This window comes from Synechococcus sp. MW101C3 (assembly GCF_002252635.1).
Taxonomy (GTDB): domain Bacteria; phylum Cyanobacteriota; class Cyanobacteriia; order PCC-6307; family Cyanobiaceae; genus MW101C3.
Genome location: NZ_NQKX01000009.1, coordinates 56,361 through 114,031 on the forward strand (window position 1 = coordinate 56,361; position 57,671 = coordinate 114,031).

General features: G+C 66.0%; 50 protein-coding genes and 1 riboswitch (2 of these 51 cut by a window edge). Of the genes, 15 read left to right on the plus strand and 35 right to left on the minus strand.

From position 1 onward, the window contains the following. The 3 genes in view from fabF to CJZ80_RS12285 are tightly spaced (at most 57 nt apart) and all read left to right on the plus strand, a layout consistent with a single transcriptional unit that may run on beyond the window. Nucleotides 1-1,118, plus strand: the 3' portion of a protein-coding gene (fabF, locus tag CJZ80_RS12275) for a beta-ketoacyl-ACP synthase II (protein WP_094513981.1). It extends 130 nt beyond the left edge of the window; 1,118 of the gene's 1,248 nt are visible here — the last part of the coding sequence; its start codon lies off the left edge, out of view; the stop codon is at nucleotides 1,116-1,118. A 57-nt stretch (nucleotides 1,119-1,175) separates the two neighbouring features. Beyond that, on the plus strand, nucleotides 1,176-3,191 hold the full coding sequence (gene tkt / locus CJZ80_RS12280; RefSeq protein ID WP_094513656.1) for a transketolase: 2,016 nt from the start codon (nucleotides 1,176-1,178) through the stop codon (nucleotides 3,189-3,191). A 17-nt stretch (nucleotides 3,192-3,208) separates the two neighbouring features. Continuing rightward, a complete protein-coding gene (locus CJZ80_RS12285) occupies nucleotides 3,209-3,970 on the plus strand; it encodes a putative 2OG-Fe(II) oxygenase (RefSeq protein ID WP_094513985.1) in 762 nt (253 codons plus the stop codon). A 60-nt stretch (nucleotides 3,971-4,030) separates the two neighbouring features. On the opposite strand, the gene CJZ80_RS12290 is transcribed toward CJZ80_RS12285, so the two are convergent. From CJZ80_RS12290 to ruvB, 13 genes are all read right to left on the minus strand, one after another. Continuing rightward, nucleotides 4,031-4,810 (minus strand): ABC transporter permease, encoded by a 780-nt coding sequence (locus tag CJZ80_RS12290; protein ID WP_094513659.1) that lies wholly within the window; start codon nucleotides 4,808-4,810, stop codon nucleotides 4,031-4,033. Beyond that, a complete protein-coding gene (locus tag CJZ80_RS12295) occupies nucleotides 4,807-5,703 on the minus strand; it encodes an ABC transporter permease (protein WP_158217482.1) in 897 nt (298 codons plus the stop codon). Before CJZ80_RS12295 ends, CJZ80_RS12290 begins: the two co-directional genes overlap by 4 nt. Further along, the gene (locus CJZ80_RS12300; protein WP_144037026.1) at nucleotides 5,681-6,892 is read right to left on the minus strand and encodes a PotD/PotF family extracellular solute-binding protein; all 1,212 of its coding nucleotides are present in this window, start codon (nucleotides 6,890-6,892) and stop codon (nucleotides 5,681-5,683) included. Before CJZ80_RS12300 ends, CJZ80_RS12295 begins: the two co-directional genes overlap by 23 nt. Continuing rightward, nucleotides 6,889-7,938, minus strand: a complete 1,050-nt coding sequence (locus tag CJZ80_RS12305) for an ABC transporter ATP-binding protein (RefSeq protein ID WP_158217483.1) — start codon at nucleotides 7,936-7,938, stop codon at nucleotides 6,889-6,891. Before CJZ80_RS12305 ends, CJZ80_RS12300 begins: the two co-directional genes overlap by 4 nt. 162 nt (nucleotides 7,939-8,100) lie before the next feature. Continuing rightward, nucleotides 8,101-9,123: an acetylserotonin O-methyltransferase gene (locus CJZ80_RS12310; RefSeq protein WP_233133070.1), complete on the minus strand. Its 1,023-nt coding sequence runs from the start codon at nucleotides 9,121-9,123 to the stop codon at nucleotides 8,101-8,103. A gap of 329 nt (nucleotides 9,124-9,452) precedes the next feature. After that, nucleotides 9,453-9,641, minus strand: coding sequence for a hypothetical protein (locus CJZ80_RS12315; RefSeq protein WP_094513669.1), 189 nt, complete (start codon nucleotides 9,639-9,641; stop codon nucleotides 9,453-9,455). A gap of 1,325 nt (nucleotides 9,642-10,966) precedes the next feature. Beyond that, entirely contained in the window at nucleotides 10,967-11,413 is a 447-nt protein-coding gene (locus CJZ80_RS12320) for a cupin domain-containing protein (RefSeq protein ID WP_233133071.1), read from the minus strand. A gap of 50 nt (nucleotides 11,414-11,463) precedes the next feature. Further along, nucleotides 11,464-12,849, minus strand: coding sequence for a phosphomethylpyrimidine synthase ThiC (gene thiC / locus CJZ80_RS12325; protein ID WP_094513674.1), 1,386 nt, complete (start codon nucleotides 12,847-12,849; stop codon nucleotides 11,464-11,466). Nucleotides 12,850-12,942: 93 nt separating this feature from the next. After that, nucleotides 12,943-13,068: riboswitch (TPP riboswitch) on the minus strand. Nucleotides 13,069-13,118: 50 nt separating this feature from the next. Beyond that, a complete protein-coding gene (locus CJZ80_RS12330) occupies nucleotides 13,119-13,739 on the minus strand; it encodes a HEAT repeat domain-containing protein (RefSeq protein WP_094513678.1) in 621 nt (206 codons plus the stop codon). Between the two features lie 12 nt (nucleotides 13,740-13,751). Continuing rightward, nucleotides 13,752-13,985 carry a DUF3188 domain-containing protein gene (locus tag CJZ80_RS12335; RefSeq protein WP_094513681.1) on the minus strand — a complete coding sequence of 78 codons (234 nt, stop codon included), beginning with the start codon at nucleotides 13,983-13,985 and terminating at the stop codon, nucleotides 13,752-13,754. Continuing rightward, nucleotides 13,982-15,118, minus strand: a complete 1,137-nt coding sequence (locus tag CJZ80_RS12340) for an amidohydrolase (protein WP_233133088.1) — start codon at nucleotides 15,116-15,118, stop codon at nucleotides 13,982-13,984. Before CJZ80_RS12340 ends, CJZ80_RS12335 begins: the two co-directional genes overlap by 4 nt. Before the next feature lie 98 nt (nucleotides 15,119-15,216). Continuing rightward, nucleotides 15,217-15,963, minus strand: a complete 747-nt coding sequence (locus CJZ80_RS12345; RefSeq protein ID WP_094513688.1) for a tetratricopeptide repeat protein — start codon at nucleotides 15,961-15,963, stop codon at nucleotides 15,217-15,219. Beyond that, nucleotides 15,963-17,123 (minus strand): Holliday junction branch migration DNA helicase RuvB, encoded by a 1,161-nt coding sequence (gene ruvB / locus CJZ80_RS12350; RefSeq protein WP_233133072.1) that lies wholly within the window; start codon nucleotides 17,121-17,123, stop codon nucleotides 15,963-15,965. Before ruvB ends, CJZ80_RS12345 begins: the two co-directional genes overlap by 1 nt. A gap of 59 nt (nucleotides 17,124-17,182) precedes the next feature. Here ruvB and smpB point away from each other — a divergent pair, with 59 nt between their 5' ends. Both smpB and CJZ80_RS12360 read left to right on the plus strand, forming a co-directional pair. Next, entirely contained in the window at nucleotides 17,183-17,680 is a 498-nt protein-coding gene (smpB, locus tag CJZ80_RS12355) for an SsrA-binding protein SmpB (RefSeq protein ID WP_094513691.1), read from the plus strand. Between the two features lie 67 nt (nucleotides 17,681-17,747). Next, nucleotides 17,748-18,746 (plus strand): SIS domain-containing protein, encoded by a 999-nt coding sequence (locus tag CJZ80_RS12360; RefSeq protein ID WP_094513693.1) that lies wholly within the window; start codon nucleotides 17,748-17,750, stop codon nucleotides 18,744-18,746. 42 nt (nucleotides 18,747-18,788) lie between these two features. On the opposite strand, the gene kdsB is transcribed toward CJZ80_RS12360, so the two are convergent. Genes kdsB through CJZ80_RS12375 form a run of 3 tightly spaced genes read right to left on the minus strand, consistent with a single transcriptional unit; the run spans nucleotide 18,789 to nucleotide 20,852 of the window. Next, nucleotides 18,789-19,652, minus strand: coding sequence for a 3-deoxy-manno-octulosonate cytidylyltransferase (kdsB, locus tag CJZ80_RS12365; RefSeq protein WP_094513696.1), 864 nt, complete (start codon nucleotides 19,650-19,652; stop codon nucleotides 18,789-18,791). A gap of 28 nt (nucleotides 19,653-19,680) precedes the next feature. After that, complete coding sequence (locus CJZ80_RS12370) at nucleotides 19,681-20,151, minus strand: diadenosine tetraphosphate hydrolase (protein ID WP_369803065.1); 471 nt, start codon at nucleotides 20,149-20,151, stop codon at nucleotides 19,681-19,683. After that, a complete protein-coding gene (locus tag CJZ80_RS12375) occupies nucleotides 20,142-20,852 on the minus strand; it encodes a glycosyltransferase (RefSeq protein ID WP_198948310.1) in 711 nt (236 codons plus the stop codon). The genes CJZ80_RS12370 and CJZ80_RS12375 overlap by 10 nt, the downstream gene beginning before the upstream one ends. A gap of 26 nt (nucleotides 20,853-20,878) precedes the next feature. Here CJZ80_RS12375 and kdsA point away from each other — a divergent pair, with 26 nt between their 5' ends. Both kdsA and CJZ80_RS12385 read left to right on the plus strand, forming a co-directional pair. After that, nucleotides 20,879-21,727, plus strand: coding sequence for a 3-deoxy-8-phosphooctulonate synthase (kdsA, locus tag CJZ80_RS12380; protein ID WP_233133074.1), 849 nt, complete (start codon nucleotides 20,879-20,881; stop codon nucleotides 21,725-21,727). Beyond that, entirely contained in the window at nucleotides 21,724-22,350 is a 627-nt protein-coding gene (locus tag CJZ80_RS12385; protein WP_233133075.1) for an HAD family hydrolase, read from the plus strand. The genes kdsA and CJZ80_RS12385 overlap by 4 nt, the downstream gene beginning before the upstream one ends. Here the strand turns inward: CJZ80_RS12385 and CJZ80_RS12390 are convergent. From CJZ80_RS12390 to CJZ80_RS12405, 5 genes are all read right to left on the minus strand, one after another. Then, nucleotides 22,316-23,587 carry a CCA tRNA nucleotidyltransferase gene (locus CJZ80_RS12390; RefSeq protein WP_094513702.1) on the minus strand — a complete coding sequence of 424 codons (1,272 nt, stop codon included), beginning with the start codon at nucleotides 23,585-23,587 and terminating at the stop codon, nucleotides 22,316-22,318. The genes CJZ80_RS12385 and CJZ80_RS12390 overlap by 35 nt on opposite strands. 89 nt (nucleotides 23,588-23,676) lie before the next feature. Then, nucleotides 23,677-24,552, minus strand: coding sequence for a sulfotransferase (locus CJZ80_RS12395; RefSeq protein ID WP_094513705.1), 876 nt, complete (start codon nucleotides 24,550-24,552; stop codon nucleotides 23,677-23,679). A gap of 119 nt (nucleotides 24,553-24,671) precedes the next feature. Next, on the minus strand, nucleotides 24,672-26,201 hold the full coding sequence (locus CJZ80_RS15185) for a hypothetical protein (RefSeq protein WP_144037028.1): 1,530 nt from the start codon (nucleotides 26,199-26,201) through the stop codon (nucleotides 24,672-24,674). After that, nucleotides 26,198-28,615 (minus strand): UvrD-helicase domain-containing protein, encoded by a 2,418-nt coding sequence (locus tag CJZ80_RS12400; RefSeq protein ID WP_094513708.1) that lies wholly within the window; start codon nucleotides 28,613-28,615, stop codon nucleotides 26,198-26,200. The genes CJZ80_RS15185 and CJZ80_RS12400 overlap by 4 nt, the downstream gene beginning before the upstream one ends. Nucleotides 28,616-28,624: 9 nt before the next feature. After that, a complete protein-coding gene (locus tag CJZ80_RS12405) occupies nucleotides 28,625-30,124 on the minus strand; it encodes a hypothetical protein (protein WP_144037029.1) in 1,500 nt (499 codons plus the stop codon). Between the two features lie 61 nt (nucleotides 30,125-30,185). Between CJZ80_RS12405 and CJZ80_RS12410 the strand changes: the two genes are divergently transcribed. Beyond that, a complete protein-coding gene (locus CJZ80_RS12410; RefSeq protein ID WP_198948311.1) occupies nucleotides 30,186-31,154 on the plus strand; it encodes a glycosyltransferase family 2 protein in 969 nt (322 codons plus the stop codon). Nucleotides 31,155-31,317: 163 nt separating this feature from the next. Here CJZ80_RS12410 and CJZ80_RS12415 read toward each other — a convergent pair whose 3' ends face one another. From CJZ80_RS12415 to CJZ80_RS12460, 10 genes are all read right to left on the minus strand, one after another. Further along, nucleotides 31,318-32,487 carry a glycosyltransferase gene (locus CJZ80_RS12415; protein WP_094513715.1) on the minus strand — a complete coding sequence of 390 codons (1,170 nt, stop codon included), beginning with the start codon at nucleotides 32,485-32,487 and terminating at the stop codon, nucleotides 31,318-31,320. Continuing rightward, nucleotides 32,480-33,751: a glycosyltransferase gene (locus CJZ80_RS12420; protein ID WP_094513719.1), complete on the minus strand. Its 1,272-nt coding sequence runs from the start codon at nucleotides 33,749-33,751 to the stop codon at nucleotides 32,480-32,482. The genes CJZ80_RS12415 and CJZ80_RS12420 overlap by 8 nt, the downstream gene beginning before the upstream one ends. Further along, complete coding sequence (locus CJZ80_RS12425) at nucleotides 33,744-34,901, minus strand: glycosyltransferase (RefSeq protein WP_315855864.1); 1,158 nt, start codon at nucleotides 34,899-34,901, stop codon at nucleotides 33,744-33,746. The genes CJZ80_RS12420 and CJZ80_RS12425 overlap by 8 nt, the downstream gene beginning before the upstream one ends. A gap of 8 nt (nucleotides 34,902-34,909) precedes the next feature. Further along, nucleotides 34,910-35,800, minus strand: a complete 891-nt coding sequence (locus tag CJZ80_RS12430; protein ID WP_144037030.1) for a hypothetical protein — start codon at nucleotides 35,798-35,800, stop codon at nucleotides 34,910-34,912. Between the two features lie 142 nt (nucleotides 35,801-35,942). After that, a complete protein-coding gene (locus CJZ80_RS12435) occupies nucleotides 35,943-37,259 on the minus strand; it encodes an O-antigen ligase (RefSeq protein ID WP_094513730.1) in 1,317 nt (438 codons plus the stop codon). Further along, on the minus strand, nucleotides 37,256-38,428 hold the full coding sequence (locus CJZ80_RS12440) for a glycosyltransferase (protein WP_094513733.1): 1,173 nt from the start codon (nucleotides 38,426-38,428) through the stop codon (nucleotides 37,256-37,258). Before CJZ80_RS12440 ends, CJZ80_RS12435 begins: the two co-directional genes overlap by 4 nt. Beyond that, nucleotides 38,421-40,247: an ABC transporter ATP-binding protein gene (locus CJZ80_RS12445; RefSeq protein WP_233133076.1), complete on the minus strand. Its 1,827-nt coding sequence runs from the start codon at nucleotides 40,245-40,247 to the stop codon at nucleotides 38,421-38,423. The genes CJZ80_RS12440 and CJZ80_RS12445 overlap by 8 nt, the downstream gene beginning before the upstream one ends. Before the next feature lie 81 nt (nucleotides 40,248-40,328). Next, on the minus strand, nucleotides 40,329-41,378 hold the full coding sequence (locus tag CJZ80_RS12450; protein WP_094513735.1) for a glycosyltransferase: 1,050 nt from the start codon (nucleotides 41,376-41,378) through the stop codon (nucleotides 40,329-40,331). 53 nt (nucleotides 41,379-41,431) lie between these two features. Then, nucleotides 41,432-42,145, minus strand: a complete 714-nt coding sequence (locus CJZ80_RS12455; RefSeq protein ID WP_094513739.1) for a heme oxygenase (biliverdin-producing) — start codon at nucleotides 42,143-42,145, stop codon at nucleotides 41,432-41,434. A 77-nt stretch (nucleotides 42,146-42,222) separates the two neighbouring features. Next, on the minus strand, nucleotides 42,223-42,684 hold the full coding sequence (locus CJZ80_RS12460; protein ID WP_094513741.1) for a hypothetical protein: 462 nt from the start codon (nucleotides 42,682-42,684) through the stop codon (nucleotides 42,223-42,225). Between the two features lie 152 nt (nucleotides 42,685-42,836). Between CJZ80_RS12460 and CJZ80_RS12465 the strand changes: the two genes are divergently transcribed. The 4 genes from CJZ80_RS12465 to CJZ80_RS12480 all read left to right on the plus strand — a co-directional run bounded on the left by CJZ80_RS12465 (nucleotide 42,837) and on the right by CJZ80_RS12480 (nucleotide 48,535). Continuing rightward, complete coding sequence (locus CJZ80_RS12465; protein ID WP_094513744.1) at nucleotides 42,837-44,282, plus strand: NADP-dependent isocitrate dehydrogenase; 1,446 nt, start codon at nucleotides 42,837-42,839, stop codon at nucleotides 44,280-44,282. Nucleotides 44,283-44,366: 84 nt separating this feature from the next. After that, the gene (locus CJZ80_RS12470; RefSeq protein ID WP_255374179.1) at nucleotides 44,367-46,355 is read left to right on the plus strand and encodes an acyltransferase family protein; all 1,989 of its coding nucleotides are present in this window, start codon (nucleotides 44,367-44,369) and stop codon (nucleotides 46,353-46,355) included. A 5-nt stretch (nucleotides 46,356-46,360) separates the two neighbouring features. Beyond that, a complete protein-coding gene (locus CJZ80_RS12475) occupies nucleotides 46,361-47,713 on the plus strand; it encodes a (Fe-S)-binding protein (protein WP_094513749.1) in 1,353 nt (450 codons plus the stop codon). Nucleotides 47,714-47,773: 60 nt separating this feature from the next. Beyond that, on the plus strand, nucleotides 47,774-48,535 hold the full coding sequence (locus tag CJZ80_RS12480; RefSeq protein ID WP_094513751.1) for an amidohydrolase: 762 nt from the start codon (nucleotides 47,774-47,776) through the stop codon (nucleotides 48,533-48,535). Between the two features lie 229 nt (nucleotides 48,536-48,764). Here the strand turns inward: CJZ80_RS12480 and CJZ80_RS12485 are convergent, their stop codons facing one another. Further along, nucleotides 48,765-50,147, minus strand: coding sequence for a four-carbon acid sugar kinase family protein (locus tag CJZ80_RS12485; RefSeq protein ID WP_094513754.1), 1,383 nt, complete (start codon nucleotides 50,145-50,147; stop codon nucleotides 48,765-48,767). A gap of 14 nt (nucleotides 50,148-50,161) precedes the next feature. On the opposite strand from CJZ80_RS12485, the gene CJZ80_RS12490 reads away from it, so the two are divergent. Further along, nucleotides 50,162-51,367, plus strand: a complete 1,206-nt coding sequence (locus CJZ80_RS12490) for an FAD-binding oxidoreductase (protein WP_094513758.1) — start codon at nucleotides 50,162-50,164, stop codon at nucleotides 51,365-51,367. Here CJZ80_RS12490 and CJZ80_RS12495 read toward each other — a convergent pair. After that, on the minus strand, nucleotides 51,354-52,247 hold the full coding sequence (locus tag CJZ80_RS12495; protein ID WP_094513762.1) for a galactose mutarotase: 894 nt from the start codon (nucleotides 52,245-52,247) through the stop codon (nucleotides 51,354-51,356). The genes CJZ80_RS12490 and CJZ80_RS12495 overlap by 14 nt on opposite strands. 3 nt (nucleotides 52,248-52,250) lie before the next feature. Continuing rightward, entirely contained in the window at nucleotides 52,251-53,150 is a 900-nt protein-coding gene (locus tag CJZ80_RS12500) for an alpha/beta fold hydrolase (RefSeq protein WP_094514009.1), read from the minus strand. A 101-nt stretch (nucleotides 53,151-53,251) separates the two neighbouring features. Here CJZ80_RS12500 and CJZ80_RS12505 point away from each other — a divergent pair, with 101 nt between their 5' ends. Continuing rightward, nucleotides 53,252-53,548 carry a hypothetical protein gene (locus CJZ80_RS12505; protein ID WP_094513766.1) on the plus strand — a complete coding sequence of 99 codons (297 nt, stop codon included), beginning with the start codon at nucleotides 53,252-53,254 and terminating at the stop codon, nucleotides 53,546-53,548. A 1-nt stretch (nucleotide 53,549) separates the two neighbouring features. Here the strand turns inward: CJZ80_RS12505 and CJZ80_RS12510 are convergent, their stop codons facing one another. Continuing rightward, nucleotides 53,550-54,845: a cation:proton antiporter gene (locus tag CJZ80_RS12510; protein ID WP_233133090.1), complete on the minus strand. Its 1,296-nt coding sequence runs from the start codon at nucleotides 54,843-54,845 to the stop codon at nucleotides 53,550-53,552. A gap of 406 nt (nucleotides 54,846-55,251) precedes the next feature. On the opposite strand from CJZ80_RS12510, the gene CJZ80_RS12515 reads away from it, so the two are divergent. Beyond that, on the plus strand, nucleotides 55,252-57,671 hold the 5' portion of the coding sequence (locus CJZ80_RS12515; RefSeq protein WP_094513772.1) for a phosphoketolase. It continues 34 nt past the right edge of the window; only the first 2,420 of its 2,454 coding nucleotides appear in the window; it begins with the start codon at nucleotides 55,252-55,254; its stop codon lies beyond the right edge, outside the window.

Here is a 57,671-nt window from a genome sequence, read left to right on the forward strand (position 1 = left end):
ACGCCTCGCGCCATGCCTGCCGTTTTGCGGCGGAAGTGAAGGATTTCGATCCCGTCGGCATGATCGACCGCAAGGAAGCCAAGCGCTGGGATCGCTTCTGCAAGTTCGGCGTGGTGGCCGCCAAGCAAGCCGTGCTGGATGCCGGTCTCACGATCGACGACACCAACGCCGACCGGGTGGGTGTGTCGATCGGCTCTGGTGTGGGCGGACTGCTGATGATGGAGAGCCAGGCCCATGTGCTGGCCGACCGCGGGCCGGACCGGGTCAGCCCGTTCTGCGTGCCGATGATGATTCCCAACATGGCCGCCGGCCTGGCCGCCATCGCCCTGGGGGCCAAAGGTCCGAGCAGCGCCGTGGCCACCGCCTGTGCCGCCGGCTCCAACGCCATCGGCGACGCCTTCCGCCTGATCCAGATGGGCCTGGCCGACGCCATGGTGTGCGGCGGCGCCGAATCGGCGATCACTCCACTCGGGGTGGCGGGTTTCGCCAGTGCCAAGGCACTGTCGTTCCGCAACGACGACCCCGCCACCGCCAGTCGCCCCTTCGATGCGGAGCGCAACGGCTTCGTGATCGGCGAAGGGGCCGGGATTCTGGTGCTGGAAAGCCTGGATCACGCCACCCGGCGCGGCGCCGAGGTGCTGGCGGAGATCGTCGGCTACGGCATGACCTGCGATGCCCACCACATCACCTCCCCCACACCCGGTGGGGTGGGTGGTGCCGAAGCGATGCGGCTGGCCCTGCGTGATGCCCGCCTCGACGCCGAAGCTGTGGATTACGTGAATGCGCACGGCACCAGCACCCAGGCCAACGACAGCAACGAAACGGCCGCCATCAAGGCCGCGCTCGGTCCGCACGCGCTGCGCACACCGATCAGCTCCACCAAATCCATGACCGGCCACCTGCTCGGCGGCAGCGGCGGCATCGAAGCCGTCGCCGTGGTCAAGGCGATGGAGCACAACCTCATACCCCCTACGATCAACTTCCAGAATCCGGATCCGGCTTGTGATCTGGATGTCGTGCCGAACCAGGCGCGGGAACAGAAACTGAACGTCGTGCTCTCGAACTCCTTCGGGTTTGGTGGTCACAACGTCTGCCTCGCATTCCGCAGGAAGCCCTGAACGCCCCCGTTCAGCCGTCCTTCAGGAAGCCCTCACACCACCCCCCTCCTCTTCGCCATGGTCGCTGCCCCTTCAGTGGACACCTTGTCCATCGACACCCTCTGCATCAACAGCATCCGCTTCCTGGCGATCGATGCCGTCAACAAGGCGAATTCCGGTCACCCGGGCCTGCCGATGGGCGCAGCGCCGATGGCCTATGCGCTGTGGGACAGGGTCCTGAAGCACAACCCCAGCAACCCCGGCTGGTTCAACCGCGACCGCTTCGTGCTCTCGGCCGGCCACGGCTGCATGCTGCTCTATTCGCTGCTGCACCTCACCGGCTACGACAGCGTGGGGCTGGAGGACATCAAGCAGTTCCGCCAGTGGGGCTCCAAGACCCCCGGCCACCCGGAAACCTTTGAAACCGCCGGTGTCGAAGTCACCACCGGCCCTCTCGGCCAGGGCATCGCCAACGCCGTGGGCCTGGCGATCGCCGAAGCCCACATGGCAGCGCGGTTCAACAAGCCCGGCGTTGAGCTGGTTGATCACTACACCTACGTGATCATGGGCGACGGCTGCAATCAGGAAGGGGTGGCCAGCGAAGCCGCCTCCCTGGCGGGCCACCTGGGCCTGGGCAAGCTGATCGCCCTCTACGACGACAACCACATCACGATCGACGGCAACACCGCGGTGTCGTTCACCGAAGACGTGATGAAGCGGTACGAGGCCTATGGCTGGCACGTGCTGCATGTGCCCGATGGCAACACCGATGTGGCGGCGATCACCAAGGCGATCGAGGAGGCCAAGGCGGTCACCGACAAGCCCAGCCTGATCAAGGTCACCACCACCATCGGCTACGGCTCCCCCAACAAAGCCAACACCGCCGGTGTGCACGGCGCCGCCCTCGGCGCTGACGAAGCCGAACTCACCCGCGAGGCCCTCGGCTGGTCGTATGGACCGTTCGAAGTGCCCCAGCAGGCCTACGACCACTGGCGTCAGGCCCTCAGCCGCGGTGCCGCCGCCGAAGCGCAGTGGAACGCCGACCTGGAGACCTACCGCTCCCAGTACCCCACCGAGGCAGCTGAATTCGAGCGCCAGCTGCGTGGCGAGCTGCCCGAGGGCTGGGAAGCCAAGCTGCCCACCTTCACCCCCGCAGACAAAGGTCTGGCCACCCGCCAGCACTCCTACAACGTGCTCAACGCCGTGGGACCCAGCCTGCCGGAGCTGATCGGCGGCTCCGCCGACCTCACCCACTCCAACCTCACCGACATCAAGGGCGAGGCCAGCTTCCAGAAAGGCGGCGAAGCCAATCGCTACCTGCACTTCGGCGTGCGTGAGCACGCCATGGCCTCCATCCTCAACGGCCTGGCTTATCACGGCAGTGGCCTGGTGCCCTACGGCGGCACCTTCCTGGTGTTCGCGGGCTACATGGTGGGCGCCATGCGCCTGTCGGCCCTCAGCGAGCTGGGCGTGATCTACGTGCTCACCCACGATTCCATCGGCCTCGGCGAAGACGGCCCCACCCACCAACCGGTGGAAACCCTTGCCTCACTGCGTTCGATCCCCAACCTGCTGGTGATGCGTCCCGGCGATGGCAACGAAACCAGCGGCGCCTACAAGGTGGCGATCAGCAACCGCAAGCGCCCCACCGTGCTGGCCCTCAGCCGCCAGGCGATGGTGAACCAGGCCAACTCGTCGATCGATCAGGTGGCCAAGGGCGGCTACGTGCTGATCGACTGCGACGGCACCCCCGATCTGATCCTGATCGGCTCCGGCACCGAGCTCGACCTCTGCGTCAAGGCCGCCGAGCAACTGAGCGCGGATGGCAAGCAGGTGCGCGTGGTGTCGATGCCCTGTGTGGAGCTGTTCGAGGAGCAGGACGCCAGCTACCGCGAAGCGGTGCTGCCCGCGGCGGTGCGCAAGCGCCTCGTGGTGGAGGCCTCCAGCTCGTTCGGCTGGCACAAGTACTCCGGCTTCGACGGTGACACCGTGTCGATCGATCGCTTCGGTGCCTCCGCCCCTGGCGGTGTGTGCCTCGAGAAGTTCGGCTTCACGGTCGACAACGTGGTGGCGAAGGCGAAGGCCCTGGGCTGAGCCGTTCCGCCATGCCGATGGAGATGCTCGAGCTGTTTCCGCGTTACGTGCTCACGGGCACGTTGCCGGTCGGCACGCTGGAGCCTCTCCTTTCACTGGCGGAGCGGGTGCTGGCCGATACCGGCCTCACCAGCGATGCCTCCGCGAAGCTCGCCGGCCAGTTGCAGCAGCAGCGCGAACTGGGTCCGCAGTTTCCGGAGATCACGGCCCTGTGCAGCGAGGTGGTGCTGCCCGCCTGCGAGCGCTGGCTGCGCCACGTGATGGAGCGGCAACCGCCCCAGGGTCGCGGCCCCTGGCATCCGGGCCGCTACGGCCTGCAGATGATCGACATCTGGCTCAACAGCCAGCAGGCCGGTGACTACAACCCGGTGCACACCCATGGCGGCTCGTTTTCCGGCGTGCTGTTCCTGAAGGTGCCACCGCAGATCAACGGCACCAGCTTCGACGGCCAGCTCTGCTTCCACGGCCCGGAGGAGTGGCACATCCAGAGCTTCCGTACCGGTATGGCGCACTACGTGCAGCCCGTGCCGGGCACCTTCTATGTGTTCCCGGCCTGGCAGCCCCATTCCGTGCCGCCCTTCCGTGGCGAAGGCGAGCGCTGGTCGCTGGCCTTCAACGTGCAGGCGGTTCCCGCGCCGCCAGGGGGGCAAGGAGTCCCGACCGCTGCGGCCGTGCCCCGCGGCCGCCTGGAGGTGGGCCCGACCATGCCAGTGCCGCCCCAGGCCAGCGGCAACGTGTCGCTGTCCTCCACCCGGAAGCGGCCCGGCGGCTTTGCCTGAGCGGAGCGGGGGCGGCGTGCAGCTGACCCAAGGTCTTGCGCGGCCAGGCCTGTCGCCGAGCTAACCGCGGCGCTGGCGGGGCGGTGAGGCGAGCACCAGCAGCACGGCGCTGACGAGCAGCACCAGGGTGGAGAGCACCTGGATCTGGGGCGAGATCTCGCGCTGAAAGGCACCGGCCAGGTAGAGCGGCAGGGTGACGATCTCGCCGGCAGTGAAGCTGCTGATCACGTAGTCGTCGAAGGAGAGAGAAAAGGAGAGCAGGGTGGCCGCCAGCAGGCCAGGCGCCAGCAGCGGCAGGGTGACCCGGCGGAAGGCCGCCAGCGGTGGAGCGCCCAGGTCCTGCGCAGCGAGCTCGAGCGTGGGGTCGAACCCTGCCAGCCGTGCCTTGAGGGTGAGCGCCGCGTAGCTGAGGCAGAACAGGCTGTGGGACAGCAACAAGGTGAGCGGTCCACGGGGCAGATCGACGCGCACGAACAGGGTGAACAGGGCCGTAGCCAGCACGATCTCCGGGTTGGTGAGCGGCAGGGCCAGCAGCAGCTCGATCCAGCGCCCCGCCCGCAGGCGGGCGCGGCTGAGCGCCAGAGCCATCAACCCGCCCAGCAGCACCGCCAGCAGCGCAGCCGCCAGGGCAAGACCGAGGCTGGTGAGGAAGGCCTGGGTGAGGGCGACGTTACGCAGCGGATGCCGCCAGTTCTCCAGGGTGAAGCCCTGCCACAACAGGTTGAAGCGCCCGCGGGGGGCGTTGAAGCTGAACAGCACGGTGACAACCACCGGCGCATACAGCAGGCCATAGGCCAGCGCACTCCATACACCCAGCAGCAGCGCACCGGTTCGGTTCATGGCAGCGGCAGATCCTCCACGCCACGGCTGCGCAGCTGCAGCACCACTGCCACCGAGATCAGCGCCATCAGCATGAGCGTCAGGGCCGCCGCCCGGGGCGCCTGCAGTTGCACCAGCAGCAGGTTGTCGATCGTGTTGGCGATCATCCGCTCATTGGGGCCGCCGAGGAACAGCGGATTCACGACATCACCGGCCGCCGGGATCAGGCTCAGCAGCAGGCCAGCTCCCAGCCCCGGCAGCGACAGGGGCCACACCACCCGAACGAAGGAGCGCAGCGGACCGGCATGCAGATCAGCGGCGGCCTCCAGCAGGCGGGGATCGATCCGCTCCATCGCCACCACCAGCGGCAGCACCAGAAACGGCAGCACCCCATTGGTGAGGCCCAGGATCACCGAAGTAGGCGTGTTCAACAGCCGTCCTTCACGCAGCACCCCCAGCCCATTGAGCAGCTCGGTGAGCCCAAGGGTGTCCAGCGCGCCGAGCACCGGACCGTTGTCCCCGAGCAGGCTGGTCCAGGCAATCGCCCGCACCAGAAAGGACGTGAGCGAGGGCAGCACCACGAGGCCGATCAGCAGCGGTTGCCAGCGGCCGCCATGGAAGCGGATCGCGAAGGCCAGCGGATAGGCCAACACCAGGCCCACGGCCGTGGCCACCAGTGCGTAGCTGAAGGAACGCACCAGGATCGGGCCGTAGGCCTGCAGCACCTCCAGATAGTTCGCCACCCGGCCGGTGAACACCGTGTCGAGGCCGAAGCGGCTGAGCGGCTCCGACAACGACAGGGGCACCAGACCGAGCAGCGGCAGCACATACAGGGCCAGCAGCCACAGCAGGCCCGGGGTCAGCAGCAGCCACGGCCAGTGGCGCCGGAGTTCAGCCCTCGGTGATACGGGCAAAGCGTTCCTCCCAGCGGGCTTCCTCCTGATCGCTGAGCGGCCCGAAGACATGCAGCTTCTTCTGCATGGCCGCATCCGGGAACATCAGCGGGTTGTTTGCCAACGGGGCGGTGGCGGGATCCTTCGCCAGCACCTCGCGCACCCCTTCCACCGGGGAGATGTACTGCACCGCAGCGGCGATGCGTGCCGCTTCCACCGGCTCGTAGACCCAGTTGAGCCAGCGGGCCACCTCCTGCGGGTGGCGGGCGCCCTTGGGCATCAGCATCACGTCGGCCCAGAGCACACCGCCGCTGTCCGGCACCAGGAAGCGCAGATCGGGCTGCTCCATGGAGAGCTGCGCCACATCCCCCGACCAGCCGATGCAGGCGGCCAGGTTTCCGGCCAGCAAATCGGTCTGGTAGTCGTTGCCGGTGAAGCGACGGATCTGGCCGTCCTTGCGGGCCTGCTCCAACCGGTCGAAGGAGGGCTGGGCTGCGGCCCAGGTGGGGCGGGTGATGTCCTGGCCGTCGGCCAGCATCAGCAGGCCCATGGTGTCGCGCATCTCCAGCAGCGCCGACACGCGGCCCTTGAGCTTTGGATCGAACAGATCATCGATGCCGCGCAGTTCCCGGCCCGTGGCCTTGATGTTGTAAGCAATGCCAGCGATCCCCGACTGCCAGGGCAGGCTGAAGCGCTGCTCCGGATCCCAGGAAGGCTTGCGCAGGGAGGGGACAAGATTGCGGGCGTTGGGCACCTCCGCCAGCGGCAGCGGTTCCATCCAGCCCAGCCGGATCAGCCGTTCGGCCATCCAGCCGGTGAGCACGATCAGGTCCTGGGCGAGCGGCCGGCCGGCAGCCAGCTGGGGCTGGATGCGGGCGAAGAACTGGCGCACATCATTCACGTCCTCGACGTAGCGCACCTGGATGCCGGTGTCCTTCTGGAAGCGCGCCACACTGCCGGGGGCGCCAGGGGCGTCCACATCGATATAGAGGGGGAAGTTGGAGATCACCAGCTCCCTGTCCTTGCCGCCGCCGTCGCCGCCCTCGCTCTGGCCGCCGGTGCCGCCGCCACCCCCACCGCCACAGGCCTGCAGCAGCGGCGGTGTGAGCGCCACCCCCGCAGCCGCCAGCCCCAGCTGGCGCAGAAAGACCCGGCGGCTGCGGGGGGATGGGGCGGAGCCGGAGCGGGAGGGGGTGAACGGACGGGTCATGGGCGGCTGGGCGGCTGGAGGGCGTGGCTGTCGGCGGGGTTCCACCGGCACCAGAGCTCGGTGCCGATGGAGAGATCGTCCGGCAGGCCGGCGCTGGTATCGATCGCGATCAGCGGCAGATCATTGGCACAGCGCAGACGCACCTCCACCGTGGCTCCCTGAAAGGCGAGTTCGCGCACCCGCGCCCGCAGTCCCCGCTCCCCTTCCCCCGGCGGGGAGGCGCTGAGCCGCAGGCGCTCGGGCCGCAGCAGCCGCACACCCTCCCCGGCACCGTTGGGCAGCAGGTTGGCGGCGCCCAGGAAGGTGGCCACCACGGCGCTGGTGGGGCGTTCATAGAGCTCCCGCGGCGTGCCCACCTGCTCGAGCCGGCCGCGGTGCAGCACCGCCAGCCGGTCGCTCAGGCTGAGGGCTTCTTCCCGGTCGTGGGTGACCAGCAGGAAGGTGATGCCCACCTCCCGCTGGATGCGCTTGAGCTCGGAGCGCATGGTGCGACGCAGATCGGGATCGAGTGCCGCCAGCGGTTCGTCCAGCAGCAGGGCAGCCGGGGCGTTCACCAGCGCCCGCGCCAGCGCCACCCGCTGCTGCTGGCCGCCGGAGAGCTGGTGAGGCCGGCGCCGGGCCAGCTCCGTGAGCCGCACCACCTCAAGCGCTTCGCCCACCCGGCGGCGGATCTCCGGCTCCGGCCGGCGCAGCGAACGGGGCCCGAAAGCCACGTTGTCCCAGACGCTGAGGTGCGGGAACAGGGCGTAGTTCTGGAAGACCAGATTCACCGGCCGCCGGTGAGGCGGCGCCTGGGTGAGGTCCTGGCCCTGCAGCAGGATCCGGCCCGCCTGGGGGCGCTCGAAACCGGCGATCAGGCGCAGGGTGGTGGTCTTGCCGCAGCCGGAGGGGCCCAGCAAGGAGAAGAACTCGCCGGCAGCGATCGACAGGCTGAGGTCGTCGAGGGCGGCCTGATCGCCGTAGCGATGGCTCACATGGCGCAGCGCGATCGCCTCGGCGGGGAGGGCCGCGACGCGGCCGCTCTCCAGGACGGGCTGCGTGAGCACAGAGGAAGCGCGAATGGGCCCCCTTTTAGCAATGTCCGGCCCGCTGTGATGTCCACCAGCAGCTGGCATCAGCAGTTGAACAGATGGCGCCGGCATGGGGCAGCGGAGCCAGCCGTTCAGACAGGCGCGACAGGCCATGGCAGGCCTGGGGCCCTAGGTGGCCTACTTGATCGCCACCACCATCGAATCAGGCCCTACGAGGGGTTCCACCCGGCTGCTGGAGAAGCCCGCCTCCCGCATCCAGCCGGCGCAATCGGCGCCGGTGTAATCGAAGCCGCCGGGTGTTTCGATGAGCATGTTGAGGCTCATCATCAGACCGAAGGCATTCTGCGAGCGGTCGTCGTCGATGATGGCCTCGTAGACGATCAGGGCACCGCCGGGCGGGAGTGCGTCGTAGGCCTTGGAGATCAGCATCTTCTTTGTGGCGAGATCCCAGTCGTGCAGGATGTGCCCCATCAGCACCACATCGGCCTGAGGCAAGGCCTGCTGAAAGAAGTCACCCGGCTGGAAGCTGAGGCGATCTGCCACTCCAGCCGCGGCGACATACTCCTCGAACAGCGGCGCCACCTGCGGCAGATCAAAGCCGATGCCCCGCAGGTGTGGGTTGGCGAGGGCGATCTGGGTAGCGAGATCCCCCTGTGCCGTGCCCACATCCACGAATGTGCCTGCGGTCTGCCAGGGGTAGTGGCGGGCGATCGCCATGTTGGCCCCCCGGCTGATGCCGGTCATGGAGGAGAGGAATTCCTTCAGCCGGGCCGGGTCGCTGTAGAGCGTTTCAAACAGCCCCGTGCCGCCGTTGCGCAACTCGTTCTGCGGCGCGCCCGTGCGCAACGCTTCGGTGAGGTGACCCCAGAAGGGATAGAGGCGATGGTTCGCCATCTCGAGAATGCCGCCCAGGTAGGTGGGCTTGTTGGGATCGAGGAAGAGATCGCTGTCCGGAGCATTGGCATAGCCGGCCGGGCCACGGCTGAGGAAGCCGAGGGCCACCAGCGCATCGAGAAAGTCGCGCGCCGCACGCGGATGCAGACCAAGGCGCTCGCTGAGACCTTCGAAAGGTTCCGGACCATCCGCCAGCGCACGGAACACACCGATCTCGATGGCGCTGAGCAATGTTTTCGAGGCCCAGAACGCCAGGCCGGTCTGCAGGATCTTGTCCGGAGTGGGTTGCTCAGGCACGCGGGTCACCAGATGTTGAAGGGGGGTCGCAGCAGCGGCCGTGGTTGAGGGTTGACGCCTCTGACAGCGGTTCGCCGCGGTGCAAGCCCGGCGCTACCGCAGCGTCGCTGACGGCGGCAGGGGCACTGGAGCCTAAAAGAGGAAGGGTCTGTGGCTGAATCGCGCCTTGGCTGAATCACCCTGCCGGCCGTGGCCGAGGGGGCCGGGCGTGGCCCAGGTGGCACCCAACCCGCCACGCCCGAGGCCGGCCGTGCGGGTTCCATGAACAGCTGGGACTCCTGCAACCACGCTGATGGGCAGGAACAGTGGCCAATCAGGGGCGCCAGCACGTGCGCGCCTTAAAACTCCAGCCGGAGCGACAGCAGCAGCAGGGCAGCAGCCGCACCCACCAGGAGGCCGGGGAAACCACCGGCAACCAGCCCTGCCACAACCATGAGCACCGCGAACAGAATTTGAACCCTGCGCAGATCACGATTGAGTTGCCTGGTTGAATCCTGGAGCAACCGCCTGCGGGCGATCCGGTTCAAACGGCTCCTCTCACGCTGTTCAAACAGATTGTTCGTGCTGGAACTGGACGAGGCTGCCTGCCTCCTCTCCTGCAGCCATCGAGCCTGTTGAGTGAACAGCTGACGGCGGCAGGCCTCAACACTGGCTGTGTGCGCAAGCTGCTCGCCATTGCTGCTGGCGGCGCTACGCGCGCTTTGGAGAGCGGGGCTCTCGGAGATACCGGAAGTTGTTGCAGAAAGGGATGAGGCTGCAGGCCTGGAAGCTGATGCAGAGCTGGAATCAGCAGGGAGCGGCGTGGAATCGGAAGCCTCAGGTTCCGCTGGGTTGGACTGTGTCTTGGGGTTTGGCCTGAGCGGTTCGCTTGGCTGTTCCCGATGAGACATATTGAAGTCGGGAACCCACCAGCGCGGAACATCGGTCCCCCACTTCATGCGTCTATTGCGATCCTCCGCGGTCATCTCGGGAACAGACGCTGTTATAGACAGCTGCAAAGACTCAAGAGCTTATAGCAGAAGCAGCAGCAATTCAAGTCAACGCAGGTCGCCGCCTGCTGGCAATCTCAGAGGAAACTCCGCAAGCCGCAAGAAGGGCTGGGGCCCGAAGGGAATTGGCTTCACTTGTCTATGGGCTTACAGACAAGAACGGGGGCCAAGAGACTGGTGCTTGAAGTCCAGGAAACCATTGGAAAGCGTTTCGGGTCTCCCTTCGCAACCCCGCGAGGCTCAACGGAGAGGCAGCCCCAGTCAGATCTCGGCCACGGTTCGCCATGCCGGACCACTGAAAGACGTCGGCCCGAAGAGTTCACCCCGAATCGCTAGGCGTCTGCAGACATGACCAACAGCCTTAAGAGCCCGAAGCCAGAAGCATGGAGCATGGAGCATGGAGTATGGAGTATGGAGTATGGAGTGTTTAACCAGCCAGAACATACCAGCCCTAGCCGTGAGCAATGGACAAGAAGTATTCAGCAACGAGCAATGAGTGATGGGACATAGGTGATGGGTGATCAGACATGAGCAATCAGAGAAGCACCTTGGAGATGACGAAGGGGGAAGACAAGACAAACAGAACGATCAATTCAGGCCACTGCGCAGAAACAAGGCTGCCCTGGTGGGCGGGGATGATGATGCAGGGCACCAATCAAGCCTGAACCATTACAAACGAAAGCGGAAAACAGGACCCATCCACAACAGCAGGGACAGGACCGCCAAGCGCGGAAAAGCTGACGAGATAGCCCATCAGGGCAGTGAGGCGGACCTGCCGACGGAGGCGAATGGCTTGAAGCCGTGCAGGCGGAGGCGACCACCTGGGTGTCCCTTCAGCTGGAGACAAACAGCTGGATGTCTCTTCAGGTGGAGGCGAACACCTTGAGCAATGACGCCGCCTGGGGGAAGGATTGCCCGAGGACCTCCAGCTCCATCCGCTCAACCTCCTCCGGCATCACCCGGCCCCACACGGCCGTGCCCAGCAGCGCGTAGCCAAAGGAGCCTCCGGGGGCCACCCGTCCGGCATGGAATGTGCCGCCTGGAATGGCCAGCTGGGGCCGCTGACCAGACGCCAGGTCACTGCCGACCTGCGCGATCGAGGCATGGCCTTCGGGCGACACCAGCAGCACTTGCAGCGGGTCTCCCAGGTGGTGGTGATACACCTGGTCGTGGCAGATGCGGTGCAGCTGGATGCCCCGCTCCGGGCTGGCAAGAAAGTAGAGGGTGCCGCCTGGAATCTCCCGGGCCACGAAGCTCTCGGCCACCCTGCCGCAGGTGCGATGGGTCTCCAGCCCGAGCCAGGCAACCACCTGCTCGGCGCTGGGTGGCTGGGCCCCTTTCGGGCCGTGGCCGGGCAACTTCAGACCCCTACCGGCTGGCCGGCGGCCGCCTGGGCCTTCAGCACGTCTTCGAGGCCGGCGAGATCCTCATCGGTGATCTTGGTCTGCATCGGGCAGTGCTTGGGACCGCACATTGAGCAGAACTCCGCCTGCTTGTAGATGTCGGCCGGCAGGGTTTCATCGTGGTATTCGCGGGCGCGCTCGGGATCGAGCGAAAGCTCGAACTGGCGGTTCCAGTCGAAGGCGTAGCGGGCACGGCTGAGTTCGTCGTCGCGATCGCGGGCGCCGGGGCGGTGGCGGGCGATGTCGGCGGCGTGGGCGGCGATCTTGTAGGCGATCAGGCCCTCACGCACATCCTCGGCATTGGGCAGGCCCAGGTGCTCCTTCGGGGTGACGTAGCAGAGCATGGCCGTGCCGTGCCAGCCGGCCAGGGCGGCACCGATCGCGCTGGTGATGTGGTCGTAGCCAGGGGCAATGTCCGTGACCAGCGGGCCGAGCACATAGAAGGGCGCTTCGCTGCACTCCTCCATCTGCTTCTTGACGTTGAACTCGATCTGGTCCATCGGCACATGGCCGGGGCCCTCCACCATCACCTGGATGTCGTGCTCCCAGGCGCGGCGGGTGAGCTGGCCGAGGGTTTTCAGCTCCGCCAGCTGGGCGGCATCGGAGGCATCGTGCTGACAGCCCGGCCGCAACGAATCTCCCAACGAAAAACTGCAGTCGTAACGCTTGAAGATCTCGATGATGTCGTCGAAGCGGGTGAACAGCGGGTTCTGCTTGTGGTGGTAAAGCATCCACTGGGCCAGGATGCCGCCGCCGCGGCTCACGATCCCCGTGAGGCGGCCCTTCACCAGCGGCAGGTGCTCGATCAGCAGACCGGCGTGGATGGTCTGGTAATCGACGCCCTGCTGGCAGTGCTTCTCGATGATGTGCAGGAAATCATCGGCATCAAGCTTCTCGATCGAGCCGTGCACGCTTTCGAGCGCCTGATACACCGGCACGGTGCCGATCGGCACGGTGGAGGCGTTGATGATCGCCGTGCGCACCTCATCGAGATTGACGCCGCCGGTGGAGAGATCCATCACCGTGTCGGCGCCGTACTTCACCGCCAGCCGCAGTTTTGCCACCTCTTCCTCGAGGTCGGAGGCATTGGGGGAAGCGCCGATGTTGGCGTTCACCTTGCACCTGGAGGCGATGCCGATCGCCATCGGCTCGAGATTGGTGTGGTTGATGTTGGCGGGGATGATCATGCGGCCCCGGGCCACCTCCTCCATCACCAGTGATTCGGGCAGGTTCTCCCGCTTGGCCACGTAGGCCATCTCCTCGGTGATCACACCCTGGCGGGCGTAATGCATCTGCGACACGTTGGCGTCGCCGCGACGCTTCTCAATCCAGGCGCTGCGCATGATCGACTCGAGAAATGGGGCGTTCGGACCGGGTCGCTGGGAAGCGAGGACACAACTCCGGAACCGGGCGCCACCGGGACCGATCGGACCGCGGTTGCTTTCGGGACACTTCCCTGCGCCGGCATGACCCGGATCAGGTTCGGAGGGTGTGATCTCAGCCGAGGCCCAGGCGCACTTCCGGTGGGAAGCAGGCTCGGGGCGGCACCCCTAGTGACCGGCCAAAGCTAGCAAGGGTGCCTGTGAATGCCGGAGTTCAGCACAGAACCCATTCAGGGCTGCAGTCCGTTGAGGGCGGCCGCCACCACCCGGTGGTCGGGGTCGTTCTGCAGACCGCGCAACAGCGCCCGCACCGCTTCGGCACCCTCCGCCGGCGCCGCTTCATGCGCCAGCCGGCCGAGGATTTCGGCGCCACCCACCCGCACCGAGCTGTCGGGATCGGCGATCGCCATGCGCGCCAGCTCCAGCAGCGGTTCAAACCCCATCACCGCCTGCTCGGCCAGGGCCGAGAGGATGCTGCAGCGCACCAGCCACTGGTCGTCGGCGGCGAAGGCCTCGCGCAGCAGCGGCCAGGCCTGCTCGGCGCCATAGCTGGCCAGGGCGTTGGCGGCCTCCGCCCGCACGTTGGCGTCGTCGTCGTGGCGCAGGGCCCGCTGCAGCGCCTCCCAGCCCGCCGCACTGCGCTTCACGCCCAGGCCGGCGCAGCTGAGCGAGCGCACGATGAAGGGTTCCTGCTCCAGGCCGAGCAGCAGCAGCGGGATCGCCACCTCGCTTTCCACGCCCCGCAGCCCCGCCAGGGCCGGCATCGCCTGCACCGGATCACCGGAGGCGATGGCGGCGCGCAGGGCGTCCGCATCCAGCGGCGGCTTGCTGTCGGAAGAGGAATCGGCCATGGCTCCACCCTGTCACGGAGGGGGAGGAAATGACTGCACCTGCCGGAGGCATTCCCGCACCACCCGGCGGCGACGACGGCGGCGCAGGCTGCTGCTCACCAGCAGGCCGCTGCCGATCAGCAGCGCCGGCAGACCCTGCACCCGCTGGATTCCCTGACGCGACACGATGCTGACCAGCGCCAGCAGGATCAGCAGCGGCGCCGACAGCGCCAGCAGCGCGCGGAGTGTGCGGTCGCGGGTGCTCACACCCGGCGCTCCATCCAGAGCAGCAGGCTGAGCGTGAGCACCTGCACGCCGACGGCGATCGCCCCTTCGTCAGGGTCGAAGCCGCCGTTGTGGAGGGCCGCGCAACCCTCGGGCCCGGCCACCCCCAGCCGGAACATGGTGCCCGGCGCAGCAGTGAGCAGCTCGGCGAAATCCTCCGCCCCCAGGGACGGCTGCTCCAGCCGCCGCACCTGCGGACGATCGAGCAGCGCCAGGGCCGCCTCCTCCACCAGCTCGGTGAGCGCCGGGTCGTTGTGCACCGGCGGCGAGATGCAGCGGTAGCGCACCCGCGCCTCGCCGCCGTAGCCGCGGCAGATGGCATGCACCGTGTCCTCGATCCAGCCGGGCAGTTCGGCGTGCACCTCGGTGTCGAGGCAGCGCACCGTGCCCAGCAGGCGCACATGGTCGGCGATCACATTGAAGGCCTTGCCCCCCTCGATCCTGCCGAAGCTCACCACCACCGGCTGCAGCGCATCCAGCCGCCGGCTGATCGCCTCCTGCAGACCGCTCACCACCCGGGCCGCGATCCAGATCGCATCGGTGGACTGGTGCGGCCGGGCGCCGTGGCCGCCTTCGCCCAGCACCTCCACTTCCAGCTCGCCCGCCGCGGCCGTGAGGCTGCCGCTGCGCACGCCGATGCTGCCCACCGGCAGGCTTGGGAACACATGCACGCCGAACAGGGCCTGCACCCCCTCCATGGCGCCGTCGGCCAGCATCCAGGCCGCCCCCTGGGCGATTTCCTCGGCTGGCTGAAACAGCAGCCGCACCCGGGCCGTGAGCCGCGGGGCGAGGGGCGCCAGCAGCCGCGCCACCCCCAGGCCGATCGCGGTGTGCAGGTCGTGCCCGCAGGCATGCATCAGCCCCTGATGGCAGGAGGCGAAAGGCAGGCCGGTGCGCTCCTCCACCGGCAGCGCGTCCATGTCGACCCGCAGAGCCAGCAGTGGCGCCGCTTCAGGGCCCAGCTCCGCGACCACGCCGGTGCGGCCCACCCCTTCGCGCACGTCCCACCCCAGCAGGCGCAGCTCCCCGGCCACCAGGGCGGCGGTCTGGTGTTCCGCCCCGCTCAGCTCCGGATGGGCATGAATGTGGCGACGCAGCCCGATCAACTCCGGCATCGCCTGCTGGAGGGCCGCCTCCAGCTCAAACTGCTGCCAGAGCCTCAGCGGCGCGACCGGCAGGCTGGACAGGGACGGACGCGTTGACGCGGCAGGGCTCATCGACGGGCCAGTTGCAGAAAATCCTGAAGAGCGTGCACCGGCAGGGGAGGCCAGCGCCGTATCTGCAGGAGCCATTCTGGCTGCCGGTAGCGGGGGTCGAGGCCGGAGGCCGCCGCCCAGTTGCTCTCCGCCTCCCCTGAGGCGCCGCGTTGCCACAGCACAGCCGTGAGGCCGGCGCGGGCATCGGCGAACAGCGGGTAGCGGCGGATCAGCAGGCGCAGTTCCCGCTCGGCCGCCGCCCCATCCCCCTGCTGGAAGGCCGCCAGGGCGGCGCTGGAGCGGGCCATCGCAAAGCCCGGCCGGGCCAGATCGGCCGCTTCGAAGCAGCGGCGCGCCTGGTCCCAGTGTCCCTGGGAGCCGCGGACATTGCCGAGGTTGTAGAGCGCCGCCGCATCGGCCGGATCGTTCTGGAGGATCGCCTCGTAGTCGGCAGCGGCCAGGTCCCACTGCTGCAGGGACTCCTCGGCGATGCCCCGGTTCAGGTAGGGGTCGGCGCTGCCGGGTTCCAGCGCGATCGCGCGGTTCTGGTCGCTGATCGCGCCCTGCGGATCCCCCATCGCCAGCCGCACGTTGCCGCGGTTGCTCCAGACGGAGGCATCGCCGGGCAGCTGCTCCACCACCTGATCCCACAGGGGCAGGGCCTCACCGAAGCGCCCGTCGCGGCTGGCGCTCAGGGCCGCATCGAACAGCTGGGGCACACTCATTTGCGCGGCCAGCAGCACCGCCAGCAGGGTGGCGAGCATCAGGCCGCCTCCGGCCAGGCGAGGTGTTCACGGGCGGCGGCGGTGGCGATGCGGCCCCGCGGGGTGCGCTGCAGGAAGCCCAGCTGCAGCAGGAAGGGCTCCACCACCGTTTCCAGCGTGACCGGGTCTTCGCCCAGCCCGGCGGCCAGGGTCTCGAGGCCCACCGGGCCACCGCCGTAGCCCTCCAACAGCAGCTGCAGCAACCGCCGGTCGCTGGCATCGAGGCCGCGGGCATCCACGCGGTGCAGGCTGAGGGCTTCAGCCACCAGCGCCGCATCGATGCAGGCGTGGCCGCGCACGCTCGCCACATCCCGGACGCGACGCAGCAGGCGGTTGGCGATCCGGGGGGTGCCGCGGCAGCGGCGGGCCACCTCGATCGCGGCATCGCCCGCGAGCTCCAGCTTCAGCAGGCCGGCGGCCCGCTCCACGATCGCCTGCAGATCGGGCAGGTCATAGAACTCCAGCCGCTGGATCAACCCGAAGCGATCACGCAACGGCGAACTCAACGCTCCCGCCCGGGTGGTGGCCCCCACCAGCGTGAACGGCGCCAGCGGCACGGCGCGGGTGCGGGCCGTGGTGCCCTTGCCCACGGTGAGATCCAGCCGGCAGTCCTCCATGGCGGGGTAGAGCAGTTCTTCAGCCACTCGGTTGAGCCGGTGGATCTCATCGATGAACAGCAGGTCGCGCGGCTGCAGGTTCATCAGCAGCCCGACGATGTCGCGCGGGCGTTCCAGCGCCGGCGCACTGGTGATGCGGCAGCGCACGCCCAGCTCCTCGGCCAGCACCAGGGCCATGGTGGTCTTGCCGAGGCCGGGGGGGCCGTAGAGCAGCACGTGATCGAGCGCATCGCCGCGGTTGCGGGTGGCCTCCACCGCGATCGCCAGCACCTGCTTGAGCTCCCGCTGGCCGATGTACTCGCCGAGCCGGCGCGGGCGGAGCGTGTCCTCGCGCAGCAACCGCGGGGCCTCGGCTGTGCCGCTCAGCTCAGCGGCGCCGGCTGAATCGGCTGGGTCGCCGGCCTCAGCCCTGTCGAGGCCTGCGGCGGGGTCCAGGGCGCTGTCATACGGATGGGGCTGCGCATCCACCAGGCGTCTGGAGCCCAGGCGACTGGAGCCCTTGCCAGAGGCTCGATCGGACGGGCCGGAGGACACGATCGCCATGGCAGGAGCGTAGGGAGGACCGGGCCTGCTTAGGGTCGAGCCTGAGGCCGGGGGTGGCAATGGCGAAGGCAGCGGGAAAGAAAGCCGCGCGGGCAGCCCGTGATGCGGCCAACCGCCTGCTGGCCGACAACCGCTTCGCCCGTCACCAGTACGAGATTCTCGAAACGCTGGAAACCGGTCTGGAGCTGGTGGGCACCGAGGTGAAGTCGATCCGGGCCGGCAAGGCCAACCTGCGCGATGGCTTCTGCCTGATCCGCCAAGGGGAACTGCAGCTGCACAACGTGCATATCTCGCCCCACAGCCACGCCGGCGCCTATTTCAACCACGAGCCGCTGCGCACCCGCAAGCTGCTGGCCCACCGCCGCGAGATCGACAGGCTGCGCATCGCCATCGATCAGAAGGGGCTGACGCTCATCCCCCTGAACCTGCACCTCAAGGGCTCATGGATCAAGCTCACGCTCGGCCTGGCCAAGGGCCGCAAGCTGCACGACAAACGCCAGGAGGAGCGTCGCAAGGACGCCGACAGGGAAGTGCGCGCGGCCTTGACCCGCGGCTGAACCCGGCCACCGCCCCGGGCCCGGTGGCACGCCATACAGTCGCCACGCCCCATCGCCAGCAGCTGCCATGTCGGCATTGACCCGCTGCCTGCAGGAAGAGGCCGCCGCGATCGCCGCTGCCGCAGGCCGGATCGAAAGCTGCCAGGTGGATGCAGCCCTGGCGATGCTGGACCGCTGCGCCGACCAACGGGCCAAGCTCGTGATCACGGGGGTAGGCAAGAGCGGCATCGTGGCCCGCAAGATCGCGGCCACCTTCTCCTCGATCGGGCTGATGTCGCTGTACCTCAACCCGCTCGATGCCCTGCACGGAGACCTGGGTGTGGTGGCCCCGCAGGACGTGGTGCTGCTGCTCTCCAACAGCGGCGAAACCGGCGAACTGCTCGAAATCCTTCCCCACCTGCGCCGGCGTGGCACCGGCCGCATCGCCCTGGTGGGAAAACTGCAGTCGAGCCTGGCCCGCGGCTGCGATGTCGTGCTCGATGCCTCGGTGGACCGGGAGGTCTGCCCGCTCAATCTGGCCCCCACCGCCAGCACGGCGGTGGCGATGGCGATCGGCGATGCCCTGGCCGCCGTGTGGATGGAGCGGCGCGGCATCTCCCCGGCCGACTTCGCCCTCAACCATCCGGCCGGTGCGCTCGGCAAACAGCTCACGCTCACAGTGGCCGATCTGATGCTGCCCACCACCCAGCTGCATCCGCTGGAGGAAAGCGACAGCCTCAGCGCCGTGATCGCCCTGCTCACGCGCGATGGTGCCGGGGCCTGCTGGGTGCGCCGCAGCGGCGCGCCGCAGCAGCTGGCGGGCCTGATCACCGACGGCGACCTGCGCCGGGCCCTGGAGCAGAACGCCGCGTCCGGATGGGCTGAGCTGTGCGCCAGTCAGCTGATGACGGCCGATCCGATCACGGTGGGGCCGGGCATGCTGGCAGTGGAAGCGTTGGAACGCATGGAGCGCAACAGCCGCAAGCCGATCGGCGTGCTGCCCGTGCTCGACGACGCGGGAACCATGCTGGGCCTGCTGCGACTCCACGACCTGATCCAGGCGGGGCTGAGCCCCAGCTTGAGCTGAAGGTGTGGCCGCATGGCGTCCTGCAGAGTGGGCGGGGCCCGCTCAGGCGGCAGCCAGGCGGCGGGCCTGCTCCAGCTGGGCGGCGGTGTCGACCGAGAGGAAATCACCCTCCACCGGGAAGGTGCCCACCGTGAGGCCCGCCTCGATCAGCCGCAGCTGCTCCAGCTTCTCGGTGTGCTCCAGCGGTGAGTGGGGCAAGGCATTCCAGCGGGCCAGCACGTCGGCGCGGTAGCCGTAGATGCCTACATGGCCCCAGTAGGGCGCATGGGCGTGCCAGTGCTGCGGATCCTCACCGCGTACGTGCGGGATAGCGGAGCGGGAGAAGTAGAGCGCGCGGCCATCGGCAGCCAGCAGCGTCTTGACCACATTGGGGTCGTGGATCTTCTCCGGCGGCATTCGGTAGATCGGGGTGAGCACCTCCGGCGTGGGCGTGCGCCGCTCAAACTCCAGTGCCATCGCATCGATCACGGCCGGATCAATGAACGGCTGATCCCCCTGCACATTGATGATCACGCTGCGGGCCGCGGCCAAGGCGCCACCCGTGGCCCCCGCCCGGGCAATCAGGGCCTCCACCACCGAGGCGAGCCGCTCGCTGCCGGAGCTGCAGCTGGCGCTGGTCATCAGCACCGGAAATCCCCAGCCCTCGGCCGCCGCCCGCAGCACCTCGCTGTCGGTGCAGAGCACCACCGCAGCAGGCCGCTGCGCCAGGCGGCAACGCAGCAGCACCCGCTGCAGCATCGGCTGGCCGCCGATGTCGGCCATCACCTTGTTGGGCAGGCGGGACGACTCCAGCCGCGCCGGCACGGCCACCACGCAGGCCAGCGCCGGTGGGCTGGCGAGGGCGGCAGGCTCCGGCGCCGAGGCGCCACCACCGTGCTGCCGATCGCTCAAGCCACTGCCCGTCATCTGCTGCCAAGACCCTGGTGGCGGGAGCCTATTCCCACAGCGCCGTGAGGCTGCGGGCCTGCCGCACCAGCGCTTCCACCCGCTCGGGCGCCGCCGCTGGCCGGGCGCCGGCCTCCATCTGCCGGTACACATCCGCCACCCGCCAGGCGGCGGTGTCGGGGTCGGCGGCATGGCGGGGGATCAGGTGCGCGTGCAGGTGCCGGGCCCCCTCCCCGAAAGCGATCACATAGACGCGCTCGCAGCCGGTGAGCTGGCGCACCAGGGCACTGCAGCGCTGCAACATCGGCCCGAAGCCCGCCGCCTCCGCGGCCGTGAAGGCGGCCGGGCCATCGAGGTGGCGGACCGCATCGAGCAGCAGCCAGCCCGGCAGCGGCGCCGGTGTGGGGTGGTGCCGCAGCAGCCACAGGGGCCGGCGCAGGATCTCGTACAGGGCGATCGCCTCCGGCTCGGCGTGCAGACGGCAGACGCCACAACCGGCGGCCACTTCGCTCAATCCCACAGACGCATGGCGTCGTCGCGGGCGGCATACCAGCGGGCGGCCAGGGGCCCGCCCATCGTGCGGCATTCACGGAACCAGGGGCCGCCCAGCGTCCAGTGCAGCAGGGCGGCACCGCCCGGCTCCGGTGCCAGCGGCGGCGGCGCCTGCACATCGACGAGATGGTTCCAGCGGTCGGGCAGGGCGCCGATCTCGTGATCCCCCGCCAACCAGTGGAAGCGGTGCAGATCGAGGCCGGAGGCGGTGTTGACGTACTCGGGGGTGAGCGCGGTGCAGCGGCTGGTGTTGAACAGCATCAACGAACTCCAGTTTTTCTTCGGATAGGCCGATTGCCGCTCACCGAGAAACTTCACGGTTTCGCCAGGAACGTGATCGTGCTGCACGCACATCACCGCGAAGCGATCATCCCGCAGGGCCCAGAGTTCAGTGATGTCACTGAGACACAACATGTCGCAGTCCATGAAAATCGCCCAGCCCTGATAGCCGCACAGCTGCGGCACGAGGAAGCGGGTGAACGAAAAGGCCGTGCTTTGCCTGGGATCCCGCTGGCGCCAGTACAACCCCTGGCACTCCAGCTGCGGCGTCTCGAGTGGTGTGATCGCCAGCGTTTGTGTGCTGGTCTGATACAGACTGTCGATCAACACATTGGTGGCCGCCCGCTCGCGCGGATCGACACCGATGAAAATGGGGATGGGCCTACTCATTGGGGTGAGCATATGTCCCGGCTCCCGTGAGCCATGCTGAGGGCACCTGCACGCGGTGGACCGTGAGTTTCATCCTGATCGCCGGCCCCTGTGTGATCGAAAGCCCGGAACTTGTGTTCGAGGTGGCCGAGCGGGTCAAGGCCATCACCGAGCGGCTCGGCATCACCTATGTGTTCAAGGCCAGCTTCGACAAGGCCAACCGCAGCTCCGGCGGCTCCTACCGCGGCCCCGGCGTGGCCGAGGGCCTGGAGGTGCTGGCGGAAGTGAAGCGCCGCACCGGGCTGCCTCTGCTCACCGACATTCACGAAAGCCAGCAGGCCGCTCCAGTGGCCGCCGTGGTGGACGTGCTGCAGATTCCCGCCTTCCTCTGCCGTCAGACCGATCTGCTGCTGGCCGCCGCTGACGCCGTTCGCGGCACCGGCAAGACGATCAACGTGAAGAAAGGCCAGTTCCTCGCCCCCTGGGACATGGCCCAGGTGGTGACCAAACTGCGCGAGGCCGGCGTGGAGAAGCTCTGGCTCACCGAGCGGGGCTCCAGCTTCGGATACAACACCCTGGTGGTGGACTACCGCGGCCTGCCCCAGCTGCGGGCGCTCGGCTGCCCGGTGATCTTCGATGCCACCCACTCTGTGCAGCAGCCCGGTGGTCGTGGCAGCAGCAGCGGCGGCCAGCGTGAATACGTGGCGCCGCTGGCGCGCGCCGCCGTGGCCGTGGGGGTGGACGGCCTGTTCATGGAGGTGCATCCCGACCCGGAGAACGCCCTCAGCGACGGGCCCAACATGGTGCCGCTGCATCGCCTCGAACCCCTGCTGGAGCAGTTGCTGGCGATCCGCGCCCCGCTGCAGCAGCGCCCTGAAGCGGTCAGCACGCTGTGAATGGCGGCTGGCTGGCCCGCGGCCGCAGCCGGCTGGCGGCGCGGCGCTGCCGCGATCGGCTGCGGCAGCTGAAGCTGCTGGTGCTGGATGTGGACGGGGTGCTCACCGATGGCGGCCTCTGGACCACCGAGAGCGGTGAGGTGATCAAACGCTTCGATGTGCGCGACGGGCTGGGCATCCGCCTGCTGCAGCAGGCCGGGCTGGAGGTGGCCCTGCTGAGCGGCGGCAAGAGCGGTGCCACCGAGCAGCGGGCCCGCTACCTGGGCGTGCAGCACTGCCTCACCGGCGTGAAGGACAAACCCGCCGCCCTGGCGGCCCTGCAGCGGCAGCTGGGGCTGACCCCCGCCGCCACGGCCTTCGTGGGCGACGACCTCAACGACCTGCCGGTGCGGCCGGTGGTGGCGCTGCTGCTGTGCCCCGCCGACGCGGCGGCCCCCCTGCGACGCCACTGCGACTGGGTGCTGCCGCGGCGCGGCGGGGACGGGGCCGTGCGCCTAGTGGCGGAGGCGATCCTGCAGGCGCAGGGGCGCTGGCAGGCGCTGGCCGGCGCCGGCTGGCTCGATCGCAACGACGGACCCGCAGCGCCGCTCACCACCGCTCCCGGTCGAGCCGCTCCGCCCTGAGGGCACGCAGGCGCTCGCCCAGCGCTGGCCCCTGGGTCAGGCCCGTGGCCAGCAGCTCCGCCGCTGTGCACGGGGGCGGCAGCTGGCGCCAGCGCAGCAGCCAGCGCAGCAGTCCGCGGCGCAACGCCAGCCCAGGGGCGGGAGCGGCCGGCCCCGCGCCGCAGGCCAGGGCCAGCACCACGGAGTCGAGCGGCAGGCCCTTGCGCTCCAGCCGCTGGCTCAGCGCCGCCGGCGAGCGCGGCAGGGAGCCGCTGGGCAGGCGTTGCAGGCCCCGCAGTGCCTGCAGGCTGCGTTCTGGCAGTTGCAGGCGCTGCGCGGGCGGCAGCGGATCCTGGAGCGCAGCCAGCAGGGCCAGCAGCCGCCACGGGCCTGGCGACCAGCCCGGTAAATCCGCTGCCGCCCGCAGCCGGTCGGCCCAGCGCAGCCGCCGCCGCCAGCTGCTGTCGCCCTGCAGACCCGGCGCCAGCAGCGCCAGCCCCTGCCAGCCCTGCAGCAGCTGCAGGGCCTGCGGCCAGGGTTCGCGGCCCAGCAGCAGCTCCAGTTCCCGCCGCAGGCGCGTGCCCAGCGAGGGCACCGTGCCCGCCGCCGGCCAGGGCCAGCGGGCCAGGGTGTCGGTCCACTGCCGCAGGCTGCCGGGCGCCAGGTCCATGCCCAGGCGGGCGCCATAACGGGCCGCCCGCACCAGCCGGGTCGGGTCGTCGCTGAGGCTGCCGGCGTGGAGGAAACGCAGCCGCCGCGCGGCCAGATCTGCCAGACCGTCGTGGGGATCGAGCAGGGCGCCATCGGCGAGCACCAGCGCCATGGCGTTGATGCTCAGGTCGCGGCGGGCCAGGTCGTCGTCGAGGGAGCCGAAAAACACCGTGGGGTTGGCACCTGGATGGGCGTAGCGCTCGCCGCGTGCCGTGGCCAGATCCAGCACCACCCCATCGATCTCAAGCTCGGCGGTGCCATAGGCCGGATGCAGCTGACAGAAGCCCAGCCCCGCTCCCGGTGTGCCCCGCAGGCGCTCCACCACCCGGTGGGCCGCCGGCGGTCCCGCCGCTTCACTGCCTTCTTCCACCACCAGATCGAGATCGGGCAGGCCACGCCAGGGGTCGTTGTGGACGCGGTGCAGCAGCAGATCCCGCACCGCACCGCCCACCAGAGCCACCCGCAGCGGCGCTGCGGCGCGCACCACCGTGGCCAGCACCCGCTGCACGGGGGGATCGAGCGCGTCGAGCAGCGAAAGGCCGGGCATGGGGGGAAAGCGATTGTTCTGAGTGAAGCGACGCCAGCCTTGTCCATCAGCACTTCACTGCACCACGAAGGTGCGAACGCCTCCTGTGATCACATCAAGCCACCGGGATCGACCAGATCATTGGAATAAACGAGCCGCCGGTTCATGCCCTGCCATCCCGGCAGCAGCAAGGCCAGATGGACAGGCAGAAAGGGGCTGTTGAGCCAAGCGGCGTCGTAACGGATGCGGGCACTTTTCACTGGATCAAAACGCATGTGATTGCCGCTGAGGATGTGGCTGCCGGTGGAAGGGCCCGGCATGAGCATCGCCGGCTCAAAGCTCAGATCAAGCCAGTGGCACAAGCGGGTGAGCGCAGCTTCGGGGGCCAGAGCTAGCTCCTCATAACCCAGGAGAAACACAGGCTTGCCCGCCGTTTGCAGGCGCCGCTCGAGCTGGCCATTGACACGGCGCCAGCGGACCAGCGACCGCCAGCCACTGGCCACCTGGCGCCGGGGGCGGCGTGCGATCGCGTGAACCCAGGAGCGCACATCGCGGACCAGAAACAGCACCCGGATTTCCATGCCAAGCGCCGCATCAGGCAGGGTCAGCAACTCCAGATCCGACTGAAACGAGTCGACCATCCAGCGCAGTGGCTCGGCGAGGGCTTGCTCTTGAGCATGCGCCACCAAACGCTGCCACTTTTGAGCCAGCGGCAGGTGATCGTGAGCCGGTAGCCACTCCAGAAGCGGCCCCCAGACCGGGCATTGCGCCGCGATACAACCGCAGGTGCAGAGACGTTCGTTGCGCAGTTCGCGCCGCAGCCTGGCCGGACCACCGCCTTCCTCACCGGGCGCTGGCCTACGCAACAGGCGCACCGCCTCGCCGAAGCCCTGCACCTGGGGATGGGCACCGAGCGCCAAATCAAGAAGGGTGGTACCGCTGTGGCCCAATCCGCGGATGAGCAGCAGCTTCGGGCGAGTCGTCATCACTGGGAAATGCGTAGCGTTCGGGAAACACGCTGTGGGGAGTGAAACAATCGATCCCGTGTCGATGCTGGGATCAAAGTTTATCCACACGCATACCTATAGACGCCAGGCATCTGAAATCATGCATCGCGGTGTTTGGACTGGACACATTGCCGAAGCCCAAAAGACTGCGGCCGCACATGTGCACTTTCTGGTATCACAATGAAGGTACTTAATGCTGTGAATTGGCGAGGCTCCCAACACGATGCTCCTGAATGGGCCGCAAGCAGTGGCTGAATCAACTCTTTATCCCCGTGCAGACCAACAAAAGGCAGCATGACAGCAGAAAAACCATTCACTCCCTCGGGATCAACACGCTGCAAAGGAATGGAATCAAAATAAGGCACCAGCCTATGCTTTTTAGCAGAAACGCTTGTGCACCCTTGCCGACAAACCCCTGTTTCACCAATAAAGCGAGCCAAATACTTGTAGTTCTGAAGGGGATAAATCTTGGCAGAAAGCACTTCCTGGGAGTGCCAGAAATGCATGCTAATAATAATGGCCAAGACACACACTGTTGCTCGTCTTACATAAGGACTACCTGAGGCAATCAGACGTTGCCCCACACCCCCCAAAGCGAGGGCGAAGCAAGGGAGAAGCACAATAAAATATCGTTCAACAGCGAGTGGCTTAACCAGATCGATCAAACTGATGAGCCCCAAAAATCCCGCCGCACCAGACAACAACCAACAGGCTTCGCTGGAACCACGAACACTATCCCTTAGCTGAAGCCCTCTGTCTTTATCTCTTGATCGCCGCTGGCTTCCAACCGCTGAAATCAGCATGGCGAGCACGATCACGACCACTGCAGCAGGAAAGGCTGGAAAGGCTCCATTCATCGCGGTGCTGAACACACCGATGACCGGCTGAGACACAATCCAACTGGTTCTTCCACCACCTGCGCCACCGACCAAGACATGAAGCAACGGCCAAGCAAAGAGTGCCGGCAGAAGAGCTAGGCCCCAGCGACGACGACCAAGACATGGCGCCCCTCTCAGGACATCCAGCACCAGGAGCGTGAGGGCGTAGAAAAAGCCGAAGTAATGACTAAGAGAAAGCAGCAGCAGGGAAACGATAAAACAAAGGCGCAGAGCGTTAACTCTTGGCAGGTGAACCGAAGGCCCTTGCTGCTGAGACCGCCAGAGTATGGTCATGACCCCCACTGATACTGTGGCAAAAAGCAGAGTCCAGGAATAAGGTCGAACTTCCTGGGCATAAAGACTGAAGAGGGGGCTTGTTCCGAGGAACAGGATCGCGATGATCTGGCGGGCGAAACCGCCGTTTTGCGTGGTCCATGCAATGGCGATCAGGCTCAGCCAGGCAGGAATCAGGCTCAGAAAGCGGGTCGGGATCTCACCAGATCCAAACATGCCGACCCACAGCCGCAGCAGGGTCAGATGAAGGGGGGGATGGGTATCAGGAAGAATCCATTCCTTGAACAAGACATGCCATGAGGAAGCATTGGCAGCCCCAATGGAGAACAATTCATCGTGCCAGTAAGAGTACGCTTGAAACACGCCCCTCGAGCAGAGGAGTATCAGTAAAAGCAGAACGACCAGCAAGATCCGGCGTTGTTGCTTGATCTCCGTTGGATAGCGGCTCTCCTTCACCGCGGCTTGATCGGCGCCAGCCGGGGATCGAGGATCTTGGCGCTCATTCCCTCGAACTTCACCGCGATCGAGATCTTCTCACCGCTGCCGAACAGGTGGGTGATGATCCCGTCGCCGAAGCTGGCATGGTGCAGGGTGTCACCTACCGCCCAGAGCCGCGCCGGGGCGCGGTGGCGCACGGCATTGACCGGCTCAACAGAACCACCGCCGTCAGCAGCGCCGCCCCCGGCCCGTTGTGCGCTGCGCGGGTTGTCGTCCCGGTCGACACGGGTGAGCCGGTCGAGCCGCTGCTCACGGCGCAGCGCCGCACCGCCGCTGCGGGGCACATCGCCCTGCACCAGCTCCGGCGGCAGCTCCGAGAGAAACACCGACGGCACCGCCGGCTCGCGCATGCCACCCCACAGCCGCCGCTCGCTGGCGTGGGACAGGAACAGCCGCTCCTTGGCACGGGTGATGCCCACATAACAGAGGCGCCGCTCCTCCTCCAGGGCAGCGGGATCCTCCAGGGAGCGGTAGCTGGGGAACAGCCCCTGCTCCAGCCCCACCAGGCACACCACCGGAAACTCCAGCCCCTTGCTGGCGTGCAGGGTCATCAGAGTGACGCGATCGGACTCGGTGTCCTTGCTGTCGGCGTCGCTGGCCAGGGCGGCGGAGGCCAGGAAACCCTCCAGCGAACCCTCCTCGTTCTCCTCCTGGTATTGCAGGGCCGCGTTCACCAGTTCCTGCAGGTTGCGCCGCCGCTCCTCCGCCTCATCGGTGCCCTCGCTGATCAGTTCGGCCACATAGCCGCTCTGCTCCATCACCCGCTGCACCAGCTCCGAGGGGGGCGCGTCCTGCACGCGGCGGCTCAGGTCGCCGATCAGCTCGGCGAACTGCAGCAGCCCCTTCGCCGAGCGGCCCGCCAGCGAGCGCACCGCCTCGGGGTCGTTCACCACCTCCCACAGCGGCAGACCGAGCTGGCTGGCGGCATCGCTGAGCCGCTGCACGGTGGTCTTGCCGATGCCGCGGCGCGGCACATTCATCACCCGCAGCAGGCTGACGCTGTCCGCCGGGTTGACCAGCAGCCGCAGGTAGGCGAGCACATCCTTGATCTCGCGCCGGTCGTAGAAGCGCAGACCCCCCACCACGATGTAGGGGAGGCCCCAGCGCACCAGGGATTCCTCCATCGCCCGGCTCTGGGCGTTGGTGCGATACAGCACGGCCATGTCGCCCCAGCGCAGCTCCGGGTGGGCCGCCTCGAGCATGCGCAGGCGGTGCACCACCGCCTCGGCCTCGGCGATCTCGTCGTCGCAGCGGGTGACCACGATCGGCTCCCCCTCGCCGCGGGTGGGGCGCAGCACCTTGTCGATGCGCTCGCTGTTGTGGGCGATCAGGGCGTTGGCCGCCTCCAGGATCGTGGCGGTGGAGCGGTAGTTCTCCTCCAGCTTCACCATCGTGCGGGTGGCCTCGTCGCTGGCCTTGTCGCCGAAGTCGTCCTGGAAGCCCATCAGGATCGTGAAATCGGCGGCGCGGAAGCTGTAGATGCTCTGATCCGCATCCCCCACCACGAACACCGAGCGCTGGCCCCAGTCGTCGAACTGCTCGGGGTCGCGGCCGCCCGTGACCAGCAGCTTGATCAGGTCGTACTGGGTGCGGTTGGTGTCCTGGTATTCATCCACCAGCACGTGGCGGAAACGGCCGTGCCAGTAGTGCCGCACCTGCTCGTTGGTCTGCAGCAGCTGCACCGGCAGCAGCAGCAGGTCGTCGAAGTCGAGGGCGTTGTTGGCCGCCAGGGCGCGGCGGTAGCGGCGGTACACATCCGCCACCATCTTTCCCCGCTGCCCCTGCTGCTCCTGCTCCAGCTGCTCGGGCAGCCAGCCCTGGTTCTTGGCGTTGCTGATCGCCCAGCGCACCTTCTTGGGCTCGAAGCGCTTGGGATCAAGCCCCAGCTCCTGGGTGACGATCTCCTTCACCAGGGTCTGGGCGTCGCCCTCGTCGTAGATGGAGAACTGGCGGGTCCAGGTGAGCCCTTCGGGATCCCGGTACTTGTCGATGTCGAAGCGCAGCAGCCGCGCGAACAGGGCGTGGAAGGTGCCGATCCACAGCTCCTTGGTGATCTCCCGGTAGATGCGGGTGCGCAGCTGACGCTGCTGCACCGGCGAGAGGGTGCTCAGCGGCTGGCCGAACTGGCTGGTGGCGAGCCGCTGGGCCAGCAGCAGCTCCAGCCGCTCCTTCATCTCCCGCGCCGCCTTGTTGGTGAAGGTGACGGCCAGGAGCTGGTGCGGATCGACGCCGTGATGGCCGATCAGGTGGGCAATGCGGTGCGTGAGCGCGCGCGTCTTGCCGCTGCCGGCACCGGCCACCACCAGCAGCGGGCCGTTGTGGTGGTCCACCGCCCGGCGCTGGGCGTCGTTGAGGCCGGCTAGGAAGCTCACGGGTTGAGCCTAGGGGGCCATGCCATCACCGAAAGCCATCGTCCGACGATCCAGCTGCGACGCGAAGGGATGATGGAGCAACAGTGCCAAGGCAACCAGGCTGAGGGGAATCAGAGGAGCGGAATAACGAATCAAAAAATGGGTTGAAAGTCCGTAGAACAAAAAGTAGCCAGCGGGCAACAGTGAGATCAGGATCCAGTCAGGCTTCCGCAGCCAGAGCCCAAGCAAAGGCATGAACACCAGGGAGAGCATTGCCACCCCATTCAGGATCGTGGTGCTCCAGCTGTAAGCGTGAGCGAAGGACCAGATACCCTTCCAAAGGAAAGCTGGGGTAACAAGCAGATGACGAAGGCTGTTGGCCTGAATGTTGCGAACAGCGATCTTCTTGAGAGCATTTTCCTGATCAGACAGTTGGTCGACAGGAAGGTTTGCTTTGAGCTTTGCGGGCACCACGCGCTTCCCAACCTGATAGAAACTCACGACCTCATCCAAGCGGCCAGCGGTGATTGCACGCTGGTCACAGGGGAGATTGCGTGTGAATCGCTGTAGTGAGCCATCGCATTCCAGCTGACTCGGGGCAAAGCCGAGAAAGGGTTCAAACAGGTCCTCGCGCAGACGCTCTGGCGAGAATGCATAGAAGGCGCCTCGAAGCTCATCGGCAGTCATCTTATTGTAACTGGCACGGATGAGCAGCACATCGGCACCTCCGCGTGCAAGGGCGAAATCATTGAAGAGAAGAAAGTTGCGAGTCATCCATGGCACAGTGAACAGACAGATTCCCAGTAACAGAGCAGTGGCGCATACGAAGGGCCTCTGATGCCTCCGCTGCGCTTCTCGCATGATCAGCACGAGGATCACCGGGACGGCAATCATGCAGACGTACTGGCCGGAAGCCTTGGTGAGCAACACCAGCGAAATCCCACCGCCAGCGAGCAATGCAAGGGGGGCGCCAGGTCGACGTCGGGCCAACACCAACAGCACTGCACTCAGGACGAAGAAGGCAGCTGCCGGTAACTCCGTCTTGAAGTTCTCAAGCTCGGATGAAACCAAAAAGGACCAGCTACCCAGCAGCACACCCATAGCAACGATGTGGGCCAGCCAGGGCGGTCGAAACAACAACCAGCAGAGCCACCAGAGCCCCGCGAACAGCATGAGTGCGTACAGGAGATTCACCTTCAACGCCTGCTCCAGGAGACCAGGGTCTGCAAGGAAACGGGAGAATGGCTGAGGCAGACCAGGGCCTTTGGAGAGTGACAGCACGGATGCGAGGATCAGGTTTGGAAGGGGTTCACGCCTGTACCCTGGGATCGCTGGATTCTCCTCAAAGCCATAGGTGCCGCCAACCACCAAGTTGTAGGCAGCATGCAGGTTCTGTCGCGCATCGCCTCCCACCGGCTCCAGCCGAATCTCTTGGCCGGCCTCCAGAAGCAACCAGCAGATCAGGACCCCCACCACAGCCGCCAGAACCGATGCCCAACGCAGACCCGTAACCTTGGTGAGCCAGGGCAATCGCATGTTCAGCGAAAACTCTGCCCCATCGTCGCATCCCTTCAACGTTGGATGGAGATCCTTGAGCCAAGCGGAAACGAGCCGAATCCTTAATGCACGCCAGGAAGATCGGTCGCCAGAGCGGGATCGGAATGATGGCATCACCATGGAGTCACCCTCGGTATCGGTGATCATTCCCTGTTTCAACGAAGCAGGTGCGATTCGCCGCACGGTGGAGGAAATCCTGGCTGCCATTGACACCAGCGGACTCAAGGCCGTGGAGGTGATGGTGGTCGACGACGGCTCCAACGACGGCAGCGCTGAGATTCTTAGTGAGCTGGAGAATCTGTATGGCAGCCGGCGAATGCGAGTGATTGGCCATAGTCGAAACCGTGGCTACGGGGCTGCTCTGAAAACCGGCATCCGCCGGTCCCATTCCGAACTGATCTGCATCACCGATGCCGATGGCACTTACCCGAATGAGCTGATTCCTGAATTGGTCGATGAAGCCGCGGACCACGACATGCTCGTGGGTGCACGCATTGCCGAAGATGTCGAGTATTCGAAGCTGCGCACGATTCCTAAACTCTTCCTGGTTCCTTGGGTTTCCTTTCTTTCTGGCCAGGATGTGCCAGATATAAATTCTGGCTTTCGCTTTTTCCGCAGGGATGTTGCTTTGCGCTTCCTGGAATTATTGCCGAACGGATTCAGCTTTACAACCACCATAACGATCTGCATGCTGCGAAACAACTTCGATGTTGCCTACATTCCGATCAGCTATCGGCGTCGAATCGGCAATAGCCATATTCAGCCAATCAAGGACACCATTAATTTCGTTCATCTGATTAGCCGCACTGGCATGTACTTTGCTCCACTTCGGCTTCTCTTGCCGCTCGTGGTGGCGCTGAGCATCTGCTTCATTCTCAGCCTGTTCTATGATGCCTTTGTGTTGCGTAATCTCACAGATAAGACGATCCTCATTGGCTTTGCAGCTCTCAACATCCTGATGTTTGCCATGTTGGCCGACATGATCGACAAACGCAACATCTAAGTCGTTTCCATACCAGATTCAGCTCACAGGGTTGGCCAATCAAGTTGGCGGAGCCAGAACCTGGCAGCGAACGGGCTGGGGACAGGGAATCCTCCTGACCCGGTTGGGCTTCCGGTTGACAGCCAACTCACGCTCCCTCCTTTGTGGACCTGCCCAAACCTTCCTATTCCTTTTGGCCCGACCTCTCTGCGCACTGGCTCAGAAGGGTGGCCAACTGGTCGTGGTGATGGCCCGTCGTGAACCTGGTCAGGCATCGATGGCGGCCTCGATTGCCGAGCCTTTCGGCAAAGGCGGGGTCAGCAGCCAGGCGGCTGATCGCTTTCCCCATCGCCTTCCAGTCCCCCTCGGGCACCAGGATCCCTGTCTCGCCGTCAATCACCACGTCCGGGATCCCCGCATGCCATGTGGCCACGACGGGCAAACCGCTCAGCTGGGCCTCCATCACCGCTACGGGTGAGCCTTCCTGGTCGCCATCGGGGGCGGTGAGCGAGTGTTGGAGGAAGCCTCTGCTGTGGCGCATCAACTCCGCCACCTCGGCAGGCGTCCGCAGGCCGGCAAAACTCACCCGTTCGGCGATGCCCAGCTGGATGGCCCGCTGGTGTGCCTGAGCGAGCAGGGGCCCCTCCCCGACCATCACCAGCTGGAGCTCTGGCAAGTCCCTGGCAGCCAGGGCGAAGGCGGCCAGGGTGAGCAGCGGACCTTTCTTGGCCACGAACCGACCGACACTGAGGAACAGGGGGGGGGCCGCGGCAGGATCGGCTCCGTGGAACACGGCTGGATTCGCCCCGGACGGACTCACCAGCACGGGCAGGGGGCTTGTTCGTCTGTGGGCCAGACCCAACACCGTCTTGCGCATGATCTCCGACTTCACCACAGCTGCGCTCGAGAGCTCCAGCAACCGCTCGTAGCGCTCCTTCAGGTGGAACAGGTAGCGGTGGGCGGATGCATCGGCCCCCCGGAAATGCACGATCAGGGGAAGGCCGGTGGCCGGAACCAGTTCCATGATCTGCACCGCATGGAAGCCGAACTCCGCCAGCACCACAACGGGTTGCTCTGTTCGGCAGATCCTGCTCACCAGCCGGGAGGGCAGCCAGGTGCCGAACCGCCTCACCGCTTGCGCCAGACATCTGGGAAGAGCCGGTGCCAGCCGATGGAGCGCCTTGCTGACCACAATCGAAAGGCCGTAGGCCGTCCGCAGCGGCGGGCCTGACCAGGGAATCTCGTCAGCGCAGACCACGACCGTGTCGAAGGGCAGCCCGGTGGCATTGGCCCTGATGAAGGTTTCCGAGGGTGCCCTGAGGCTTGGCACCAGGAGCAGCAACCGCTTAGCCATCGGGCTCAGGCGCTGCGACGGGCAGGTTCAGAGCCCACCGCCACAGGGGCTCGATTTCCGTCCACTCCTGCGATGCCAGCCGCTGACGGCCTGCTGACCCGAGCCGTGCACAACGCCGCTCATCGGACAGCAGGGCTTCGATCGCTTCGGCCAGGCACCCGGGGTTCTCGGCCGGCACCACGAGACCGGTGCGGTCGTGCTCCACCAGCTCAAGCGGCCCCGGGGAGGAATCCGTCACGATCACCGGCAGACCGGTGGCCATCGCCTCCAGCAAGGCATTGGGCATCCCTTCGAACCGGGAGGGCAACACGAAGATCCTGGCCTGGTGGAGATAGGGAAGAACGGTGCTCTGGAAGCCCTCGAAGCGAACCTTGGCTGCGATCCCCAGGGACCGGGCCTGCTCCTCCAGGGCCCCACGCTCCGGACCATCCCCCACGACCACCAAGCGCCACTCCCCCGAGGCTGGTGACACTCGGGCCATGGCTTCCAGCAACAGATCGAGTCCTTTCTGGGGCACCAGCCGAGCCACGGCGAGACAAACCTTCGACGGTTGGAGGTCCGGCCGTCCTGCACCGGCCAGGGATATCCCGGGCGGCAGGGGGTTGGGCAACAGGCGAGCCTGGGTGAGGCCCAGATCGGTTTCCAGGGTCGCCAGCACCCCGAGCGTGTTGGCGGTGAGCGCATCGGCGCGTCGGTAAAGCAGACGCCGCAGCCGCTGCCACGGGAAGCCAAGGGTCTGCCGGCGGGGATCGTTGCGTTCCGACACGGCCAGGTGGAGGGGCAGATCCCAGCAGGCCTGGCAGGCGAGCATGTTGGTCTTGGTGAGCAGGGCCAGCAGCCGGGGTGGTCGCTCCGCCAGCACCCGTTCCCGCAGCAAGGAGGCCTGGGGCCCACCCACCCCGCGCACCAGCCAACGCAACAGGCCGGCGCCCTGGGGAGGGCGCAACCGCCGAAGCCAGGGCCAGAGGGTGATGAGCAGGAACCAGGACGCCAGGCGCGGCAGCCACAGCTTGAGGAATCGGCGACCGCGGGCGAACAGGGAGCGGTTCCACCAATCGCCGCGGCGGGCCGCCGCGACGGCGGCGCCAAGGTCGAGCAGCCGTACCCCCGCCGGCACCGCGTGCACCGGGGTCGGATCCGGCAGCAGGGAGACAACCGTGATCTGGTAGCCCTGCCCGGCGAAATGGGCAGCGGCCAGCATGGCGACCTTCTGGGCACCCCCAGGACCCAGATGAGGCAGCACGATCCAGAGGTCGTCAGCCATTGAGGGCCTCGATGAAGCGTTGTGCGAGCTGTGCGTCGCTGAACTGTTCACGCACGTGCTGAGCTGCCTGGCCCAGGCGGCGCCGCAAGCGGGCATCCCGGTGCAGGGTGGTGATGGCGTTCGCCAACTCCAGATCCGAGGCTGCTTCGGGCAACAGCAGTCCGTTCTCCCCATCCCGGATCAGGTCGGCTGGGCCGGTCGGACAGTCGCAGGCCACGCAGGCGCAGCCCGAGGCCATGGCCTCCAGAAGAACATTGGGGAAGCCTTCGAAACGGGAGGGCAGGATGAACATCTCGCAAGCCGAATACCAGTCGCCAATGTTTCCCACCACCCCTGGAAAGTGGACGCGCCCCATGGCTGCCGAGGAGGGGGGCAGCGAGGACTGTAGGTCGGCCACCTGATCCCTACCGCGGTAGGGCTTGATGGTGAGTCCAGCTATCACAAGGTGGAGCCCTGGGCAGTCGTCAGCGATCAACGCAAACGCCCTCACCAAGCGATCGAAGCCTTTCTGAAACGCTTTGGTTCCAACTGCAAGAAGAAGGGCGGGTGGAGGCCCAGCAGTGCCTGAATCGTCATGTCGGAGACAAGGACCAAGAACAGTAACTGGATCCACATGAGGCGCAAATGAAGGCAACGGCCAGCTCACCGAATTCGGCAGCAACAGCTGTGGCGTGGCGCCCAGATGCCGCCTGAGCCAATCACCGGTCTGATGGGTCTGCACGAGATGAAGGTCAGCCCTGCGGTAGGTGAGCCATCGCAGCAGGCGCCATGGCAGAGACGGGGGCTTGGCGGGTGGATAGTTGCGCTCAGAGATCCAGCACTTCAGCGGCAGACCCCATACCGCCAGGATCAGTTTGATCGCTGGAAGGGTAGTCATCCCAATCGCGATCTCGATTCGGTTGCGGCGTAGCCAATGCCGTAACGTCAGCACCCTCCATGGGAATCCCAGCCAGCCCAAGGCAGCCACCCAGGCTGGATCAGGGGCTTCAACCTCACGTAAAACACCCTCAGGGAGTGGGTAGAAGTCGTGGCGGGCCTGCCGCCGCGTGAGGACAACAGGAAGATAGCCAGCCTCGCGACACCATTGCGCCATCCGCAGCGTCACGCGTTCAGCACCACCAGTCTTGAGAGAGTCGATGTAGAACGCCACACGCACTGTCATTGCGACGGAGCCAGGTAGGAAGCAAACATAACTCTGATCTTGGGGAGGAAACGTGGCTCAAACGTGGTCTTGATGATGAGAGTGATCAAGTGATGGATCTGCTCATCTTCCTTCGCAACCAACCAGCCCGTGCCATCTGTTGTTGCAACTGCCCCAAGCATCTCCCTGGCGAACCCACGGTGATCTTCCTGAGCACTGCTGGCATCAAAGCAAGGCCTGTGGCAATGGTCGTGGACTCGGCGCAATCGATGACAGGCGAGCCGCCACCGCTCAGCATCCTGTTGGTGCCAAGCCTGAAGGGCTTCAATGGCCAGGCATCGCATCAGATTACGGGTAGATCTGTAGGCGCTATCGGGATCAATGGCCGTGAGGTCAACGCTGTCGATGATGGCAGAGACTCGAATCCCCACAGACTCGAAGGAATCAATACTCCCCAGAGATAGATACAACCTAGAAAGTGCTGTGAAAACCGAAACCAGCAGCTTTGCTCGGTTTTCCCGGTTGGCGCGCTGGCAGACAAACACGCCTGGATCGCTCAACAGCTGCTGGACCAGCCGCTCCAGATCAGCAGCCGTATGCTCCATCAGTGGGAAATCATCAGTTGCAATCGCCTGGTAAGCAATGATGATCAAGGAATACCAGCGATAGTGCTCAGGAAGCTTGCTGCTGGCAGCGATCAACTGAAACAGAGCCAGTCGCTGCTTCAGATCACCAGGCCGCATTGACCGGCGAAAGAGAAGGCGATGAAGATAATGCGTATGGCCTGAGTTAAGCCATAGATCCTCAATCTTGCACACGGCAAAGGAATAATCATTCCGAGCCATTGCCTGAGGGATAATCGCGGCAAGCACCGCAGGATTGCGGGGCCACCGCTCCAGAAACCGCATCAAGAGCTGATAGGCAGCAAGCCGCCTGCCGAAGCAACGTAAGCCGGCAGCTATCGCTACAGTCACCCAAGCCAGAACCCACTCAGGAAGGTAAGTGCGGATTCGCCGCCTACTGGGCTGGATCATTGATGGCTTAAGTGCCTCACGGGATTGGGTCGGCTGTCAGTGAACTGTCTACTGACGGCTCAGAGGTAAGGGTGACGTCCGCGGGAGCACTGAACAGGCACAGCGACGTGGCCGCCAGGAAACCGATCAAACACTGGGTGACTTGATTGGTGCGATAGATGGTAGTGGCGAGGGTGTTGAGCAGGAGCAACACGTTGAGGGAAACAGCTACTTGAAAAAACGCAAGGTGTGAGGGCGTTGTGTCACATCGGGACGCAATGCTCTGGAACTGTCGCCTTAGACCCATGGAGACGAGAATCACCACAATCAGAAATGCCATTATGCCAAGCACACCAAGCTGGCCACCGACCTGAGCGATCGTGTTGTGAGCATGGCCGAATCCACCTCCTTCCCTCAGGTGGCTGCACATATCGTTTGCCTGTGGGCCGTAGCCCACACCATAAAGAAACCGATTCGCCCCAGTAAACATCAACGACAGCCAACATGCCCCCGCTCTCAGCCTACCCATATCCGAAGACTGATTGATGTTCGCATCAGGGGCCAAGAAAAACCACCACGACCCAATGACCATGACAGCCATGGCAGCGGTGGCAAACACAACGGAAAGAAACTTTGTGGAGCCCCTCCTCCAGCGTGCAGCTACCCAACCAACCAAAAGAGCCACTGGCGGAGCTATCTGGGCAAGGCGGGAATCCGTGCTCACGCAGAGAGCATAACCAACAACTGCTGCCGTGGTGCCGATCAGACGCTCGAGTAACGATCGAGAGAGCAATGAGTAACTGGCCGAACTGAGCGTAAGAAGCATAAGGATCGTGGCAAAACGATTGATGCCTCCATGGCCATCCATGGTCGCCTCGTACACATCTCTAACGTATGATGTGCTCCAAAAGCTTGCGGCAGAATGATGCTGCAAAAAGTAGGCCATCAGCAGCAAGGGGGTGAGCGCCAACCATCCGAATGAAAACCTCCATTCGCGCAAGCTTTGGCCGGCACCGATCATGAAGCCGATGGCAATCAACAGGAAGGTCGTAGGCCCATCAATATCCTCACGGAGAACAATCAAGCGAGTGTTCACGAGCAGAAGAGCCAACAGAATGGCTTCCAGCGGAGGCTGCAAGGAGTGTGTCCTAAACTTGGCAACCATCTGATTGGTCAAGCGGATAGCCATCCAGATCACCAGCAAACCCAGCGCGGGCTTGCGTCCTTCAGTGAAGGAATGAAGTGTGATCACAATGGGAAGAATGCCGTCATAGGCCTGAATGGCCCAAAGACGCGATAGGAGCAGATTGGGCAGGCAAACAAGCAAATTCCAAACTTGATTGCGTTCGATCATTCCACCGAGGCAATGTTACGAAGACAACGAAGCATGGCTTGGGTACGGCGATGATAGGTATGCTGAGCGGCACATTCGATACGCGCCTCAAGCGGGCATCCCAGGCCCTTGAGAGTGTTATTCAGAGCGGCGAGGAATGAATCCACTGTTGGCTCGCAAAGAGCAGCAAACGGGCGATAACTCTCCAAAGCATCAATGGCCGAAGCCACAACCGGCAGCCCGGCGGCCAGATACTCAAAGAACTTCATGGGAAACATGGAGCGGGTGTATCTGTTGAATCGAAGAGGCAGAAGGCCCACATCAAGACCCTTCATATAGGCAGGTAAATCATGATAGGACTTGACGCCAAGCCAATAAACATTAGAACAATCCAGCAAGCCGGAAAGCTGGGTACTGGGGTCACCCTCACCAACGGGACCGATCATCACATAGGACCAGCTTGGCGACGCCTCTACAAGCTTGGCAAGCAAGTCAAGGTCAAGCTTGTACGCACTTATGGCCCCCACAAAGCCGATTCTTGGTTGGGGGATGATGGCAATATCGCGAGGAATCTCAAGATCAGGCTCAAGTGCCTGCGCGAAGTGATTGTAGTCAGCAACGTTTGAGAAGTAGTACGTATTAGGATTATACTTACGACGACTCTCCTGAAGGGCAGGAGAGGTTACAAAGACAAGATCAGCAGCCCGACAAAGACGCTCCTCCCACGCGGAGAGATCCAGATCATCCATGTCCGGTTGAGCCTGGATGTCATCTACGCAATGGTAAACCAGAGTTGCATACGGACCGGGCATCCCATAAGCAAGGGTCTTTGGATTGTAAGTCCATAACAATTCCGCTCGCATCCCCAGCCAGCGCCGAGCCAGAGCTAGACCGCCAAGCAAGATCAATCGGTTGATCCGAGTGGCAAGTTGACCACGAACCCCAGGCAAAACCAATGGTGACCAAACCCAGAGGTTGGACTTCTGCTGCCGTGGCGGCATCAAGCCCTTGACTAAACGACGTAAAATTCTGCCAAAATCTTGAGCCTGACGACGCGGTGCACGTAAACCCAGTGACTCGACATAAAGAACTCGATGACCAAGATCAGCCAACTCGGAAGCGACGTGTTGCTTATTGGTCCAAAGTAGTTGATCCCAATCTGCAGTGGCCAGAAGGGTGATGTCAGCCATTGTCCAGCGAAACAAGCTCCCTGAAGGTTTCCGACCTGGCCTGAAGCTGTTGATAATCTCCGTAGGCCCTAATCATCCCATCCGCAAATTCATAGATTCGATCGCAGTTCTTAACAGTGCTTAAGCGATGTGCAATCACAATTGTGGTGCATCTACGACCGATCAGCTCAAGCGAGTCTAAAACGCTGCTCTCAGTTTTATTGTCCAAAGAGCTTGTCGCCTCATCCAGAACGAGTACCTTGGCCTTCTTGTAAAAAGCCCTTGCAAGGGCGAGGCGCTGACGCTGTCCACCGGAGAGTCGCAAACCATTTTCCCCGATCATTGTATAGAGTCCATATGGCAACTCAGAGACAAACTCATTTAACTGAGCAGCTTCCAAAGCCTCCCAAATGGCATAATCATTGATCTCTTCCTCATCCACTCCAAAAGCAACATTTTCACGGATGCTCGTATCGAGCAGAACAATCGATTGAGGGACCATCGCGCAGCAAGCCTGCCAAGCTGGCGTTTCTTCATAAGCCAATTCAATCCCATCCAGCTCGATGCATCCCCTTTGCGGCTTATAGAGGGCAAGCAGGAGGTGGGCGGTGGTGGATTTACCTCCACCAGTTTTGCCGACCAAAGCAACCCTTGACCCAATGGGGATCGTGATGTTGACTCCTTTGATCACCCAATCTTCCGAACTGGCATAACGGAACCAAACATCATTCAGTCTGATTGTGTGCTTAGGCATCACCCCAGCAGGAGAGGGGGTACCCGGGCTTAGAAGAGTGGCCCGTGACGCCTTCAGATCCAGCAGCTGTAAGGCATCCGAGATATCTGGAAGGCTGCCTCGAAACCGGTTGACAGATCGAAAAATCGACTGGATTGGTGCTGAGATTCTCAAGGCTGCAAACATGACAGCTGCCAATGCAGGCAAGGCTTGCTGCAGCTTTCTATCTGGATCCAACAAGATGGGAATAAGGCCAATCGCGAAGAGCATCGTGATTCCGGCCGGCTCAATGATATAGCGAGGAATATCAGGCAGAAGCTTTGAAATTCTGTCGTAACGTTTTCCTGTGATTCCAATGGACCAGAACTTGTCGATGAATCGCTGCTCGGCCGCATAGAGCTGAACATCACGGATTGAACGAATAGATTCGACCAGCAACGAGTTGATTCTCAACGCAAACCGGAGCTTCTGCTTGGAGGCAAGCCTTAAGGGTGCAATCAGCAGTGCCGACACCGAGGCGTAGGCAGCAACGAGAGTGACAAAGAGAATGATCGCAACAGGGCCCAGGACAACTGCGACACCAATCGTAAGCACACCAACAGATAATGCGCTGGAAATCACTGACAGCATAGGCAGAATGATGTCATCAGATATTTTGCTGAGGATACGGTTGAGACGTGCAAGAAGGTGGGCAGACTTTTGAGCCTGGAAGTACTCGTAATCTTGCATCAGAATATTTGCATAGATCCGATTGCCGTAATCCGACCAAATCTGCGCGCTAAGGAAACTCTGGAGTGCAGCAGTGAGAAACTTTAAGCCTGTTGACAACCAAATCAATCCAATTAGGATGCTCACCATCCAAAGTGATTGAGAGGCTCTACCGCCGCCAAAGAACCAGATCTGTGGAATTCTGTCGGGCAGCTTGACCCCGCTCAAGGCACCCACAAGGCGAGCCAGAAGCCCAACGAAAACCAGATCCAGCAGGCCAACCAATAAAGAGATCACCAGCAAAGCGATCAGACCCTGCAGACGCTTTTTTGGCAAAAATGACAATAATCGGCCCAGTTGGGCCAGCGTCTGGCTTTGCAGCCCGGCAGGGAGGCTCAACTTCACTGAAATCGAAGACTCTGCTCAATGGCCCGATAACCTTATCGGTCACATCCGACAGGGTGCCTGCGTCCAAGCCAGTCACAGAACCGATCGTCCACGCCAGCGGCTTGTGAGGCTGCGCAGCTTGGAGAGGATCCTCATGGCTTCCAGGCTCGCGGGCGAAGGATTCCGCAGCGGCGGAGTGAGGGATGACAGCCGGTCCCAATGCTGGTCGATGGACTTGAGGGCCTCTGCCCAGCGGTACCTCAGTTCCTGCTCCGAGAACATGGACAACAGCCTGTTGCATTGGGCGGGGTCTGCCTGCCAATGGCCCGGATCAGCAGCCGCAGCAATGATTCGCTCTAGGTCGGCCTGGAGTGTGCCAAAGCCGATCTGGTGGCCAACCGCCCCCGGGTCAAGGAAGTCAGCCAGGGCATGGTTGACACTGCTGAACACCACACAGCCACTGGCAAGTGCCTCCAGTGGTGGAAGTCCGAAGCCCTCGCTGAGCCCTTCGCTGCGCCAGTAATCGGCCGAGTCGTAGAGATACACCTTGGCGGAGCGGAACAAGCCCACCAGGTCGTCGACCCAGCCGCTCTGCACCTCAACCCGGAGGCCTTGGGCCCGCAAGGCCGGCACCAGTTGCTGCAGCACGTAGGCGCTGCTCTTGCGAGCCTGCACCAGCACATCAATAGGGCGCCGGGCCACCAGGGCCGGATCGGCGACTCTGTCGTCGTCCCCCCAGCTTGCATCAATGGCATTTGGCACCAGAAACAGCGGGTTGCGTGGCGCCCGATTTCCCCAGTACCCGAGCGTGTTGCGGCTCACCGCCAACACCGGCACGCCAGCGGGCAAATCAAAGCCATACCCAGTGCTATGGGCGTGATACGCCACCGCCCGACCCCGTAGCAGACGCAGCTGCCTGGGCACGTCAAACCCCCAGCTCACGATCCAAAGCGCCGAACCGGGTGCTCGCTCCTGGCGAAGCAGATCGGCCAGATAAGGCCTGCCGGGTTCCTTTCGCCGATAGGTGACCACCTCCGTGGGCACGATTGAAGCGGTGAGGCGGGCCGTTTGCAGTTCAACCTGAAGACCGCCACAGCGGAAGCGACCGCTGGTGCCGGGCACAAGGAAGCGAAGGGGGCGCAAAGGCGATCTGGCAGCCGCCGCTGACTCTGGCGCAGGGGAGGGCCGGTGCCGGCTCAGGCGGCGACGGCCTCGGTGCTGCCGGTGCGCTGGCGCCGGGTGAGGAAGCCGAACAGCACCTTGCCGATGGCGGCCACCAGGTTGCCTTCCAACTCCTGGAACATCACCATGTTGAGGTGGAAGGCGTGGTTGGCCTCCTCCACGATGCGATCGGCCGTGGCTTGATCAATCGGCAACTGATCGAGGCTTTCGCGATAGCTGGCCTTGAAGGCCTTCTCATCGGGAATGGCATCGAATTCGTAGAACCGCAGGCCATCGTGTTCGCCCAGGTTCATCGCTTTCTGAGCGATGTTCTTGAGGATCTGGCCGCCGGAAAGGTCGCCGATGTAGCGGGTGTAGTGGTGACCCACCAGCAGCTCGGGGGATTCTTTGGCCACCTGATGAAGGCGTTCCACGTACTTCTGGGCGCCCGGAGTGGGCTGCACCTGCTGACGCCAGCCGGCGCCGAAGTAGAAGGCAAGATCAGCCTCAAGAGCGCTGCGGCGGTTGAGGGCGTCGTGGGCGATAGGCCCCACCACCGGGTGAGACTTGAGGGCGCCGATCTCTTCCTCCATCGCGCTGTACACGAAGTAGAGGTCGGCGACCAGCTTGCGGTAGCTGATCTTGTCGACCACCCCTTTGAGAAAGCAGGTGACGAAGCCGGTGTTCTCGGCCATCGTGTGCGCCTTTTTGGTGCCTTCGCGCAACTGTGAAGCAAGGGCGACAGCCATAGAAGCCGGTGTGCCGTAGGTCGTGGCCAACAAGTTAGGGCCGTGCTGCCGGCACGGGCGGCTCAGGTTGCGAAGGGTTAAGCGGCCTCGTCGCTGGCGGCGGCGGCTGGCCCCTCGCCCAGCAGGGCGAACAGGTCGCGGCAGACGAGCCGCAGCTTCTCCGCCACCTCGGGCTGGGGCAGGTTCACCCCACTCGCTTCCCAGTCGCCCACGGTGGCGAGCCGCCACTGCTCGCCCTGGAAGGTCATGCCGCTGAGCAGCACCCCCAGCAGCCGCGGGGTACCGCCGCCACCGGCGACCGGAGCCTCGGCGAGGCGCAGCTGCATCAGCAGGCTGCGGCACTGCAGGCGGGGGCTCCAGCCGGGGAAGTGGAAGGCCAGGTCCACCGAGGCCTGCTCCTCGAAGCGGCGGGTGTCGGGGTCGTCGCGCCAGGGGGTGAGATTGGCGCGGGCATCAGGGAAATGGCGCCGGAACAGGGCGGCGGCGGAGGCGATGGCGTGGGCCATCTCCGGACTTCGGGCCAGGTCTGCCGCATTCATGGCGTTTCCCCTGAGCAGAACAGCGGATGGAACGGAACCTAGGCTCCGCGAGCCGACCCATGCTGGAGTTTCCCGAGGGAGGCTGCGCCAGCGGGCCGGCACCACGACCACGGACCGCCGTCGGTCGCGCCGTTTCCCCCCTCCTGCCGCCGATGGTGACCCTGTCCGCTCCGTCCTACGAAAAGCTCACCCCACCCGAAAACGGCACGGCGATCCGCTTCGAGAACGGCCTTCCGGTGGTGCCGTCCGACCCGATCATCCCCTTCATCCGCGGCGACGGCACCGGCGTGGACATCTGGCCCGCCACCCAGCGGGTGCTGGATGCGGCCGTGGCCAAGGCCTACGGCGGCGAGCGGCGCATCGAGTGGTTCAAGGTGTACGCCGGCGACGAGGCCTGCGAGCTCTACGGCACCTATCAATACCTGCCGCAGGACACGCTCACCGCGATCGAGCAGTTCGGCGTGGCGATCAAGGGCCCGCTCACCACGCCGATCGGCGGTGGCATTCGTTCGCTGAACGTGGCCCTGCGCCAGATCTTCGACCTCTACTGCTGTGTGCGCCCCTGCCGCTACTACGAAGGCACCCCCAGCCCCCACAAGCGGCCCCAGGACCTCGATGTGGTGGTGTACCGGGAGAACACCGAAGATATCTACATGGGGATCGAGTGGGAAGCCACCGATCCGGTGTGCGTGGAGCTGATCGCCCACCTCAACGACACGGTGATTCCGGCCAACGGCAAGCTCGGCAAACGCCGCATCCCGGAGGGGGCCGGCATCGGCATCAAGCCGGTGAGCAAGGCGGGCACCCAGCGCCACGTGCGCAAGGCGATCCAGCACGCCCTGGGGCTGGAGGGCGCCAAACGCCACGTCACCCTGGTGCACAAGGGCAACATCATGAAGTTCACGGAAGGGGCCTTCCGAGACTGGGGCTACGAGCTGGCCACCAGCGAATTCCGCGACCAGTGCGTGACCGAGCGGGAAAGCTGGATCCTCGGCAACCTGGAGCGCAACCACGGCCTCAGCGTCGAAGACAACGCCCGCCTGATCGAACCCGGCTACGACAGCCTCACCCCCGAGAAGAAAGCGGCGGTGGACGCGGAAGTGAAAGGGGTGCTCGACAGCATCGGCGAGAGCCACGGCTACGGCAAGTGGAAGAGCATGGTGCTCGTCGACGACCGCATCGCCGACAGCATCTTCCAGCAGATCCAGACCAGGCCCCAGGAGTATTCGGTGCTCTGCACCCTCAACCTCAACGGCGATTACATCTCCGATGCGGCGGCGGCGGTGGTGGGCGGCCTGGGCATGGCGCCGGGGGCGAACATCGGCGACAACGCCGCCATCTTCGAAGCCACCCACGGCACCGCGCCCAAGCATGCGGGGCTGGATCGGATCAACCCGGGCTCGGTGATCCTCAGCGGCGTGATGATGCTCGAGTACATGGGCTGGCAGGAAGCGGCTGATCTGATCACTGCGGGGATCAGCGCCGCGATCGCCAATGGGGAGGTCACCTACGACCTGGCCCGGCTGATGGAACCGCGGGTGGATCCGGTGAGCTGCTCCGGCTTCGCCGAGGCCGTGGTGCGCCACTTCGGCGGCTGAAGCCCGGAGATTCCGGGCAGGGGTGCGGCCGAGGACAATCGGGGGGATGCGTGCCCCCCCCATCAGATCGCTCGCAGAGCCGAGATCGACGGCCTCAGAGCCGTCGCCATCGTTGCCGTCATCGTCAACCACCTGAACAAGTCCCTGCTGCCGAGCGGCTATGTCGGGGTTGACGTTTTTTTTGTGATCTCCGGCTACGTGATCACCCGATCGCTGGAGCACAGGCCAACGGCCGACAGCCGCGGAGCCTTCCTGGCCGGGTTCTACCGCCGACGCATCCAGCGACTGGTCCCGGCTCTGAGCGCTTGTGTCGTCGTCACCGCCTTGCTGACCTGCCTGGTGGTTCCTGATCCGGCGGCCTCCCTGTGGACAGGGCTTCTTGCGCTGGCGGGGGCCTCGAACGTGTTCCTGCACCAGCAGGCCACCGATTACTTCGGCACCAGCGCCCAGCTCAACAGCTTCACCCAGACCTGGTTCCTGGGTGTGGATTATCAGTTTTATCTGGTGTTTCCGCTGGCTGCCTGGCAGCTCGGACTTGGCAGAGCCGGGGGAGCGGGGCGAAGGCGGTTTCGCCTGGGGATGGCCCTGGTGGCCGTGCTGTCACTGATCCTGTTCCTGCAGATGCGGCAGGTCGATTCATCCGCCGCCTACTTCCTCACGGGGCCGAGAGTCTGGGAGTTGGCGGTCGGTTGTCTGCTGACTGCGAACGGGGAGGATCCGCAGGGGGAACCCGGACAGGCCCCCCTTCGCGACGGGCTGGCTTGGGGGGCCTTCCTGGCTCTGGTCGGCGTGACCCTGGCGCCCCAGGGTTCCAGTTCGATCCCGATGCTGGTCAGCGTGGCGGCAACCTGCGCGCTGATCCGAACCCTGCGGGGACGTTCCTTGCTCGGCCGGCTCCTCACGTGCCCCCCGGTGCTCCGCATCGGCCAGATTTCGTACTCGCTCTACCTGTGGCACTGGAGCGTCATCGTGCTCAGCCGCTGGACGATCGGCATCCACGCCTGGAGTGTGCCGTTTCAGTTGCTGCTGATCCTGGGGCTGGCAGAACTGTCCTACCGGACGCTTGAAACCCCCTTCGGTTCGAAGCCGTGGGCCCCCACCAACCAACAGACCATCCTGATCGGAGTCGGAATCAACACCGCCGCCGCAACCATGCTGCTGTTGCTGATCGGCGGAGGGCTCGGACCCCATCTTTATCTCGGCCAGCGGCCGGCCACGTTGTCCGAGGAACGGCGGAACCAGCGCATTGCCGGCACGACCATCACCTCAACGGCCTGTCTGATCGATCGAAACGATGTGCTCGATCGCCCTCAGATCGATGCCAAGGCCAGGACCTGCTCGGTCGAGTCCGCGCCCCAGGGCGCAGCCCAAGGTCGGACCATCTTCGTGGTCGGTGACAGCCATGCCACTGCCTTGATTCCCCTGGCCGCCGAGCTCCACCGGGAGGGCGCCGGAATCACACTGCTGACCAAAGCCGGCTGCCCGTTCCCGGCCACCGCATTCGGCCATCTGGATCCTGGCTGTGAGCGCTTCCAGGATGAGATTGCTTCCCGGATCCTCGCCACCAGCCGACCCGGAGATGGCGTTCTGATCGCGGGCTATCAGCTCAGTCACCTGGGCAGCGGCCTGCGGGCCACCCGTGACCATTTCCTGGATCGAACCGGACAGCCGGTGCGGGGCACCGAAGCGAAGACGGCGCTTTACATGAAGGCGCTGGATGCCTTTTCAGACAGGGCTGGTGCCAAGGGGCTGCAGGTCGCCCTGATCGGGGCCAGTCCGAGGCTGATCGGACGGGAGCTCTGTCTGCCGGAGTGGTTCCGCCCCGCTCGATGGAGCGAGCCCTGCCTGAACACCCTGCGAGAGGATGCCACCTCCACCAGGACGATCAACGTTCAACTGAGCCGGAATCTCCCTGACCGCGTGCGCTTCATCGATCCGATGCCGTGGATCTGCCCGAAGGGCTGCTCCCTCGACGATCTGAAGTGGCAGCTGGCCGACGACGACCATCTCACCGCCGCGGCGGTTCGGCGGCTGAAGCAGCCGGTCCTGGAAGCCCTGAGCCGGGCAGACTGAGTGCCATGCCTTCTCCAGTCACCGATCCCTGCATCCACTGCGGTTTCTGCCTGCCCACCTGCGCCAGCTACCGGGTGCTGGGCACGGAGATGGATTCACCGCGGGGGCGTATCCACATGCTCAAGGCGATCAATGCCGGTGAGCTGGCGCTGGATGCCACCGTGGCGAGCCACTTCGATTCCTGCCTGGGCTGCCTCGCCTGCGTGAGCGCCTGCCCGGCCGGTGTCCGCTACGACGAACTGATCGAGGCCACCCGCCCGAAACTCAACGCCCTGGAGCTGCGCAGCGGCAGCCAGTGGGCCTTCCGCAGGCTGCTGTTCCAGTTGCTGCCCTATCCCCAGCGGCTCCGGGCCGTACTGCAGCCGCTGCGGCTCTATGCCGGCACACCGCTGCAACGGCTGGCCCGGCGCAGCGGCCTCACCCGCCTGTTCGGGCCCGGGCTGGCGGCGATGGAGCGGCTGCTGCCGCCGCTGGCCGAGGAGTCGTTCACCGATCCGCTGCCGCTGGTAACCCCGGCCCGGGGCGAGCGGCGCTACCGCGTGGGCCTCGTGCTGGGCTGCGTGCAGCGGTTGTTCGAGCCGGCCGTGAACCGGGCGGCGGTGCAGGTGCTGAGCGCCAACGGCATCGAGGTGGTGATCCCGCCGGCCCAGGGCTGCTGCGGCGCCGTCACCCACCACCAGGGGGAAGAGGCCCAGACCCATGCCCTGGCCGCAGCCTTGATCGACGCCTTCGACGCCGTGATCGGCCCGGGCAAGCCGGCGGGCGCCGAACCGCTCGATGCGGTGCTGGTGGCGGCCTCCGGCTGTGGCCACACGCTCAAGGCCTACGGCCGCCTGCTGGCCGGTGATCCGGCCTGGGCCGCGCGCGGCAGCGCCTTCGGGGGCCGTGTGGCGGACATCCAGGAATTCCTGCACCGGGTGGGGTTGAGCGAAGCGGTGCGCCAGCGGTTGCAGCCGCTGCGCCACAGCGACGGCAGCCGCGCCAGCGCCGAGCGTCCGCTGCGGCTCGCTTATCACGATGCCTGCCACATGCTGCACGGCCAGGGGCTGCGCGAACAGCCCCGGGCGCTGCTGCGCCAGATCCCTCACCTGCGGCTGCTGGAGGCCACAGAAGCGGGGGTGTGCTGCGGCAGCGCCGGTATCTACAACCTGGTGCAACCCGTGGAAGCCGCCGAGCTGGGCCGCCTCAAAGCCACCGACCTGAGCAGCACCGGCGCCGACCTGGCGGTGAGCGCCAACATCGGCTGCACGCTGCAGATCCGGCAGCATATGGAGAGCGCGCCGCGGCCGCTGGCGGTGCTGCATCCGGTGCAGCTGCTGGCCATGAGCCTGGATGGCGGATCCGACCGGCCGGCTTGAGCGGCCAGAAGCAGGGAACGGCGCAGCGGAGCGCCAGGCACCAACACGACGCGGAGCGTGATGCACCACCGCTTCGATGCTCACTTCCACATCATCGATCCAGCCTTTCCGCTGCTGCCGAACCACGGCTTTCTGCCCGAGCCCTTCACCGTCGCCGACTACCGCCGCAGCACCGAGGTCCTGGGAATCACGGCAGGGGCGGTGGTATCAGGCTCCTTCCAGGGTTTCGGTCAACGCCATCTGCTCAGTGCCCTGCAGCAACTGGGCCCTGGCTTCGTGGGTGTGATCCAGCTGTCGGCCCAGGCCACCGATGCGGAGATCCTCGCGCTCAACGCCAGGGGCGTGCGGGCCGTGCGCTTCAACCTGCGGCGTGGGGGCTCAGAACGCGTGCAGCACCTGGAGGCGCTGGCGCTGCGCCTGCATGCGCTGGTGGGCTGGCCTGTGGAGCTGTATGTGGAGTCGCGTGAGCTGGCGGCCCTGCAGCCGTTGCTGCGGCGGCTGCCGGCGGTGAGCATCGATCACCTCGGCCTCTCGCGCGACGGCTTTGCCACGCTGCTGCAGCTCGCCGAGCAGGGCGTGCGCGTGAAAGCCAGCGGCTTCTCCCGGGTGGAGCTGCCGGTGGCCGAGGCCCTGGGCGCCCTGCACGCCGCCAATCCCCAGGCCCTGATGTTCGGCACCGACCTGCCGTCCACGCGGGCGCCGCGGCCGTTCCACCCCAGCGACCTCACTCTGCTGATCGACACCCTGGGCGAGCCGGCAGCACAGAAGGCCCTGTGGAGCAATGCGGCCTCCTTCTACCGGCTGCCGGCGCCATCGGTCTGAACTCAGCCTCACCTCAGCACCTCAGCGCCAAACACCACACCCGGGTTCCAAACAGCAACCTTCAGGCTTCCTGGTTCCTGGTTCCTGGCACAACATGGCCAGGGAGCCCGCTCCCCAAGCCAGTGCCCCCTGCTGCCCGTCTGCTGGCCGTCGCCAACGCCCTGCTGAACCTGGCGTCAGCGGAGGTGGCCGCCGATGCGCGGCAGGCGGCAGCTGGTGATGCAGGCGATCACTGCTCCATCTGCTCCCAGGCCTGCCGCAGCGTGTCCGCCTGGCCCAGATTGCCGGGAAAGGTGAGCACCGGCAGCAGCGGCGCGGTTTCGTGCTCCGCGCCCGTGCGCAGCATCGACAGCCCAGGCAGCAGCTGACCCTCCAGCCGCACCTGGCTGAGGCCCAGCCCTTCGGCCAGCAGGGTCTGGCTGGTGATGCCCCCCTTGCTGATCAGGTACCCCAGCTGCGGCGCCAGCGCGCCCCCCAGCCGGGCCATCGCCGCCGCCAGGGCCAGGCCCAGCCGCCGCCGCTCCTCGGCATGGCGGCAGACCAGCTCCCCCCGGCTGGTGAACAGCACCGGGGTGCGGCCGCTGGCCAGCACGGCGCGCAGCTGTGCCAGCCAGGCCGCTTCCAGTGAGGGCAGCAAATGGTCGGGCAGGGGGCCTTCCAGCACCCGCGCCACACGGGCCACCGGGATCTCCACGCCTACGCAACCCGGCGCCGCCAGCAACCGCTCCAACTGGGCATCGGCCAGCGGCACGTGCGATCCCACCAGCACCAGCCCCGGCAGGGGGCCCGAGGCCGCGCGCCGGCGCAGGCCGGCCAGGGCCGCCGGGTTCAGGGGCTGCGGCGGCAAGTCCACCAGGGCGTTCAGCAGGCTGGCGGCCGACTGGAACAGCAGCCGCAGCGGCCGTTGGCCCGCCGGGGGCTGCACCACGGCGCGCACCGCCTCTCCCAGCACCTGCAGCTGCTGCGGACGCTCCGCATCCACCACCACCCAGGGGTTACCCGACAGCCCGCGCAACCGCTGGATCAACACCTCACGGCCGGCCGGCACCAGTTCGTCCAGGCCGATCTGCTGCACCGCCGCGGCCAGCAGCCGCCCGCCGCTCTTCTCGGCCAGCCAGTCACGCAGCACGCTGGTGCCGTAGCCGAAGCGGCGATCACGGGCGAAGGGTGTGCGATGCACCGGCTCGCCGTGCAGCAGATGGCAGCCCCCCACCGTGGTGCGCCCCCCTTCCAGGAAGGCGGGCACCAGCAGGGTGGCGTCGAAGGGGCCCAGCTCCGCGGCGATCAGCTCCGCCTCCAGCGGCGTGTGCCCCCGCAGGGTGGAGTCGCCACGGCTCACCACCAGCCAGCGATCGATGCCGGCCGCCGCCAGCGCCGGCCGCAGCGCCCGGCAGATCTGGCGCACCCGATCGGCCGCCGGCTCCGGCTCCAGGGCACGGGTGTCGGTGAGCAGGAACAGCAGCGGCGACGGGTCGCGCAGGGCGCTCAGCAGGGTGTCCGGATCCCAGCGGAGCAGCAGCAGGCAGCCATGCACCGTCTGCGAACCGGTGGGATCGTCGTCGAAAACGACCACCTTGAACGGGGATGCGGGTGGGGGGGGCGGGGCGGCCATGGCACCATCGTGCCGTGATCACTCCCGCGTCCCACGAGCTGCCCGACCTCGTGCGGCAGCTGCATGCCGCCGGCACACCGTGGCTGCCTGCCGGCACGGGCAGCCGCCTGGGCTGGGGGCCGCCGGTGCGGCACACCGACACGGTGCTGAGCGTGGCGCGCCTGAACCGCCTGCTCGACCACGCCAGCGGCGATTTCACCGTGACCGTGGAGGCTGGGCTGCCGCTGCGTGAGCTGCAGGAGGCCCTGCGCGCGCGCAACCAGTGGCTCGCCGTCGACTGGCCCTGGGGCACAGGCGCCAACGGCGAAGGGGCCGGCAGCGTGGGCGGGCTGGTGGCTCGGGGGCTCGGCGGCGGCCTGCGCCAGCGCTACCTGGGTGTGCGCGATCAGGTGATCGGCATCGGCCTGCTGCGCGCCGATGGTGTGGCCGCCCACGCCGGCGGCCGGGTGGTGAAGAACGTGGCCGGCTACGACCTGATGCGCCTGTTCACGGGCAGCTGGGGCGCGCTCGGCCTGATCACCGAACTCACCCTGCGCACCTTCCCGCTGCCGCCGCAACGGCGCGGGCTGCTGGTGCAGGGGCCGCTGGAGGGGCTGGAGCGCCTGCGCCAGTGGCTGCTGCGCTCCAGCCTCACCCCCGAACTGATCGACTGGTGGAGCAGTGCCCTGGCGGAGCAGGCCGGAGCCGAAGCCCAGCCCGCCCTGCTGCTGGCCCTGGCCAGTGTGAGCAGCGAGGCCCTGGACGACCAGCTCGTCACCCTGCGCGCCCAGGCCGACAGCCACGCACTCAAGGGGCTGCCGCTCGATCCCGAACGGCTGGAGGCCCTGCGCGTGCTGGGGCTCGGCGGCCAGCAGCCGCAACCGGTATCCGGCGCAGACGAGCCGCTCTGGCTGCTGCGGCCGGGTGTGCTGCCCAGCCACACCGCGGCGCTGCTGGCGGATCGCTCCGTCGCCGGCCTGCCGCTGGCCCTGGGGGCCGGCAGCGGCCTCGGCTACGCGTGGTCGGCGGCGGCGGCCCTGCCGGCCTACCGGGTGGAAGCACTGCGGCGCCGCTGCCAGGAGCTGGGCGGCCAGCTCACGGTGCTGCAGCAACCCAGCGGCAGCACCGTGCCCGCCTGGGAGGACGCCCCTGCCGTGGCGATGATCCAGGCGGTCAAGCGCCAGTTCGACCCAAGGCAGCAACTGGCCCGCGGGCGCCTGCCGGGCGTCAGAGCGGCCTGAGCACGTAGCGACTCTGCAGCGTGCAGCTCGCGCCGGCTGCCACCTCCAGCCGCCGGTCGCCGCTCACCAGTGCGCCGCGTGGGCCGGTCCAGGGCTCCAGGCACACCATCGGCCGGGGCGGATCGGTCCACACCACGGCCAGGTCAAAGGGGGCGAAGGGTTGCAGCTCCAGCGCCAGCCCGGCATCCGGATCCACCAGCCGCACCGGCCCCTCGGGCCGCGCCAGCAGGTCCACCCCAGCGGCCAGCGGCGCGAGTGTGGCGGCGGTGTCCGCCTCCGCCATCAGCTGATGGTTGAAGCAGCGCTCCGGCAGCCCTTCCAGGTGCACCGCGGCGTTGCCGCTGTCTGGCGCCGGCAGCGCCGACACATTGAAGTAGGGGTGCAGGCCGAAGCTGAAGGGCAGCGGCCGCCGGCCGCTGTTCTCCAGCACCGCCGTGATCGCCAGGGCAGCAGGCTCAAGGCGCAGCTGCAGCCGCAGGCAGAAAGGGAACGGAAAGGCCGCCAGGGTGGCAGGGCTGTCGCGCAGCTCGAGTTCCACCCCCGCCTCCTGGGGCAGGGCGCGCAGCTGCCAGGGCAGATCCCGGGCGAAGCCGTGCTGACGCAGGGTGAAGCTGCCCTCCGGCAACGGCAACTGATCGCCCGGCAGGTTGCCGCAGATCGGAAACAGCACCGGCATTCCCCCCCGCACCGAGAGGGCGGGATCGGCAAAACGCTCCGCATCGAGATACAGCAGCTCGCGGCCATTGCAACGCCAGCCGGTGAGCAGGCCGCCCCGCTCAGGCACCAGGCGCAGCAGGTCGGGGCTGCCCGGAGCATCGGAGTTGCCCGGAGCGCTGTACTCCCAGTGGGGATAGGGAAGGGTTCGTTGCAGGAGGGGCATGGCTCAGGCGCTCGGCAGGCCGGCCACCCACTCCAGCAGGGCGGCGTTCACCTGATCGGGCACCTCATCGTGGGGGCAATGGCCGGCGTCGAGCACCACCTCGGCGGTGCCGGCGGGGGCGTGGCGCTGGAAGGCGGCGCGGCGGCCCACGGCATTGATCCAGGGGTCGCGGATGCCCCAGAGCAGGAGGAGCGGGGCGGTGAGGGCGGCGAACAGCTCATCGAGCGGCTGACCGCTCGGGATGTCGAACACGGTGCGGAACACCCCGAAAGCGCCCGGGTCGCGTGAGGGGCGCAGGATCGATTCCACCAGCGCCTCATCGACGTTGGTGCGATCGATGTACACCTGATGGAGGGTGCGGCGGATCGTGGAGCGGCGGCGCAGGTTTTCGAACAGCAGCCGCTGTAGCACCGGGCTGCGCAGCAGCGCTCCCCCGATCGTGCGCCGCGCGATCGCCCCCCAGCCCTGGGGAGGCGCCTGCTCGTCGCTGAAGGGGCCGGCCGCATTGATCAGCACCACACCGGCGGCGTCGGGGCCCAGCGCCACACCGGCGGCCAGCACGGCAAAGCCGCCGAGGGAGTTGCCCACCAGCACGGTGGGGCGGCCGATGCGTTCGTGCACGTAGGCGGCCAGCTGGTCGCGCCAGAGGGCCCCGCCATAACGCAGCTCGCCGGGCTTGGCACTGCGGCCGAAGCCCAGCAGGTCGATGGCATGCACCTCGTGCCGTGCCGCCAGGGCCGGAATGTTGTAGCGCCAGTGGTCGGTGGAAGCACCGAAGCCGTGCACCAGCAGGAAGGCCGGCCCCACCGGCTCTGCGGGGGCGGCCCGCACCGCGTGCACGGCATGGCCCAGGTAAGTCCAGGGCTGCGCGCAGGGAAGGGCGGGGGAAGGGGTAGCCGGCACCACGGCGGTGCCGGGCTCTGCGCTGGGTGCTGCGCTTGAAGGGATCACCGGAAGCCTGCCTCGGTGGCCGATGCTAGGGAGCAGTTTGAGCGGCCCGCTCCGTGCGCGACTGGTCCAGCCTGCTGTCGGGGGGGGCGCTGTGGGCGCTGGCGCTCTACCTGCCGCTGACGGTGCCGCTGGCGCGCTTCGAGGAAGCACTGGCCGACGGGCCGCTGAACGAAGGCCTGCGCCAGCTGGCCCTGGTGGTGAGCAGCCTGCTGCTGGCCCTGGTTGTGGGGGGAATCACCCAGCTGGGCCTGAGCTGGGCGCTCAGCCCGAGCTGGGCGGCCAGCCTCGGGCTGATGGCGGTGCTGGCCGGAGCCTTCTGGGGGCTGGCCAGCCGCCGCGATTCCGAGTGAGTCAGGCCGGCTGTTCGGCCGGCGCTTCCTTGCCTCCGAGCACCAGGCGCAGCAGCAGCGGTGCCAGGAAGGTGGTGCCGATCACCATGATCAGGATGGCGGCCTCCAGCGCAGGGTTGAGCAGCTTGGCCTGGGTGCCGAGGCCGAGGAAGATCAGGCCCACTTCGCCGCGGGGCATCATCCCCAGACCCACCACCAGCCGGTTGGTTTTCTCCTTGCTGAGGTAGCTCCAGCCGGACACCAGCTTGCCGAGGATCGCCACGGTGAGCAGGAAGGCGGCCACCACCAGGCCTTCGCGGTTGCTGGGGTCGAGCGGATTGAGCACCGAGAGATCCATGCTCGTGCCGATCAGCACGAAGAAGATGGTGGCGAACAGGGCCACCAGCGGCTTCACCGTGTCCTGGATCAGATGGGTGTGCTTCGAGCTGCTCAGGATCAGGCCGGCGGCGAAGGCACCGAGGGCCGCTTCGAGGCCGATGGCCTGGGCCGCGAAGCAGCAGAGGCAGAGCACCACGAAGGACGCCACCACCACTTCACCGGGGGCCTTGAGCTGATCCAGAACCCAGTCAAACAGGGGGGCAGCCGTGCGGCTGAGGAACAGGGACGCCGCCACGAACACCGCCGCGGCCACCAGCAGCTTGATGATCGGGCCGATCTCCAGAGCGCCGCCACCGGCCAGGGCCACCACCACCGCCAGGATCACGATGCCGAGGATGTCGTCGAGCACGGCGGCGCCGATCACGATCTGACCTTCCTTGGTGCGCAGATATTTGAGTTCGCCGAACACACTCGCCGTGATGCCGATGCTGGTGGCGGTCATCGCCGCACCCGCGAACACCGCCGGGATCAATGGCAGATGGAAGATATAGAGAAGGCCGAGCGTGCCGAGCGCGAAGGGCACCACCACGCCGGTCACGGCCACGGTGCTGGCCTGCAGGCCCACCGCCACCAGCTCATCGAGTTCACTCTCGAGGCCGGTGAGGAACAACAGCGCGAACAGGCCGAGCGTGGCGAGCGATTCCAGATTCGGGAACGTGGAGTTGTAGATCGACTGCACCACGTCGGGAGTGACATCCGACAGTGAGCTGACCAGATTCAGCAGCGTGCTGTTCAGCTGCGCACCGGTTTCGGGGGGAAGGATGAAATGGAGGCCGGAGAATCCGATCAGCACACCGGCCAGCAGCTCCCCGAGGATCGTGGGCAGCTGCAATCGCACCATCACTTCGGCGAGCGCACGGGCCGCTACGAAGATCAGCAGGATCCGCCCAACCGAGATCAAGGTGGAAGCCACCTCCATCTCATGGGAGCCCATCTGGAGCAACAACTGAGGGACAGACGAGATCATTGGGTGGAGGTCGTTCCCCGGCGGGGAGCAGCAAATTGCGTTGGACCTTAATGGGAATCCTGCTGATCTGACATGTGTCGAACCCGACGGATTGCAGCGTTCGGCCCCGCAAGGGGGCGGTGGGAGTGCGCCTGGGCGAAGGCGCGAAGGGCGAGCGCAGCGGCGGCCCCGGCGGCAGCGCGGGGGTGAGGGAACGCCCATCCAGGGGCGAGCGGCCTTGCGGCCACGGCGGTGCTTGAACAGCCTGTCCCTGAGTCGGGACGACCCGCGTGCTGCAGCCGACCGTCCTGGCGCCGCACCGTGCCTACGGTTCCGGGTGCGCCCCGAGCCCCATCTCCGCCCTTCGCCACCCGCTCCCATGACGATCACCTCGGCCAGCAGCGCTGGCCAGACCCAGGGGACAGGGACCCAGGCCCCGCTTGATGCCGTCGAACTGCAGCGGCTGGATGCCTGGTGGCGCGCCGCCAACTATCTGGCGGTGGGGATGATCTATCTGCAGGCCAACCCGCTGCTGCGCGAGCCGCTCAAGCACGAGCACATCAAGAACCGGCTGCTGGGGCACTGGGGCTCCAGCCCGGGCCAGGCGTTCATCTGGGCCCACGCCAACCGCCTGATCCGCGCCCACGATCTGGAGATGATCTACCTGTCGGGGCCAGGCCATGGCGCCCCCGGCGTGCTGGGCCCCACCTACCTCGACGGCAGCTACAGCGAGATCTATCCCGACAAGTCCCAGGACGCCCAAGGGCTGCGCAGCTTCTTCAAGCAGTTCTCCTTTCCCGGCCACATCGGCAGCCACTGCACCCCGGAAACCCCCGGCTCGATCCACGAGGGCGGCGAGCTCGGCTACGTGCTCTCGCACGCCTGCGGCGCCGTCTTCGACAACCCCGAGCTGATCGCCCTGGCCTGCGTGGGGGATGGCGAGGCCGAAACCGGCCCGCTGGCCACCTCCTGGCACATCAACAAGTTCCTCAACCCGATCAGCGATGGCGCCGTGCTGCCGGTGCTGCACCTCAACGGCTACAAGATCGCCAACCCCACGCTGCTGGCCCGCATCAGCCGCGACGAGCTGGAAAGCCTGATGCGCGGCTACGGCTGGACGCCCTTGTTCGTGGAAGGGCATGAGCCGGCGGCCATGCACCAGGCGATGGCCGCCGCCATGGATGAGGCGGTGGACCAGATCCTCAGCGCCCGCGCCCAGGCGCGCCAGAGCGGCGAAGCGTTCCGGCCCGCCTGGCCAATGATCGTGCTGCGCTCTCCCAAGGGCTGGACCGGCCCCACCGAGCTGAACGGCAAGAAGCTGGAAGGCTTCTGGCGGTCGCACCAGGTGCCCCTGCCGGCCCCCAACAAGGACCCCGAGCAGCTGCAGATGCTGGAGAGCTGGCTGCGCAGCTATCGGCCTGAGGAGCTGTTCGATGAAGGCGGCACCTTGATGGCCGAACTCAGGGCCCTCTCTCCCACGGGCCAGCGGCGCATGGGCTCCAGCCCCCATGCCAATGGCGGTCTGCTGCGCCGCAAGCTGCGCCTGCCGCCGATGGAGGCCTACGAGGTGCCGGTGGATCACCCCGGTCAGCGGGAGCATGAGAACACGGCGCCGCTGGGCGAGCTGCTGCGCGACACCATCGCCCGCAACCCGGACAGCATGCGCGTGTTCGGCCCCGACGAGACCGCCTCCAACCGACTGCAGGCGATCTACGAGGTGAGCAAGAAGGTGTGGATGGAGGACATCCTTCCGGAAGACAGCGGCGGCAGCGAACTAGCCCGCAACGGCCGGGTGGTGGAGATGCTCTCGGAGCACACCCTGGTGGGAATGATGGAGGGCTACCTGCTCACCGGCCGAAATGGCCTGTTCCACACCTACGAGGCCTTCGCCCATGTGATCGCCTCGATGTTCAACCAGCACGCCAAGTGGCTGGAATCGTGCATTCACCACGCCCCCTGGCGGGCGCCGATCGCCCCCTGGAACTGCCTGATCTCCTCCACCGTGTGGCGCCAGGATCACAACGGCTTCACCCACCAGGATCCCGGCTTCATCGACCTGGCCGGCAACAAGAGCGGTGAGGTGGTGCGGGTGTATCTGCCGGCCGATGCCAACTGCCTGTTGGCGGTGGCGGAGGAGGCGTTCCTGGAGCCCAACGTCTGCAACGTGATCGTCTCCGACAAACAGAAGCACCTGCAGTACTTCACCCTGGAGCAGGCGCGGCGCCATGTGGCCAAGGGGATCGGCATCGTCTCCTGGGCCAGCAACGACGATGACGGCACCGCACCGGATGAACCTGATGTGGTGATGGCCTGCGCCGGTGACATCCCCAGCAAGGAAACGCTGGCGGCGGTGGAGATCCTGCGCCATCAGATTCCCACTCTCAAGATCCGCGTGATCAATGTGGTGAAGCTGTTCGCCCTCACCAAGCCCAGCGAGCACCCGCACGGGCTCTCCGACCGCGACTTCGACAGCCTGTTCACAACGGACAAGCCCGTGCTGTTCAACTTCCACGGCTATCCCTGGCTGATTCACCGGCTCACCTATCACCGCAGCAACCACGGCAACATGCACGTGCGGGGCTACAAGGAGAAGGGCAACATCAACACACCGCTGGAACTGGCGATGAACAACCAGATCGACCGCTTCAATCTGGTGATCGACGTGATCGACCGGGTGCCCTCGCTGGGATCACGGGCCGCCCACGTCAAGGAGAGGATGAAGGAGGAAATCCTGCGGCACCGCGCCTACGCCCACATCCACGGCATGGACACCCCCGAGGTGACCAACTGGCGCTGGAG

Excerpts from the sequence above, each read along its gene's own strand:
- CJZ80_RS12460 (WP_094513741.1), bottom strand. The coding sequence starts at position 42,684 with ATGAATGCGGCAGACCTGGCCCGAAGTCCGGAGATGGCCCACGCCATC.
- CJZ80_RS12290 (WP_094513659.1), bottom strand. The coding sequence starts at position 4,810 with ATGAACCGAACCGGTGCGCTGCTGCTGGGTGTATGGAGTGCGCTGGCC.
- CJZ80_RS12375 (WP_198948310.1), bottom strand. The coding sequence starts at position 20,852 with ATGAGTAGGCCCATCCCCATTTTCATCGGTGTCGATCCGCGCGAGCGG.
- thiC (WP_094513674.1), bottom strand. The coding sequence starts at position 12,849 with ATGCGCAGCGCCTGGATTGAGAAGCGTCGCGGCGACGCCAACGTGTCG.
- CJZ80_RS12285 (WP_094513985.1), top strand. The coding sequence starts at position 3,209 with ATGGAGATGCTCGAGCTGTTTCCGCGTTACGTGCTCACGGGCACGTTG.
- CJZ80_RS12390 (WP_094513702.1), bottom strand. The coding sequence starts at position 23,587 with ATGCCCGGCCTTTCGCTGCTCGACGCGCTCGATCCCCCCGTGCAGCGG.
- CJZ80_RS12435 (WP_094513730.1), bottom strand. The coding sequence starts at position 37,259 with ATGATCGAACGCAATCAAGTTTGGAATTTGCTTGTTTGCCTGCCCAAT.
- CJZ80_RS12495 (WP_094513762.1), bottom strand. The coding sequence starts at position 52,247 with ATGCCCCTCCTGCAACGAACCCTTCCCTATCCCCACTGGGAGTACAGC.
- CJZ80_RS12415 (WP_094513715.1), bottom strand. The coding sequence starts at position 32,487 with ATGGCTAAGCGGTTGCTGCTCCTGGTGCCAAGCCTCAGGGCACCCTCG.
- CJZ80_RS12330 (WP_094513678.1), bottom strand. The coding sequence starts at position 13,739 with ATGGCCGATTCCTCTTCCGACAGCAAGCCGCCGCTGGATGCGGACGCC.
- CJZ80_RS12440 (WP_094513733.1), bottom strand. The coding sequence starts at position 38,428 with ATGGCTGACATCACCCTTCTGGCCACTGCAGATTGGGATCAACTACTT.
- CJZ80_RS12395 (WP_094513705.1), bottom strand. The coding sequence starts at position 24,552 with ATGACGACTCGCCCGAAGCTGCTGCTCATCCGCGGATTGGGCCACAGC.
- CJZ80_RS12465 (WP_094513744.1), top strand. The coding sequence starts at position 42,837 with ATGGTGACCCTGTCCGCTCCGTCCTACGAAAAGCTCACCCCACCCGAA.
- tkt (WP_094513656.1), top strand. The coding sequence starts at position 1,176 with ATGGTCGCTGCCCCTTCAGTGGACACCTTGTCCATCGACACCCTCTGC.
- CJZ80_RS12510 (WP_233133090.1), bottom strand. The coding sequence starts at position 54,845 with ATGGAGGTGGCTTCCACCTTGATCTCGGTTGGGCGGATCCTGCTGATC.
- CJZ80_RS12475 (WP_094513749.1), top strand. The coding sequence starts at position 46,361 with ATGCCTTCTCCAGTCACCGATCCCTGCATCCACTGCGGTTTCTGCCTG.
- CJZ80_RS12345 (WP_094513688.1), bottom strand. The coding sequence starts at position 15,963 with ATGCTCGCCACCCTGCTGGCGGTGCTGCTGGCCGCGCAAATGAGTGTG.
- CJZ80_RS12360 (WP_094513693.1), top strand. The coding sequence starts at position 17,748 with ATGTCGGCATTGACCCGCTGCCTGCAGGAAGAGGCCGCCGCGATCGCC.
- CJZ80_RS12300 (WP_144037026.1), bottom strand. The coding sequence starts at position 6,892 with ATGACCCGTCCGTTCACCCCCTCCCGCTCCGGCTCCGCCCCATCCCCC.
- smpB (WP_094513691.1), top strand. The coding sequence starts at position 17,183 with ATGGCGAAGGCAGCGGGAAAGAAAGCCGCGCGGGCAGCCCGTGATGCG.
- CJZ80_RS12340 (WP_233133088.1), bottom strand. The coding sequence starts at position 15,118 with ATGCCGGAGTTGATCGGGCTGCGTCGCCACATTCATGCCCATCCGGAG.
- CJZ80_RS12480 (WP_094513751.1), top strand. The coding sequence starts at position 47,774 with ATGCACCACCGCTTCGATGCTCACTTCCACATCATCGATCCAGCCTTT.
- kdsB (WP_094513696.1), bottom strand. The coding sequence starts at position 19,652 with ATGACGGGCAGTGGCTTGAGCGATCGGCAGCACGGTGGTGGCGCCTCG.
- CJZ80_RS12485 (WP_094513754.1), bottom strand. The coding sequence starts at position 50,147 with ATGGCCGCCCCGCCCCCCCCACCCGCATCCCCGTTCAAGGTGGTCGTT.
- CJZ80_RS12455 (WP_094513739.1), bottom strand. The coding sequence starts at position 42,145 with ATGGCTGTCGCCCTTGCTTCACAGTTGCGCGAAGGCACCAAAAAGGCG.
- CJZ80_RS12420 (WP_094513719.1), bottom strand. The coding sequence starts at position 33,751 with ATGGCTGACGACCTCTGGATCGTGCTGCCTCATCTGGGTCCTGGGGGT.
- ruvB (WP_233133072.1), bottom strand. The coding sequence starts at position 17,123 with ATGGCGATCGTGTCCTCCGGCCCGTCCGATCGAGCCTCTGGCAAGGGC.
- CJZ80_RS12430 (WP_144037030.1), bottom strand. The coding sequence starts at position 35,800 with ATGCGGTTTCTGGAGCGGTGGCCCCGCAATCCTGCGGTGCTTGCCGCG.